This is a genomic window from Abditibacteriota bacterium, from assembly GCA_017552965.1.
Classification (GTDB): domain Bacteria; phylum Armatimonadota; class UBA5829; order UBA5829; family UBA5829; genus RGIG7931.
Map to the genome: position 1 here is coordinate 1 of JAFZNQ010000062.1, position 57,671 is coordinate 57,671.

Here is a 57,671-nt window from a genome sequence, read left to right on the forward strand (position 1 = left end):
ATCATCCGCAAGAGGCCGGACGTGAAGTTTTTTCTCCTGACCAAGAGGCCCCACCGGGTCCGGGAGCACCTGCCTCCGGACTGGGGAGACGGCTGGGAAAACGTGATGCTGAACGTGAGCTGCGAAAATCAGCGGCGGGCCGATGAGCGGATACCCCTGCTGCTGGAGCTGCCGGCCAGGCACAAGGGCATCATGTGCGCTCCCCTCATAGGCAGCGTATCCATAGACAGATATCTCGCCTGCGGACAGCTGGAACAGGTGCTGTGCGACGGGGAAAACTACGGGGGAGCCCGCCCCTGCCGCTATGAATGGGTCAAGGCCCTCAGCGAAGAGTGCAGGCAGCGCAACGTGACCTTCGTGTTCTGCGGCACGGGCCGGCGCTTCATCAAGGACGGCAGGCTGTATGAGATAGAAGAAAACGCCCGCCAGAGCCGGCAGGCTTTCCTGTCCGGCCTGAGCTTTGAGGGCAAGCCCATAGAGTGGCGCCTGACCTTTCCCATGGGAGGTCTGCTGGACGACCGGGAGCTATACGCGCCATATTTCGGCAGGCGGTGCGGGACCTGCGGCATGCGGCCTGCCTGCAACGGCTGCAGCCGCTGCGGCAGATGCGGCGGGGAAGAGGAGCAGCTCTGAGTATGGTATTGCGTTCCCTTTACGACAGTCCGGCCCCTCGCCGAAGGCGCGGACCGGGCAGAGCCCCGCGTGACACACAAGGCTGATATTATGGCTGACAGACCCTTTCAGAACACCTGCGACTGCTATGACAAAAAACAGTGCCCTCATTGCGGCGGCCCCATCACCCGGGACATGTCCTATTGCCCGGAGTGCGGCTGGGACCTCTCGACCTATGCGCTGCTGGAAAGGCTCGGCTCCGTTGCCGCCGGCCAACGTCGGCAAAAGGCGGAGGAAGAAGAGGCGGCCCGCAGGCAGCAGCAAAAAGCAGAGACGCGGCAGGGCCTTTTGGGGCTCCTCTATATCCTGCTCTTCATCAGCGTCCCCGTCCTGCTGTATTTTCTCATGACCCGCTATGACTCCCGGCTGCTGCGCAGCTGCGGGTGGACCGTCATATTCGGCTGGGTGGCTTTTGTCGGCTGCTTTATACGCGAGAGCCTCATCGGCTTTTGGATGGTGGTTTTCGGTCTGGCGGTCCTGGCCCTCTGGCTGATCAATTATACCACGGCCACCCTCATAGTCCTGGGCCTTATGGTCGTCGGCTTCATCATATATGAGCTCCTGCCCCACCGCAGAAAAGACTGACAAAATGCCTGCGCCGCAAAAGCGGCGCAGGCTCGCTGTATCGTCAAACAGCCTTCAGCGCAAGTCTTTTCCCCGTCATCCCGGGGGATACTTCAGCATGCCAAACGCATCGGCATTTGCCGGTTTTCTCAAAGAGGCCGAGGGCATCTTCCGGAGTGAGAAGAGGCCCTATACCGGGACTTAACGGGAAGCTTGATCATTGTCCCCGGCAGGCCGGACGCTTTGGTCCTCAAGGCCGAAAAAACGGGCGGCATTGCGGAAGCAGATGCCTTCCGTAATAGCGCGCAGGGCTGCCTCGTCACAGGGGTATTCGCCGTCCTCCACCCATTTTCCCAGCATATCGCAGAGTATGCGGCGAAAATATTCGTGCCTTGTGTAGCTGAGGAAGCTGCGGGAATCGGTAAGCATCCCCACAAAGCCCGCCAGATAGCCTTCGTTGGCAAGACTGGTCATCTGGTCGATCATACCGCGCTTGTGGTCATTGAACCACCAGGCAGTGCCATGCTGCAATTTGCTCACCGCTTCGCCGGTCTGGAACGCGCCCATGACCGTTTCGATGGCAGCGTTGTCATTGGGATTCAGGGAATAGAGTATGGTCCTGGGCAGCTCTCCGGTCTCGTCCAATGAGCCGAGGAAGCCGGCCAGAGCCTTGACGGAAACCTGATCGCCGATGGAATCAACGCCTGCGTCGGGGCCCAGGGCCCTGAAGAGGCGCCGGGAGTTGTCGCGCATCACGCCAAAGTGGATCTGCATCACGACCCCCTGACGGGCATATTCACGCCCCAATTCCGTCAGCAGCGCAGTCTTGAACCGGGCTTCTTCCCGAGGAGTGGGAAGCGCGCCCTCAAGACGCCGCCGGAAGATGGCGCTGACTTCCTCCTCCGAAGCCGGCGCAAACGGCACCGCCTCCATGCCGTGATCGGAGACACGGCAGCCCAGCTCCGCGAAGGCCCTCAGCCTGCTTTTGAGAGCCTCCACCAGCTCCCCGTAGCTGCCGATACGGCCCAGTTTTTTCAGATACTCCGTATAATCCGCCTTTTCTATGCCTAAGGCCTTGTCGGGACGGAAGCCGGGCAATACACGCGTCTTAAAGCTCTTGTCCCCGGCGATCTTCCTGTGCCATTCCAGCGTATCCGCAGGATCGTCAGTGGTACAGAGCGCAAAGACGTTGGAGCGTTCGATGAGTCTTCTGGCGCTCATGTCCGGGCTATGCAGCGCCCGGCCGGTCAGCTGCCAGACTTCCTCTGCGGTGCTGCCGTTCAGGATACCCTCATAGCCAAAATAGTTCCGCAGCTCAAGATGGCTCCAGTGATACAGCGGATTGCCGATGGCAAGCGCCAGGGTCTCCGCCCATTTTTGGAACTTGGCCCTGTCCGGCGCGTCCCCGGTAATATAGCGTTCCTCCACACCGGCAGAGCGCATCAGCCTCCACTTGTAGTGGTCGCGGGCCAGCCAGAGCTGGGTGATGTTGTCGAACTGCCGATCCTCGCAGATCTCGCAGGGATCCAAATGGCAGTGGAAATCGATGATGGGCAAGGATGCCGCAAGATCATGATAAAGGCGCCTCGCCGTTTCGGTGGACAGCAAAAAATCCCTGTCCATAAAAGACTTCATATACCCTACCTCAGTATTCATCCGGAGCACAGGCCCGGACTGTTCGCCCTTGCGCTTATACGCCGCTGTAGGCGGAAAAACCGCCGTCAATGGGTATGGTCACGCCGGTGATGAAGCCGGCGGCTTCGTTGTTCAGCAAAAACAGGACTGCGCCCGATAGCTCCTTTTCCGGATCGCCAAAGCGGCCCATAGGCGTGGCTGCAAGGATCTTGTGAGTACGCTCGGTGGGGGTGCCGTCGGGGTTGAACAGCAGCGCGTGGTTCTGACTGCTGGCAAAAAAGCCGGGAGCGATGGCATTCACCCGGATGCCGGCTTTGGAGAAATAGACCGCCAGCCACCGGGTAAAGTTGGTGACGGCCGCTTTTGCTCCGGAATACGCAGGGATCTTGGTCAGGGGCGTATAGGCATTCATGGAGCTGATATTCAGGATAGAGCAGCCTTCTCTGCCCACCATTTGCCGGGCAAAGGCTTGAGTGGGAATGAGAGTGCCTATGAAGTTCAGGTCAAACACGAATTTCACGCCATCCTTGTCCAGGTCGAAAAAGCTCTTGATATCGGCCTCGATATCGCCCTCTTCATAGTATTCCTTGTCCGTAGTGGCCCGGGGATTGTTGCCCCCTGCCCCGTTGAGCAATATATCGCAGGGACCGAGATCGGCCAGCACGGCGTCCGCAACTGCATAACAGGAATCACGATCCAGCACGTTACAGGCGAAGGCTTTCGCGCAGCCGCCTTCCGCTGCTATCTCTGCCGTGACTTGCTGCGCCTTATCATAGTTCAGGTCCAGCAAAGCGACCTTTGCGCCGGCCCGCGCCAGCACCTTTGCGAATGCAGAACAGAGTACTCCGGCAGCTCCGGTGACCACGGCGACCTTGCCGGTGAGATCGGTGTTCAGGATATTCTTTTGCATATCACCTGCCCTCCCCGGCCAATTTGTCCATCAGATCCCAGGCGCCCAGCATGTACATAATGCCCAGAGCGCGGTCATAGAGCCCGTAGCCGGGACGCACGCTGCCCGGCTTCTCGTCCCACAGATGCCGCCCGTGATCGGGCCGGATGTAGCCTTCAAAGCCGCAGTCGTGGTAGGCCCGGAGGATATCCAGGATACCCGTCTCGCCGTCGCAGTCCCGATGGGACGCCTCGGCAAAATCTCCGTTGGGGAAATGCCTGATGTTGCGGATGTGGGCAAAGGCGATGCGGTCGCAATGTCTGCGCACGATATCTGCCACATTGTTCCGGGGATCGGCGTTCAGACTCCCGGAGCAGAGAGTCAGACAGTTGCAGGGATCGTCCACCATACTCAAAAACCGGGCGATGCCGGCCTCGTCCACCAACAGCCGGGGCAGCCCGAAAATATCCCAGGGGGGATCGTCCATGTGGATGGCCATCTTGATATCACACTCATGGCAGACGGGCATGAGCTTCTCCAGAAAATACTGCAGGTTGCCCCACAGCATTTCCTTTGTCACAGGCTTGTATGCGGCAAAGAGCTCGTCCAGCCTGGCCATGCGTTCCGGTTCCCAGCCGGGGAAGGTCATATGATACTTTTCGGTAAAGGACATCACGTATTCCGCCATCTGCTTCGGATCATCCTGGATCATGTCCTTCTGATAATACAATGAGGTGGAGCCGTCGTCCGCGGGATGGAACAGTTCGCTGCGGGTCCAGTCAAAGACAGGCATGAAATTATAGCAGATGACCTTCACGCCAAAAGGCCGGAGATTGCGGATGGTCAGTATGTAGTTGTCGATATACTTGTCTCTCGTCGGCAGACCGATCTTGATATCGTCGTGCACGTTCACAGATTCCACTACGTCGGCGTTGAAGCCCGCGGCGCGTATCGGTCCGACAGCCTCCGCGATCTCGTCCTGCTGCCAGATCTCCCCGGGGAGTTTGTCGTGCAGCGCCCACACGATAGTACTCACCCCCGGGATCTGCCGGATATCCGACAGACTGATCTTATCATTCCCCACACCATACCAGCGAAAGCCCATTTGCATCGGCATGTTTCTGTCTCCTTTGTTTCTGTGTATAATTCAATTATATATAGATCCGCGGCTTTTTTTCAAGCTTCCCCGCCCGGGCAGCCGAAACAGGGAATACCGCCATCTTCCGCAGCAAACCCGGAATCCGAAGCTTAGCATATCGGTCCCGGGACAAAAAGCCTGCGCAGCAGGCCTGTGTGTCGTGGTCCTATTTTATCAGGTTTTCCTTCAGGGATCCCTTTATATTAGTTCTTGGTTTTCTATGGCGCTCTCTCCTTCATCGGAACAGCCGTAATGGGCTCTGTCCGACACTTTCGATCTCTTTCGGGTCAGTCGATGCCAAACAAAAAAAGCGCCGCAAAAGCGGCGCCCGGGTCTTGTCCCGTCACTTCTTGTCTTTTTTGGCCTTCAGGCCCCACACGTTGTTCTGCTCCCTGATCTCGGTCGTGATGTCGCTCTTGATACGTTTGGAGCCCTTGACTATGTTGCCCGTGAACACCAGGGCCTCGCAGGTCCCTCCCACGTGGACGGGAGTGCCGTCGGACTGGAAGCGGCAGGCGTCCACGATCACGTTGCCTCCCAGGGCCTCCACGGAAGCGGCGCCCGTGTCGGTCTCGTCCCACTTTTCCCGGTCCCAGTTCACGAAGTTGCAGTTTTGGAGGGTCACGTCTCCCGACCGGGTCAGCACGTTGTGCTTGCAGGGCCCCCAGAAGGAGCAGTTGCTGAGCATCACTGTCCCCTCGCCGTTGGACTTGTTTATCTCCAGCATCACCGGGTCCTCTCCTATCATGGCCACGAATTCGCCGTTGGTGATGAGGATGCCCAGGTTGCTCACGGCGTCCACCAGCACCGACTTGTTGCAGCAGTCGGCGCCTATGCCCAAAAACTGACCGTTGCAGGCTCCGTGCCCGTTGTCTATGAAGTGATAGCCGGCCTTGTAGCCCAGGGCAAAGGTGTCCACCACGTATTGCCAGTCGCTTTTGGCCAGGATAAAGCCCTCTCCGTGCTCCTGCTGCCAGGTGTAGAGAGGCTCGTTCATGCTGAACCAGGGATTCCAGTGGATGTTTTCCCAGCGGCCTATGTCGTATATCTCGTCGGTGAAAATGCCCCGCCTGAGGGGCTGCCCCGAGATATTGCGGACCAGATGCCTTTCGTTCTGGCTGCAGTCTATGCCGTTGAAGGGATTGAGGAGCTCACAGTCCAGGAGAGCCGGGTTTTTGCCCCTCATGGCCACGCACCAGGGGTAGGCAAAGGGCGCGTTCTTGTTGGTCTGGTCGGGGTAAAAGAACACGAAGCCCCGGACCGTGGAATTGGTGTTGATGGTCAGGAAGGGCTCGCCCTTCTCGTTGTTTTTGTCCGCCGTGGGCATCAGGCAGGAGCCTCCGCCGTCGGGCCGGGGCCAGCCGGGATTTCTGACGCCTATGTTGGCGGGCACCGACTTGTAGGTGCCCTCCAGGGTGACTCCGTTGGGCACTCTTATCTGTCCCTTGAAGAGATAGTTGCCGTTGTCCACCTTCACGGTGGCAAACCTGGCCTCGGCAGCGGCATCCAGAGCCTTCTGAAAGGCCTCGGTGTTGTCGGTCTTGCCGTCCCCCACCGCGCCGAAATCCGCCACGTTGATCTCACCGGCAGCGGCGGCGCAGGCAAGGGAAATGAGGGCTATGAGCAATAGAATAATACGTTTCATCTGTGTCTCCGGTGCTAATGATATCGTTATTCTTATTATACCAACAAGGTCCTTTTTTTGTCAACACAGACAGACCTCCGGCAGTTGTAATATATGAACGCTTTTTGCAATATGGTACCTTTTGCAATATTTAACGAGAAAGCAGACAAACAACTTGCATTGTTGCCTACATACAGGGTATAATAGAGCTGTAAAACAAAATCATCAAGGAGATCAAAGCATGAAAAGAGGTTTTACACTCATCGAACTCTTGGTAGTGATCGCTATCATCGCCATCCTGGCAGCCATCCTCTTCCCTGTGTTCGCCCAGGCCAGAGAAAAGGCCCGCCAGACCCAGTGCCTTTCCAACTTCAAGCAGATAGGCACTGCCACCCATATGTATTGCGAGGACTGGGACGAGACCATGCCTTCCTTCTACGCGGGTCTGTATCCCTACTTCTCCTCCACTATGCCTGCTCCCTGCGGCAACGGGACTGCCAACGAGCCCTACGTGGCCAGCATGCACGGCTATTCTCTGCACTATCTCATCGTGCAGAACGCCATGATGCCCTACGTCAAGAACATCAATCTGTGGTTCTGCCCCTCCGCCGACTGGAAAGCCTCCAATCTGGGCAAGGGCATCAATGACGCCACCACCACCGCCTATCGCTTCTGCCTGTGCCAGGACACCTACAGGACCAACGTGCCCGTAGGCACCTTTGTCAAGCCCAGCCAGTTCGTTATCTGGCATGAGTGGAAGGCCTATCACCGCAACAAGGAAGGCAACACCGTGACCAACAACGGCAGAGACCCGCTGGCTGTCAACGCCGCCTTTGCGGACGGCCACGCCTCCCTGTGGAAGTGCGAGACCTCCAACGGCACCACCTGGGACTTCAACTGGCCCGCTCACTATATTGACGGCGCTCAGGTCTGGGTCGACACCTTTGCTTCCTGCAGCTGGGACGTGGGCAACAACTAAGATCACACTTGCAAAAAGCCGGCCTTTGCCGGCTTTTTGATATGGCGCGCCGTGCCCGGGGCCTCATTGCGCGTCTTTTTCGCCCCGTATGTGATATAATGACATCGTAATCCGATACAAGGAGGATCAGGAATATGCAGCCGAATTACTGCGCTTTCTGCGGCAGCCGCCTGCCCGGCAACGCCGCTTTCTGCCCCGTCTGCGGCAAAGCCGTTTCCCTCCCGGCAGAAGCTGCCGGCGAAGAGCCCTGCGACGGCCCGGACATATACGCCTTTCTGAGCCCCGGCGACGAAGCATACAGAAACAAGTTCGGCATCTGCGGCTGCACAGGCCTCCGGGCCTCCTGGAACTGGGCCGCCTTCTTTTTCGGCTGGCTGTGGTTCGGCTACAGGAAGATGTATATCCAGGCTGTATGCGCTTTACTCGCAACCCTCTTTGTCGGTCCTCTGCCCATCATCTTTACGCTTCTGCTGGCGGGCGGTTTCAATTGGGACCATTTCCAGGTCAACAGCTTCGCGGCGACAGTGATGCTGGTCAGCCTTTTTGCCAGCCCGGCGCCCATACTTTGCGGCGTGCTGGCCAACGGGCTTTATCTCCGGGACCTCAGTGAGCGTATGTCCGTAGCCCGCAGCTTCCGGAGAGACGATCCGGACAGGAAAAAGTATATAGACGCCAATTCCGGAGTCAACACACTCTTTGTACTCATAGCCATTTTGCTGGTGCTGGTCCCGATCATGGCGATCACGTTTTACTATGCATACGGCAGTGATCCCGTGTGGCAAACGAGGTTCTTTCTTGAAAGGCACTGTCCGGAGCTGTTCCCTTACTCCGGTCCCGTAAGCGCGTATATGGGCTTCTGACGCAGGGGAGGTTCCGAAATGCAAACCTGTTCTGACTGCGGCGCTCTGCTGCCGGACAAGGCCGCCTTCTGCCCCGCCTGCGGCAAAGACCTTGGCGGCGGAGAAGGGTCCGGCGACGGTCTCGGCGTATTCTCCTTTCTGAGGCCGGAAGACAAGGTCTACCGCAACAAATTCAGGGCTTACGGCAACACAGGCCTTTGGATCTCCTGGAACTGGGCCGCTTACTTTTTCGGCTGGCTGTGGTTCGGCTTCAGGAAGATGTATCTCCACGCCGCCATGGCGCTCATCGCATATTTCTTTGCGGGGCCTCTGCCCGTTTATATGATCATACTGACGACCTCGCGCTATCCCAGGATAAACTTTTGTGCGGCGGCCCTGTTGCTGAGCCTTTTTGCCGGTCCGGCGCCGCTCCTTTTCGGCATATTGGCCAACGGGCTTTATCTCCGGGATCTCAGGGAGCGCCTGTCCGCGGCCCGCAGCTTCCCGGACGGCGACCACAAAAAGCAGGAATATATCTGCCGCCTTGCCGGAGTTGACAGGCGGTATGTTCTCATAGGCCTTGCGTTGTGTATCGCCGGATTCCTTGCCCTGATGTATTACCTGGCCACCACCTGTGATCCCGTGGGAGTGTTCAGGCTGCGCCTGCACCGGTATCTGCCGGATATATTTTCCAGACCCCAGAACGTGTATCACTCCTGACCACAAGGGCAAAGCGCCGGCTTTGCCCGTTTTTTTGCCAAAACTCATTGACACGCCCCCTGCGATATCTTATAATAATATAGAACTATCATCCCATGAACTACGAGGTATCAGTTGAAAAACATCACACAGGGCCTTGACCTGCTTTCCAAAAGGGTGACGGCCCCCATAGAGCGCTTCAGGGCGGAGGCGGCTTTTGCGGAAAAATTTGCCCGTGTCTCCGGGCGGGAGGACTGGCTGCCCCTCATAAGGCAGGCGGTGTCCCATGCGGAGAAGGCGGACGCCGGGAACGCGGCCCGCAGGATAGAGCAGGCGGAGGACATGCTCTCCCCCATAGGCGCTGCCGCCAAGCAGCACACCATACACCTGCTGGGCCACGCCCACATAGACATGAATTGGACCTGGAGCACCCTGGAGACGGTCACCGACTGTCACGACACCTTTGCCACGGCGCTCAGGCTCATGGAGGAATATCCGGACTGGGTCTTTGCCCAGAGCCAGGTGTCCGTGTATAAATATATAGCGGAATACTACCCCGAGCTGACAGAGCCCATCAAAGAGAGGATACGGGAAGGGCGCTGGGAGGTGACGGCGGCCTGCTGGACGGAGATCGACGACAATCTCATATCCGGCGAGAGCTACTGCCGCAACCTGCTCTATTCCAAGCGCTGGATGCGGGAGCACTACGGCGTCCCTTTTGAGGATATATCCATAGACTGGAAGGCGGACACCTTTGGCCACGCCTGGACCCTGCCCGGGCTCATGCTGGAGGGAGGCGTCACGGAGTTTTATCACATGAGGCCCGGCGGGCAGCGCTGGCTGGCCCGGTGGCAGTCTCCCGACGGCAGCGAGGTGCTGGAGTTTGACGACGGCAAGGGCTGCTACGTGTCCCCGGTCACTCCCGCCATGGCGGACGTGATGCTGGACTACCTGCAGGAGACGGGCCTCCGGGACTTTCTCTTCGTCTTTGGCGTAGGCGACCACGGCGGCGGCCCCACCCGCCGGCATCTGGACGCCGCTCTGGACATGATGACCTGGCCCGTGTTTCCCACGATACGCTTTTCGTCCTCCCGGGAATACTTTGACAGGATCAGGGCCTCCCGGGACCGGATCCCGGTCCACCGGGACGAGATCAACTTCATATTCCGGGGCTGCTACACCTCCCAGAGCAAGGTTAAGCGCGTCAACCGGGCTGCCGAAAACCTCATTCCCGAAGCGGAAGCGGTCTGCGCCCTGCTGGGCGGGACCGCGGGCATAGCCTATCCCCACTCCGGCTTTCACAGAGCCTGGGAGCACACCATGTACAATCAGTTCCACGACATACTGGCGGGCTCCAGCGAGCACGCGGCCATGGAGGACGCGGACTGCCGCTTCAGAGAAACGGAGGCCCTGGCGGGCACTGCCCGGCACCGGGTGCTGCGAAACGTCGCAGCCCTGCTGGACACCAGGTCCGCCTTCGGCGATCTTCCCTGGGACCAAAAGGGCGTGGAGGCGGGCTTTGGCGAAGTGAGGCTGCCGGGCAGGCTGTCCTCCCACGGTGGCTCCAGCAGCGTCAGCGACATATTCATGGTCTTCAATCCCACTCCCCGGCCCGTCACGGGCACGGTCTTTACCAAGCTGTGGAACAAGGCTCTCGACCCCTCGCGGCTGACGGCCCGGGACTCCGGCGGCAGCGAGACGCCGGTGCAGGTCACCGGCTCCAGTCAGTACGTGGAGCACACCGGCATCAACGCAGCCTTCACGGCCCGGGAGGTGCCTCCCTTCGGCTGGAAGACCTACTGCATCTACGAGGCAGAGGAGCCCGTGACCTCCTCGCCGGAATACCACCCCAACCTGTTTTCGTTCCTGCCTGCCGCCGGCAGCTCCACCGGAGTGCGGCAGACCGGCCCCTTTGCCATGGAAAACGACTTTGTCTCCATAGAGATAGACCCCTCCACCGGAGGTCTGACGCACTACACGGACAAAAAGACCGGCAGGGATCTGGTGCCGCCGGGCAAGGTGCTGGGCTATCTGGAAATGGCCTGTGAGGTCCCCCACTTCATGACCGGCTGGTTCACGGCCCAGGAGGTGACCGCCGAACCTGTCACGGGAGGGCGTCTGGTGGACGACAACGACCCGGCCCAGAGCTTTGACGCGGACGTGCTGTCCATGGTATCCTCCCGCAGAGCGCCTATGAGAGGCCCGGTCATCGGCTCCATCAGGACCATCCGCGCCGTGGGCGGCTCCCGGGTGATCACAGAGGTCATCCTCCACGCCGATTCCGGAGCGGTGGACTTTAGGATAGAGGCCCGCTGGCGGGAGACCGGAGACGGCGAAAAGGGGGTGCCTGTCCTGAAGCTGGTGTTCCCCATGGGCGCAGAGGACTCCCGGGCCGTCTATGAGATACCCAACGGCTGCATGGAGAGGCCCCGGAGCCGGGAGGACGTGCCGGCTCTCAGATGGGTGGACGTGGGCGACGACCGGGAAGGCTTCACCCTCCTCAATGACTCAAAGAGCGGCTTTTCGGTGTATGACGGCGTGCTGCGGGCCGCTCTCATACGCTCCAGCTATGACCCGGACCCCCTGCCGGAAACGGGGAGCCACGCCATGAGCTTCAGGCTGATACCCCGGGGGGCCTTTGACCCTCAGGCAGCCTGCTCTGCGGCCGAAGAGTTTTGCAAGCCCCTGAGCCCCGTGCCCGCGGGCATGCGCTCCGGTCCCCTGGCCTGCGAGCACTCCGAAGCCAAGCTCCTGGAGGGCACAGTTCAGATAGGGGCTGTCAAGCGGGCGGAGGAGGGAGACTCCATAGTGATACGCCTGTGGGAGACCTCGGGCAAAGACTCCCGTATACGCCTGTGGGTAAACGGGGCGGAGCGCTGGCGCTTCTGCAACACTCTGGAAGAAGATACAGGCGCAGCCGCCGATGCCCCGGAGGGCGTGATATCCGCCGTGATACCCGCCTTTGCCACCAGGACCATCAAGGTATATCGCAAGGGCCAAGGATAAAGCAATATGTATATCACATCACGAGGAAATACGATCATGATCATCACTCTGCTGGCAGCCGCTATGCTGCTTGTGTGCGCCGCCCGGGCTTTTGCAAAGCCCCTGTATATAGGCGGCGGCGAAAAGGGCTGGGAGGGCTGGCAAAAGGACCCCTGCTGGTCCCTGACCGACATGAAAAGAGGCGGCAACAAATACGCCTCCTTCCCCCACTTTGAAAGCACCGAGGAGGGCATGGGCTCTCTCAGGTCTCCGGAATTCGTTGTAGAGGGCACCCATCTCACCGCCAACTGCGGCGGCTGGGAGGGCTCGGCGGTGCACCCCAGCGCCTTTACCCTCCGCAGAGCCTCCGACGGAAAGGTCCTGAGGCAGTATCTCCCCGGCAACGTGGGCAACGATATGAGCATCATCAGGTGGAGCGTGGCGGAGCTGAAGGGCGAAAGAGTGTATTTTGAGGCCCGGGACTCCTACGGCGCCGAGGGCTACGCCTGGCTGCAGCTGGCTGCGGTGTATCTCACCTCGGAGGGGGAGACGGACAACGGCATCTTTTATACCCCCCTGGCCGCAGACGAAGGGACAGGCCGCTGGACCGTAAAGGAGGGCTGCCTCACCTATGAGGGGCGCGCAGCCGGAGAAGACTGCCGCATCACCTCTCCCGCCTTTCCCGCAGCGGACACCCTCAGGCTCACGGTAAAGGGCTTTGACGGAAAGGGCTCCGCAGAGGAGGACGAGTTCAAGTTCTCCAGCGGCTTCAACGCCTGGTATGACAAAAAGGGTCTGGCGGGCACCGTGCAGATAGAGGTTTTCGAAGCGGAGACCGGACGGCTGGCGGGCAGGATTGGCGCCCCCGATTCCGACGATCCCGTTTCCGTAGATATAGACACCTCCTCCCTCAGAGGCAGGGACCTCCGCGTATCCGTCACGGACTCCGGCGAAGAATACTGGATCGGCCTCTGCAAAATAGAGGCGGGAGAGTATACCATAGATTTCACATCGGACTCCCTCGAGGGCTGGGAGATCCCCGAAGCGCCGGAGCAGCTCTCGGATCAGGCCGGCATCCCCTTCAGAACAGCCTCTCAGCCCGCAGTGCTGGGAACAAAGACCTTCACCTGCGGCTTCAAAACGGACGCCCTGTATATACTGGGCCTGGACCACTGCGAGGACGCCTGGAGCTGGCTGGGGGACAAAATGGGCGATATCACCCTGCGCTACGCCGACGGCAGCAGAGTCTCCTACCCTGTGGTGCTGGGGGAAAGCTGCTGGTGGGGCAAGAAGTTCAGGATATATATCCAGCCCTTTGACCACGGCCAATACGCTCCCCTGTTCAGGGACACAGTCAATCTGTATCCCCAGGGCCCCTCGGAAAGCGGGACCTACGTGAGCGTCATCAAGCCCGATCCGGACAAGGTCCTGGAAGCCGTCACCGTGGAAAACGACCCCGGGACTGCGGCCCACTTCAACGTCTACGGCATAACCGCCGCCAATGGGGAGAAGGGCTTAAGGGGGCTGGTCCACAGCGGGGAATTCGCCGCCTTTGCCAAGAACCGCCCTCTCAGGAGCGAACAGGACGGCCCTGCGCCTGCCAACGTGGAAAAGCTGGCGGACGTGATGTATGCCACCACGAATTCCTTCCCCAAGGACTTTGTCATAGAAAGACCCAAGGACTACCGGGGCCCCATAGTGGAATTTGAGGGAGACAGCTGGGCCCGGCTCATGAGCAACGTGTTCAGCCACAACGCTCTGGATATGTCCAAAAAGGTCACCGACGACGGCGTGTATCACACCTCTACCTACGGAGCCCCCTGGTACGGCTACGACGGCGTGGGGCTCTTTACCGACAACCCGGACCCCGCCGTAAGCAGGAACCACGCGGGCCACTACTTCGACGAGGGCTGGAGCCGGGACGAAGGCAGGTGCCTCATGGAGCTGGTTTATCTGGGCTATTACGACAAGGCCCGGGACTGCGCCGGCTTCACCTTTGACTGCGCCCGCAGCTGGCAGAGACACCCGGAGATCACCGTGGCGGGGAGCCCCCTGCCCCCTCACGTAGCCCGCATCCTGCAGGTCAACATGGTTTACGAGGGAGGCGGCTGCTTTGAGAACGACGGCCACGGACAGGTGGCCTCCTGGATATACAATATGTGGAAGCGTATGACCCACGAGGAAAGAAAGGAGTGGGAAAAGGCCAACTGGCAGGACGTCAAATACCTGGGCGACTGGCCCCAGTGGCAGCTGGACCACCCGGAGGTAAGCCGGGCAAAGGACGGCAACCTGTGGTCGGACTCCGAGGGCTCCGGCTGGGATATCACCACCGGCTGGTCCATATTCTGCGACCTGGCCCAGGTGGAGGGGCTCATAGGCCTCAGCGAGATCGCCGCCTCGGCGGGGCACCCGGAGGAAGCCCGGGCCTGGCTCACCACGGCGGAGGGGCTGAAGGAGGCCATAGAGCGAAACTACGTCACAGACGACCCCGCCTACGGCAGGGTGTGGACCATGAAATACGCCGGCTTCGGCGGCAGCTCCACCCTGGCCCCCATACTGTTCTCCACGGACCGCACGGGCTTTGACATACGGAAGAGCTATCCCGAGTGGGCTCAGATGAACAGGGCTGCCTGGCAGCGCACCCTGGACCATTTCCGCCCCAACGCCTTCGGCTACGGACAGGGCTATATGCTCATCAGCACCCTGATGTATGACGAGATGGAAAAGGCGGAGGAGCTCCTGAGGGTCTCGGGCAGGTGCCTCTACAATCCCACCTACGAGCCCTATATAGTGCCGGAAAACGTGATCTACACCGAAGACTTTTCCAGGACCGCCCGCATGGGCGACCTGGGCAACTGCGTGCAGCAGGCCGAGATGGTGAAGGCCCTGCGCATCATGGGCGGCGTGGACGACAACGACCAGGAGCATATCAGGCTCATGCCCCGGCTCCCCAAGGGGTGGACCGGCATCAGAGTGGAGGATATGCCAGTGGTGTGGAGCGACCGGGGCAGGATCACCCGGTCAAAGATCAGCTATACCTTCCGCCGCAGCGGCGGCAAGGGCGAGCTGGAGATAAAGTTTGAAGGCAAGGCCCCCGCTCTGGACATCAGACTGGGCGCCTTTGACGAGCCCGTAGAGAGCATCACCGTCAACGGCCAGCCTGCGGAGTTCACCGAGACACAGTCCGGAGACAGCCGCTGGGCCCGAGTGGAATACAAATAAGCATATACTAAAGAGCCGGAAAGCCCCGGGGGCTTTCCGGCTCTTTTCTGCCCGGATATGTGCTATAATAAAGATAGCACTACACATCCGACAAAGGAAACCACATGTCTTCATACGCACTGACCATAGCCGCGGCAGACTCTGCCGACGAAGCCAAGCGCAGCGCAGACATAGTCTGCTCCGGCTCCCATGATGAGACACAGATCAACGAGGCTCTGGCCTCTCTGGAACACCGCTCCGGCAAGGTATATTTCCGAAGCGGCACCTACAACATAGATGCGCTGACACCGCACCCCACGGCGGGCCTGGGCGGCGTCTGCATCACCGGCGCCGACGCCCACAGGGCCATCTCTTTGGAGGGAGAAAATCAGACCTGGTTTGCGAATTTTCCCTCCTATGACATCAGCGGAGGCGTCATATTCAACGTGACGGACAAGGCCCTCGCGGGCGCAGACGAAGCTGTCCCCGTGTCGGGCCTCATTGCATTTCCGGACAATGAAGGCAGAGAGCCCTTTCCCGGCAGGGTCGTCTCCGTCACCAATATAGCTCTGCGGCTGCCCACCAATCAGCGCCCCAACACCTGCGGCGTCAACCTGCACCACGTCAGCGGCCTGACCCTTGCCAACGTGTTTGTCACCACGGCGGATCCCTTTGACAGCATGCAGCTGCCGGCTCCGGGCACCCGGGGCATCTACGGCCTCTCGGGGAGCAAGATATGCGAATACCGCCTCACCTTGTGCATCGTCCGGGGCTTTGAGCGGGGCTTTGACCTGCCCGGAGAGCACATAGTGGCCGACGGCTGCTACGCCACCTACTGCAAATATCCCTACTATCTGGCCGGCGACGGCACCTACACCTATCACACCTCTGTGTTTTTGAAGTGCGGCCATGAGGACTGTTTGTACGGCCCCTATTTCGGGGAGTTCGCCAGAGAGGGCTCTCTCTACGAATTCATAGCCTACGACTCCGAGTTCAGCGTCGGGGCTCTGTTCAGTCAGAGGGGAGGAGCCATAGAGGCCCGGCCCGGCTTCAGCCGGGGACACGTGAGCCACACGGCCACCCTGGAAGGCGTGGGTATCAGGCCCTGCCCCTTCTGGGAAAAGGGCAGCGGCTCGGGCTTCGTCACCCGGCAGAGCCTCGAAGGGATGGGCGGCGCTCAGCCCGACCTGAACTCCACTCCCTGGCTCAACGAGATACACCGGGGCATCGTCACGGACACAGTCCGCGAAAACACCCTGTCCGCCTTCCGTCTGACGGGCGAGCTGGGCTACAAATATCTGGAGTGCGACCTGCGGACCACCCGGGACGGCGTGCCCGTCATGAGCCACGACGACACCATACCGGACGCGGAGGGCCGGCCCTTCACCATATCTCAGCTGACCTATGAAGAGCTGAAGGACTATCCCCTCACCGCCTCCGGAGAAACGGTGCCTTCCTTCGAAGACGCCCTGCGCGCCGTGTATCCCTTCGGCATCACCCTCAACGCGGAGATGAAGACCCGGACGGCAGAGTTTTACCGCAGTGCGGCGGAGCTGGTCATCGAGCAGGGCATGTCCGGCAGGACCGTGTACAATCTCAACACCGCGGACAGGGCCATGGTGGATATGGTGGCGGAGATCGACAAGCGGGCCCGCTTCCTCTTCCCCTACGACCCGGCGACCCTCATGAGCTTTCAGGACCTCTATGAGGACAGGACCCGGGTGTGGATAGTGATCCCCGATCACAGGATCACTCCGGAGATAGCCCGGGAGATACGACGCAGCGGCCATATGTTCATGATATACCACGTCAACGATCCGGCCTATTTTGACTACAGGCCCGACATCATCGAATACCGCACTGACCTGGGAGCCCGGGTGGGCGACCTGATCCGGGACTACCTGGGGAGGGCAGGACGTTGAAGCTGAAGACCCTGCGTCCTGCCATGGGCGTCTTTGCCGCCCTGCTCGCGGTATACCTGTGGGCCGCCGCGCTGGCAGGCTGCTCTCTCAAAGGAAAAGCCTCCGAAGAAGCCTCCCCCGCTGCCCGGTCCGGCAACGGCGCCCTGGTGGTATGCTTTTCCCTGCCCGGGGAACAGCAGGGAGCGGGTATGATCGACAACGGCAACACGGAGGTCGTGGCGGAGATCATAGCCCGGCAGACCGGCGCCGATATATTCCGCATCAATCCGGTCCGCAACAACTACTACGACAAGTCCTATGACGAGCTCAACGAGACAGCCCGCAGGGAAAAAGAGGCGGCAGCCCGTCCCGGATACACCGGCAATCCGGACCTGTCCAAATACGACACGGTCTTCATAGGCTCCCCCGTATGGTGGAACGACTGGCCCATGATCGTGTATTCCTTCTTCGACAAGAATGCCGAAGGCCTGAAGGGCAAGACCCTCGTTCCTTTTTGCACTCACGAGGGGCCGGGGCTTGGGGGCCTGGACTCCGCGCTGCGGGGGGCCTGCCCCGACAGCAAGGTGAAGACAGGCCTGGGGGTAAGGAGCTCCGACGTCCTCAGGGACCCCGGGAAGACAGAACGGACCGTCAGGACCTGGCTGGAGGGGCTGGGCTACTGAGATGACATACAAGAGGAGCATCCTCGACCTGGCCATGATAGCCCTGATGCCCTTGCTGATGGCCTTTGCCCTCACGGGCTTCGGCCTTCACGAGCTGCTGGGCACCATTCTCTTCGTCCTGGTCATCCTGCACAACATCCTCAACAGGAGCTGGTACGCCGCCCTGTTCAGGGGCCGCCTGACTGCCGGGCGAGCCTTCGGCACGGCGGTCAACCTGTGCCTCGTCCTCGCCATGGTCCTGCTGGCCCTCAGCGGCTACACCCTGACGGGACGCCTGAGCCTGCCCCTGCACGCGGCCCGGCGCATTCACCTCATAGTGTCCTACTGGAGCTTCGTCCTCATGTGCCTCCACGCAGGCATCCATCTGCGGGTCCCCTTTGACCGGCTGCGCTCGCAGCGGCCGGCGGCAGCCCGGGGCCTGACGGCGGCCCTGTGCGCCGCTGCCCTCTGGGGCCTGTGGGCCTTTGTGCGGCAGGGCTATCCCGGCTATATGTTCGGCGCCGTGGCCTTTGCCGACTTTGACTTGGGCAGCCCCCTGCGCTTCTTTGGCGAGCTGGCGGGCATCATGGTCCTGTTTATGCTGCTGGGAGCCCTGGGCGCCTGCCTGCCCGGACGAAAGACCACATAAAACAAGGCGCCAATGCGGTCGCATTGGCGCCTGTCTTTTTGAGTATCTACACAGCCAGGTCGCAGGCGTAGGTGCTGCCCTGACGCCACACTATCACGGTGATATGGCTGCCCTTTTTCAGGGACGCGGCTATCCTGTTGAAGGCGTTCACGTCCTTGATCTCGTCGCCGTCTATCTCCAGTATCACGTCGCCGGCCTTGATGCCCGCCTGAGCGGCGGCTCCGCCGTTCAGCAGCTGCTGCACCAGCACGCCTCCCTCAAAGTCTGACGGCAGCTTCAGCTTGTTTCTCACCTCGGGGGTCAGCTCCGCCACCTTCATGCCCAGATCGATCTTGCCTGTGATGGTCTTGTTGTCATCGCCGGAATGCAGCAGGCCCACGGTCACCTTCACAGTCTGCTTTTCGCCCTTGCGGACCAGGTCCACGTTCACCGTGGTGTCCGGCTTGGCAGCCTGTATGGCCCTGCGGAGCTCTATGGCGGAGGTCACCTTTTTGCCGTCAAAGGCGGTGATGACGTCCTCCACCTTGATGCCGGCTCTGCCCGCGGGACTGTCGTCGGTCACGCTGGCCACATAGACTCCCTCGGACACCTTGAGCCTTTCCTTGTGATAAGGGGTCATGTTGGCGGGCGCCAGGCCCAGGAAGCCTCTGACCACCTTGCCCTCCGAGAGCAGCCTTTCCATCACAAATTTGGCCGTGTTGGCAGGGATGGCAAAGCCTATGCCTATGCTGGCGCCGGTGGTGGAAGCGATGGCCGCATTCACCCCGATCACCTGACCGGAGGTGTTGATGAGAGGGCCGCCGGAGTTGCCGGGGTTGATGGTGGCGTCCGTCTGGATGGCGTCCGGATAAAAGGTGCCGGAGTCCCCTTCTCCCACGCTGAATTCCCGGGTCAGACCGCTGACCACGCCTACGGTGACAGTGTTTTCAAAGCCCATGGGGTTGCCTATGGCCATGACCCACTGGCCCACCTTCAGCTTGTCCGAGTCGGCAAAGGCCAGAGGAGTCAGCCCTGTGGCGTCTATCTTCACCAGCGCCAGGTCGGAAAAGCTGTCCAGCAGCACGGTGCCGTCGTATTCCTTGCCGTTGTAGAGCGTCACGGTCACCTTGGACGAGTCCGCCACTACGTGGGCGTTGGTCATGATGTAGCCGTCCTGACGCACCACAAAGCCGGTGCCGGAGCTGACGGTCTTGCGGACCTCCTTCCGGGGGTTGGTAAAGGGAGCGAACAGGTCTCCCAGGCCAAAATCAAAGCCTCCGAAGGGCGAGCCTCCGGCGGACACCGTGGCCTCTCCCTCGGACTGTATCAGCACCGTGGAAGGCGCCGTTTTTTCTGCCAGATCCTCAAACACGGTTTCCATATCCGCCGCGCACAGCACGGCAGAGCAGCACAAAAGTATGAGGACCGCTGTTATCTTTTTCATTTTCTTCTCCTGATCACAATAAAAGAAGCCGTCTCTCAACGGCTTCTGTATGCCACGCAATATAGCTTGTATGTATCCGAGGATACCCCCGACTGCATCAGCAGCCTCTCGCGCATTCTGTATCTCGTCTCGCCGTTTTCCGCCTTTACCGCTGTCAGTCCCGCGCGTCTCAGCGCTATCTCCGGCAGCTCCGCCTCCGGAGAACAGCTCATGGTATATACCGCCCTTCCGGGAGCGCTGCGTCCCGCAGTGATCCCTGCGGACATGGCTCCTGCGCAGGCGGCCGCCAGGGCCACCGCCGCCACCGCGATAAAAGCGGTGGAGTGACGCCGGAAAACCGAGAGGTCAAAGGCATGCCTGTGACGGCATATGCATTTGACGCGTTTCAGCTCCTCCTGCAGTGCTTCGTCATCCTCAAACAGGCCCTTCAGCCTGTTGCAAAACGCTTCGCTGGGCTGCGCCTCTTTGACGTTGGCCACAGCAGCCTTGACGCTCACAAAGGACAGATATTCGTGATAGCACTTATCGCAGTCCACCAGGTGAGTCCTGACTGCGGTCTCGGTCCTGGGGTCCAGCTCTCTGTCTATGTAGGCGTTCAGCAGGTTCTTGACTCTGTGACAATCCATCATGTTACTGCCTCACAATCACACGTTGTCGGGAACATCTTTGTCCAGACCGGCCTTGACCAGCTTTTCCCTGAGCAGCTTTCTGCCTCTGTGGATGCGGCTGCGGACCGTGCCCACGTTGGTCCGGGTGACCTCGGCTATCTCCTCATAGCTCAGGCCCTCGGCGTCTGCCAGCAGCACCATGGTCCTGAAATGCTCGGGCATGGTGTTGACCACTGCCATGACCTTTTCGGAATAATCGTTGCTGATGGCGTTGTCCTCTACGGTCGGCTGATCTTCGTCGGCAAAGTTGTATCTCTCCCCTCCGCTGTCATAAGTGTCGTCATCCACAGACTTCACGGTAAAGCCGGGATTTCTCCGGACCTTGTCTATCTGGATGTTCCTCATTATGGTCAGCAGCCAGTTGTCAAAAGGCTTTTGGGGGTCGTATTTATCGAAGAAACGATAGGCTCTCAGAAAGGCTTCCTGCACCAGATCCTCGGCCTCGTCTCTGTTCTGAAGCGTCATGTTGTAAGCTACTGCAAAGGCCTTGTCACGATAAATCTCTACCAGCTCGGCAAACTGCTGCTGCTTTTCTTTTTCGGTGGCAACAGAGTCAACTCTTCTCATAGAGAGGATGTTTTGATTTGTCATATCAGGACCTCCGTAAGTATTTGCCGCTGCGCGGCGTGTTCTCACTATATTATACGCAGATACGGGGGAAAAAGTTTCTTGTCCCCCGGGAAGGGGCGCAAAAAGGCGTTTTCCGGCTCCGGACAGGAGCCGGGGGCAAAGGGGCGGAGCGGCGGGGCCGCTCCGCCGAGCGGTCATTTGAAGAGGACGCTGATCACTTTGAAGGGCGAGGCCGTCAGGGCCACGGCGCCGCCGGTGACCTCCAGCTCTTCCACAGGTCTTTCCAGCAGGTCGCACAGCCAGGCCTTTTTGAAGCCGAATCCGGGCTTCAGGGTAAAGGCTCCGGAGGTCTCGCAGGATTCGTACATACGTATCACGATGCCGTCTCCGTCCTCCGCCTTCTTGACCGTATCTATGAGCACCGCCGGCGAGGAGGTGACGGCAAAGGACTGCTCCGCCGGCAGCGCGCCCTCATGGACGTCCATATCGTACACCTGCAGAGGGACGTTGAAGCCGTAGGCCTCCCGGACCACGTCGCCCTCCGCATAGTCTCCCCTGTGGGGATACAGGGCGTAGGACCAGGTGTGGACGGCTCTGTCTGCCGCCGTGTCCGGATAGGTGGTGGCCCTCAGCAGGTTCAGGCTGACGGTGTTGCCCAGAGCCCTGTGCCCGTATTTGCAGTCGTTGATGATGCTGACGCCGTAGCTGCGGTCGCTCATATCTATCCACTTGTGGGCGCAGGTCTCAAACCGGGCCGTATCCCAGCTGGTATTGAGATGATTGGGCCGCTTGATGTTGCCGAACTGTATCTCGGACCTGGCGTGGTCCGTGTGCACACTGATCTCCGTCAGGCTCCTGAGCATCTTCATATTTTCCTTCCAGTCCGCCCGGGCGGATATGTCCACCCGCTTGCTGCCCGCAGTGACCGTGATGGTCCTGGTGATGACGGACTCGTTGAAACGGTAGGTCTGCCGGCACACGGCGGTGGGACCGTCGGTATATACGGCGCTCTCCGTCAGCTCGGGATAGTAGGACTTGCGTCTGTCATAGTCGTGATACATATCCCAGGCGTCGTTGGAGTCCTCGTGGACTATGAGCCGGGCCGCTTCGCCGGTGGCGTATCTGCCTGCTTCCTTGTCGTATATGGTCAGGGAGCCCCCGGGGTTCAGCTCCACTCTGACGAGCTCGTTCTCCAGACAGCTGTCGGAGGCGGAGGGAGCGGCGTAGTCGGCGGGCCGGGCCTCCTGGATGCGCCACCCCAGAGCGGGGGCGGACACCCTCAGCCACTCTCCGCCGCGCTTCACCAGAGCGCTCCTGTCAAAGGACAGGGTGTTCACCGCCGCCACCGGCTTTTTGCAGCCGGAGGTGTCTATGCGGGAGCCTATGGAGCGCAGCCTCTCCCGTTTGATGTCGGCCAGACGGCCGTCCATTATCTCGTATCGGGCCCGGGATTCGTCATACACTCTGCCTATGGAGCTGCCGGGCAGTATGTCGTGGAACTGATAGAGCAGGGTCTCCTTCCATATCTCCTCCAGCTCCCCGGCGGGATAGGCCGTCCCGGCCAGGGTCTCGGCCATGACGCCCAGGAGCTCGGCGTCTCTCAGGGAGAGCTCCATCCTGCGGTTCCACTTCTTGTTTCTGGCCTGGGTGGTCAGAGTCCCCTGATGGTATTCCAGATACATTTCCCCGGTCCAGCAGGGCAGCCGGTCCTCCTCGCGGGCCAGCTTGGCAAAGAAGTCCGAGGTGGTCTCCTGCACGATGGGTATCTGCTCCGGCATATTGAGCTGGCGCTTGATCCTCTCCAGGTGCTCCTCGCCGGGACCGCCGCCGCCGTCGCCTATGCCAAACAGCATGAGGGCGTGGGACGACTTGCCCTTTTCATAATAGTTTTCCTCGTTCATCTTGATGGCTCTGGGCATAGCCGAGGACAGATAGTTCTGCTCCGGCAGCATATGGGCCAGCACCCGGCTGCCGTCAAGCCCCTGCCAGACAAAGGACTGATAGGGAAATCTGTTCACAGAGTTCCAGCTCATCTTCTGGGTGGTAAAGTATCTGACCCCCACGCCCCTGAGTATCTGGGGCAGAGCGGCGGAATAGCCGAAGGTGTCCGGCAGGAAGCACACGTCGCAGTATTTGCCGAATTCGTCTCTGAAAAATCTCTGGCCGTACAGGAACTGCCGCACGAAGGATTCGCCGGAGGGCATGTTGCAGTCGGGCTCCACCCACATGGAGCCGTTGGGCTCCCATCTCTTTTCCGCGGCTCTCGCCTTCACTTTGGCATACAGGGCGGGATGCTCCTTCCTGATCCAGTCATAGAGCTGGGCCTGGCTCTGCACGAACTGAAAGTCGGGATAGAGGTCCATGTAGTGGAGCACCGTGGCAAAGGTGCGGGCCCCCTTGCGCTTGGTCTCGCGCACGGGCCACAGCCAGGCCAGGTCCAGATGCGAGTGGCCTATGGCCGACAGGGTCAGGGCAGTGTCGCCGCCTTTGGCTTCCAGACAGGGCTTCAGGGTCTCCCTGGCCCACAGGGCCTCCTCCTCGGTGAACTCGGTCATCCGGGTGGCCACCTCATACAGGGTCTCCCTGATATAGCAGGCCCGGGCTCTGTTCTGAGGCAGCACCCGGCTCAGCTCCTCCAGCACCTCCACGTCATAATACAGGGCCAGCAGCGTGTTGTTGCGGATGGCTATATCCGCCTCCAGTATGGCGCCGTTGTCGTGGACCCGGCCAAACAGGTCGTTGAGACCCGCGTCCATCCACAGGTCCACCGTTTCGCCGCCGGAGGCGGGCAAAAACATGGGATACACCCTCTTGCCGGGCTCCCCGTGGCTCCTGTCAAAATCCGAGGCCTTGTTGGTGATGCCCATCTGAGGGACTCCGTCCCGGTCCACCACGCAGCCCTCGCCGCTCACGTCTATGAGCAGGACCACGTCGCAGCCGGCGGCCTCAGCGGGGACCTGCCCGGTGAAATGAAACCAGCCGCAGTCAAACAGCTTGCCCCAGCTGTCGCCCTTGCGGAGGACCAGTCTTTCTCCCCGGGTCCTCTCCTCAAAGCTCAGGGGCTCCGCGGAACGATAGACCTCTATGCCCAGAGGCTCGCCTACGACCCGGTAGGCCTTTTGGTGCAGTGTATTCAGCAGCTGCCGGTTGGCTCGCTGCATCAGATTTACAGTGGCGGGCATAATGCTCTCCTTGATATACAAACTTGCGGCAGCAAAGGGACTGCCACCTTATTATAGCACACCCGGGCAGAGTTTGCGCAGGCTTTTTGGGCGGAGTGAAGAAGAGAGCTCAATTTGATTTTGACCCTCTGTTTTTGGTATAATTATATATATACCGACGATCGAGAGGTAAGCTTCATTGAATATAGCAGTCTGTATCAAACAAGTCCCCGGGACCACCGAGGTCAGGATCAACCCCGAGACCAACACCCTGGTCAGAGAAGGGGTGGAGACTCAGATCAACCCCTTTGATCTCTACGCTCTGGAAGAGGCGGTGCGGATCAAGGAACAGAGAGCCAAAGAAGGCGCCGAGACCGCGGTGACAGTGGTCACCATGGGGCCTCCCCAGGCGGACTCGGCCCTCCGGGAGGCCATCAGCCTGGGCGCCGACAAGGGCGTCCTGCTCTGCGACCGGGCCTTTGCCGGCGCGGACACCTGGTGCACCTCCTTTGCCCTTTCCCTGGCCTGCAAGAGGCTGGAGGCGGACCTGGTCATCTGCGGCCAGCAGGCCATAGACGGCGACACGGGCCAGGTGGGCCCCGGCATCGCCACCCATCTCTCCTGGGCCCAGGCCAGCTATCTGGCAGAGATCAGGGAGATAGACGACCGCCACATGACGGTCCGGCGCCTGGTGGAGGACGGCTACGAGGTGTGCCGTCTGCAGCTGCCCTGCGTGGTCACGGTGGTCAAGGAGATCAACGAGCCCCGCACTCCTTCCCTGAGGGGCAGGATGGCCAGCAAAAAAGCAGTGTTCGACGTGTGGACCGCTGCGGATCTGCAGGCGGACCCGGACAAGCTGGGTCTGGCAGGCTCCCCCACCCGGGTGGTAAAGATCATGACTCCCCCCTCCAGGACCGGAGGCGACAAATACGAAGGCGACACGGAAGAGCTGGCAGACAAGCTGTTTGACACTCTGTCATCCATGGAGGTGATATAAATGTTAAGGATAGATCCCGAGCTGTGCAAGGGCTGCGGCCTGTGTATCAAGGCCTGTCCCTCGGCTGCCTTGTCCCTGCAGGACAAAAAGGCCGTCGTGGATCAGGACAAGTGCACCCTGTGTTCCTCCTGCGTGTCCGCCTGCCGCTTTGAGGCCATGTCCATAGAGATCTCGAAGCAGGCGGCCGAAGACCTTTCCGCCTACAAGGGCGTATGGGTGTTCGGCGAACAGAGAGGCGGCAGGGTCGCCGAGGTGGTGTTTGAGCTCATAGGAGCCGGCCGCAGGCTGGCAGACAAGAGGGGCTGCAGCCTCAGCGTGGTCCTGCTGGGCGACCGTATGGAGGCCGCTGCCAAAGAGCTGGCGGCATATCCCGTGGACCGGGTGCTGGTATATGACCATCCCCTGCTGAAAGACTATGACGCCGAGCGCTATTCCCGCATCCTCACCGACGCGGTGCGCGCCGAAAAGCCTGAGATCCTGCTGGCGGGAGCCACCACCACCGGCCGTTCCTTCATGAGCGGCGTGGCCATCAGCCTGTACACGGGTCTCACGGCAGACTGCACCGGACTGGAGATCAGCGACGAAGGCCTGCTGCTCCAGACCCGCCCCGCCTACGGCGGCAACATCATGGCCACCATCACCTGCGAATACTCCAGGCCCCAGATGGCCACCGTGCGGCACAAGGTATTTCCCGTCTCTCCCAAGCGGGAGTCCGGCGAGGCGGAGATAGTCTCCATGCCTGTGAGCGAGCCCCTGCTCTCCAGCAGGAGCGAGATACTCGAATTCATAGAAAACGTGGGCGAAACGGTCAATCTGACGGACGCCAACATCATCATATCCGGCGGACGCGGTCTGGGCTCTCCCGAAAACTTTGACATCCTGAAGGAGCTGGCCGGCGAGATAGGAGCCGCCGTGGGGGCCAGCAGAGCCGCCGTTGACGCGGGCTGGATACCCTATCCCCATCAGGTGGGCCAGACCGGCAAGACCGTATGCCCCAAGCTGTATATAGCCTGCGGCATTTCCGGCGCGGTGCAGCACCTGGCGGGCATGTCCTCCTCGGACACCATCATAGCCATCAACAAGGACAAGGACGCTCCCATATTCCAGTATGCCGACTACGGCTTCGTGGGCGACTGCCTGGAGATACTGCCCTTGCTCATCAAGAAGATCAAATCCATGAGAGGCGCCTGATCATGAACACATACCACATCGCTGTATATGCCGGAGACGGCATCGGAATAGAGGTCACCCGGGAAGCCGTCAAGGCCCTGCAGGCCTGTCAGGAAGTATTCGGAGACTTTGCATTTGAATTCACCGAGTTCGACTGGGGCAGCCGTTATTGGAAAAAGACAGGCCGGATCACCCCCGAGGGCTATCTCAGGACTCTGGAGGGCTTTGACTGCATACTGCTGGGCGCCGTGGGCGACCCCGCCAATATCCCCGACAGGATAGCGGTGACCCCCCTCATAGAGATGCGCCAGACCTTTGACCAGTATATAGGCCTCAGGCCCGCCACCCTCATGCCCGGCATCAAAAGCTGCCTGGAGGGCAAGGACTACGGGGATATAGACATCTACTGCGTCCGGGAAAACTCCGAGGGCGAATACATCAATTGCGGCGGCCGCTTCAAGCCCGGCACCGCCGACGAAGTGGCCATACAGACCAACATACACACCCGCAAGGGAGTGGAGCGCATCCTGCGCTACGGCTTCGGCGTGGCGGCCCGGCGGGGCGGCCATCTGACTCTGGCCACCAAGTCCAACGCCCTGAAGTTCGGCATGACCTTCTGGGACGACGTGCTGGAGGAGATAAGGGGAGAATATCCCGGCATCACCGTGGACAAGTGCTACATAGACGCCCTCTGCATGGGACTGGTGCAGAAGCCGGAGTTTTACGACACGGTGGTGGCCTCCAATATGTTCGGCGACATCATCTCCGACCTGGCGGGAGCCGTCACCGGCTCCATAGGCCTGGCCCCCTCGGGCAACGTCAATCCCGAAAAACGGTATCCCTCCATGTTTGAGCCGGTCCACGGATCCGCCCCCGACATAGCCGGCAAAAACATTGCCAATCCCATAGCGGCCATCCGTTCGGGAGCCATGATGCTGGATCACTTCGGTCACAGGGAAGCCTTCAGGCTCATGGAAAACACCGTGGTGGACGTGCTGAAGGAGCGCAGGGTGCTCACCCGGGATATAGGCGGCAGTGCCGGCACCCGGGAAATGGGCGACTACGTGGCGGAAAAGATACTGGCAGCCAGATAACACGGACGCAAAAAGCCGGCAGACCGAATATGTCTGCCGGCATTTTTTACTTCCCGTCCCGGTCTATGACAAACAGCTCCGGCCGCATGAGCCTGATGATGCGGAGCAGATATCTCCTGACCGGCAGCAGACCGATCCAGAGTGACACCCAGAGCCTGTAGCCCGGAGAAGAGACCGGTATTTTTTTGCCGTTTCTGACGATGCCCACGGCCACGGCCAGTATGTTGCCGTCCGTAATGCCGCGCTCGCAGGCCGCCTGTCCGTCGCCGCACATCATGTATTCGCCGCCGCTGACGCCTACCACCCTGTGCAGTATGAACTTGCCGTTATCCCGTCTGTAAAGAGGCAGATCCCCCTTTTTCAGGGGCCCGGAGGGCTTTGTGACGGTCACCTGGTCCCGGCCGTGCCGCAGGGTAGGCGCCATGCTCCTGCCGGTGATGGTAAAGGTCACTTCCTTGCCCTGCCGGAGATACTCTTCCATCACGGGATACAGGGTGTCCAGATCGACTGTCATGGCTCGGCAAGGCCGTTTTTGACCAGCTCCGCTGCGAAGCCGCCCACGTCCTGCCGCGCTTTTTCGATGTCTATGGAATACTTCTCCGCCGCCAGCTGCGCCGTTTCCTCCGGCGAATTGCCGTCGGCTATCTGCTGCCACATCCAGGCGGCCGTATCGTTGAGCTTGATCACCTTGCTGAAATCGGCAGACGCGGGCCCGGTATTGATGAGCAGGTTCTCACCGGCCACCTTTTTCAGCATATATCCGTCCTTGATCCTCATATTATCCCGTCCTTTGCAAGCGCTTCTCTCAGGAGAAGCGGCGTTTGTATATCCATTGTGCAGTCCAGCATATATACCGGCGTTCTTTCCAGCAGAAGGCCCAGCAGGTCATACACCTTTTCGGCAGCCTGCCTGTTGACGTGGGAAACGCACAGCTCCCGGTATATGGGCCTGAAGACCCCGGCCGGTTTCAGCCTTTCGATCCCCGGCGCAGTCCCTCTGCGTATCAGGACCAGAGCTCCGAAGGGCACGCTCGTATTCAGATTTATGGGCACCGAGCCGCTCCAGGGAATGCCCCGCAGCGTAGCGCCGCCGTCCTCAAAGCTCAAGACGGGCCTGTCTTCGTTGATGCGCACCGTTTCTTCGGGCCACAGATCCTTCCACAGGGCAGCCTGAGTGGACTTGCCCACTCCGGGGCGGGCGCAGAAAATGATGCCCCTGCCCTTATAGCTGATGGCGGCTCCGTGAAGGGCCAGCATGCCGGCCAGCACGAGCCTGTCCGCAAAGCCCAGGAAGCTGTGACCGTATTCCATACCGGTGCGGGTCAGCAGCCTGTAGGTGTGATCCTCCAGAAAATACAGATGCATCTCCGAGGCGTCGTCGGTCAGCGACCAGGCAAACACCCTGCCGCCGCTCTTGTCACAGCCCAGCACAGTGACGAGCCCCGGCGAATAAAACACTGTCCTGGTGGGGCTTGTCTTCACCGCAGAGCCTTCGGGAACGGGGATCTCCTTCACCAGATGGGACACACAGCAAAAGTCGGGCCTGCCGTCAAAATCCCGGCAAAACTCCTCAAAACGCTCCCGGAAGAAATCCCGGTGCAGCAAGTCCAGCGCGATATTCAGACCTGCGCTCCTCAACTTCAGCACTATACAAAGCCTCCTTTGCGGGCTATTTTTATTATAGCACACCCGGCCCCCCTTGGCAATCTGCCTTGAAAACAAGCTCCGTGTTATAGTATAATATTATTTAGAAACAGGTGACAGTTATGATCAAATTTGAAGACGTCAGCGTGGAATACGAAAACGGCATCCCCGCTCTGAACAATATATCCTTTGAGATCGCAAAGGGAGAGTTTGTATTTCTGATAGGCTCTACCGGCAGCGGCAAATCCACTTTGCTCAAAACCATTTACAAGCAGGTAAATCCCTCTTTCGGCGCCATATATCTGGACAACATCAACATAGGCAGGCTCAGGGAAAAGCAGATCCCCATGCTGCGGCAGCAGCTGGGCATAGTCTTTCAGGACTACAAGCTGCTCCCCACCAAGAACCTGTGGGAAAACCTGGCCTTTGTCCTGAGGTCCGTGGGCAGAGACCGCCGGGAGATCGGCGGACTCATATCGGAGATACTGGACTTTGTGGGCCTTGCCTCAAAGCCGGACGCTTTTCCCAGGGAGCTGTCCGGAGGCGAGCAGCAGCGGGCGGCCATAGCCCGGGCCCTGGTCAACAAGCCCAGGATCCTCATCGCCGACGAACCCACCGGCAATCTGGACCCCACCACCAGCATGGAGATCATGGAGATACTGGACATCATCAACAGGGAGACGGGCATGACCATGATCATAGCCACCCATGACAAAAACATAGTCAACACCATGCGCAAGAGAGTGATCCAGCTGGAAAAGGGCAAGATCATCAGGGACGAAAAGGAGGGCGCTTACGATGAATAAGACCCTGCGGCTCATCGAGTATTCCCTGACGGAGGCTCTGGAAAGCATCCGGCGCAACGGTTATTCGGGTCTGGCGGTGGTCAGCACCGCTGCCTTTACCCTGTGCATCCTGTGGTCCTTTGTGATGGTGAGCGTAGCGGCCGCCAACTACACCAAGGGGCAGGTGGACAGATTTGAGATCAGCGTGTTCATGAAGGCGGACGCCACTCTGGAGGACGCCAAGGCCCTGGCAGCCAAAATAGAAGACCTGCCGGGAGTGGCAAAGGTGACCCTCAAGCAAAAGGACCGGGAGTGGGAGAACTTCAAGATCAAGCACTCCTATCTGGACGCGGGCGGCCTCCCCAACGACACCCTGCCCTACGCCATGTCCGTGCAGCCCGGGTCCTCCGAGGACACTGTCAAGGTGGCCGAAGCCATCCGGAAGATGGGCAACATAGACGCCGTGTTTGAGCGGCAGGAGTTCTACGCCAGGATACTGGCCATCTCCAAGGTCATCAAGTGGACCGGCATCATAGGCGCCATAGTGCTGTTCTTCGTGTGCGCCGCCATCATAGGCAACGCCATCAAGCTCTCCATCTACGCCCGGCGGCTGGAGATACAGACCATGCAGCTGGTGGGGGCCACCTCGGCCTTCATCCGGTCTCCCTTTGTGTATGAGGGCATGTTCTTCGGCGCCTGCGGCGCCATAGTGGGAGCCCTGGTGATCATAGTGGGCAACAATCTCATATCCTCGAACCTGCGGACCTTTTTGAAGATGACCGAGATGCTGCAGTCTCCCATGCCCGCGGGCACCGTGTTCTGGGGCATGCTCCTGTGCGGCATAGTCATAGGAGCCTGCGGCAGCATCAGCGCCCTGAACCGCTTCATCACCAAATACGCCACCCAAAAGGATCCGGCAGATGGATAGACGCCTGTGGGTTTTATTGGCGCTGATAGTCTGTCTTGCCGCCTCTCCCTTGTCGGCCGACACCCTGAACAGTCAGCTGAAGAGGGTGGAGGGCAAGATCCACAAGCTGTCGGGGCAGATAAAGCAGAAAAAGATCGAAAAGAGCGCCGCCGTCTCCCGGCTGCGGGAGCAGGACAAGGAGCTGGAAAAGGCTCAGTCCAGAGTGGCCAAGAGCCAGCTGAAGGTGGCTCAGGAAAAGGCCGAGCTGGACGCCATCAACTCCCGGCTGGCCATAGCCCAGCGCAATCTGGACCGGCGGGAAAAGCTGCTCCGCAGGCGCATCATAGACATCTACGAGGGCGGCGACATAGACTATCTGAACGTGTTTCTGGGCACCACGGATATGTGGGACTTCGTCACCCACACCTACTACATCAAAAAGATGATCGAATACGACGCTCACCTTATCCGGGAGATAAAGACAGAGCGCAACAACATCATCGCCGAGAAGGCCAAAAAGGAAGCGGTCATCCTGCAGCTGCGCTCCACTGAGCAGCAGCTCATAGGCGAGCGCAACAAGGTGGCCCGGGTCTCCAAGCAAAAGAGGGACGCCGTCCAGAAGATAGAGAACGACAAGCATCAGCTGGAGCTGGCCCTCCGGGCCATGGAGCAGGAGTCCAACCGCATCGAAAAAAAGATACAGGCCTATCTCCGCAGCCAGAAGGGCAAGAGCTACTACTATTCCGGCCCCCAGATCAAGGGCAAGCTCCCCCTGCCGGTCTCCGGCCGCATCTCCAGCAAGTTCGGCATGAGGTTCCACCCCATCAGAAAGCGCACCAAGCTCCACACCGGAGTGGATATAGCGGCTCCCACGGGCACCCCCATCCGGGCCTCCGCCGCGGGAGTGGTCATATCCGCCGGCTGGGCGGGAGCCTACGGCAACGCCGTCATACTGCAGCACGGTGGAGGCATATCCACTCTGTACGGGCACTGCTCCAGAGTGCTGGTCAAAAAGGGACAAAAGGTCAGCAAGGGGCAGGTCATAGCCAAGGTAGGCAGCACGGGCTACTCCACCGGGCCTCACTGTCATTTTGAAAAAAGGGTCAACGGCAAGCCCGTGAACCCCCTGTAAGACATGAAAAAGACGGACTATCACATACACACGGCTCTCTCCGGAGACAACACCCAGAGCCGGGAGGCTCTGGCAGACGCGGTCCTGCGCCTGGGCCTGGATGAGATCTGCATCACCGAGCACGTGGATTTCAATCCGGAGGACACCTGCTACGGCGCCTTTGACCCGGCAGTCCACAGGCAAAACGGCGCATATATGGCCTCCCGGGGCATCTGCTGCCGGCTGGGCTGCGAGATAGACTACCAGCCCCAATACAGACGGCAGATCGAGGAGGTCATCGCCCGGTGCGGCTTTGACTTCGTCATGGGCTCCGCTCACTACGTGGACAACCTGGTGGTCTTTCACCACGACGAATATTTTGCAGGCAAGTCCGAACGGGAGGCCTACTCCCGCTATTTCGAGACCGAGCTGGAGGCCATCAGGACCGGGCTCTTTGACTGCGTCGCCCACTTTGACCTTATCAAGCGCTGGGGCAGCCGCTTTTACGGCAGCTTTGACCCGGCCCCCTATATGGACCTCATCGAAGAGTGCCTGCGGGAGCTCATAGCCCGGGGCATGGCCCTGGAGATCAATTCCGCCGGCACCCGGCAGGACCCCGGGGATTTTTATCCCCACCGGGACATCCTGGCCCTCTACAGGGAGCTGGGAGGCGAGCTCATCACCTTTGGCTCCGACTGCCACAGGCCCGACCATCTGGCCCTCCGATACGACGAGGCTTGCAGCCTGCTCCGGAGTCTGGGCTTCCGCCGGCTCTGCACCTACGCTGACAGACAGCCCCATTTCTACGACCTCGGGTGACACTATGAAAACCACACTGCTTTCGCTCTTGCTGCTCATATTCTCCGCCGCCTGCTTCGGCAGCCTGCTGGCCCCCGCGGGCAGCGCCGACGCCGAGCCCGGCTTTGACGGCGCCATGACAGCCGGACGGGCCTACAGGATATCCCGTCCCGGCCTTTACAGCGGCCTGCTGACTTACGAATACCCCGACGGGAAAAAGGGCAGCCGGCAGCTCTTTTTCAGGGACGAGTGCTATTTCATCCCCTACGCCAACCTCTCAGGCGTCACGGCGGAGGCAGGGGTCACCATAGAGCGCCTCCAGCAGGAAAACCTCATGGTCTACAACGGGAGCATCTACTCCAAGCCCTCCGTCAAAAAGGAGCAGGCCAAGCCGGACAAGGTGTGGAAGACCTCCGACGGACGGCTGGGCCTGGGAGTACTTAAAAACGGCAGCCTCACCCTGAACGCAGATTTCAGGAGACGGTATTTTCACGGCGAATCCGGCCTGCTCTGTCAGGCGCCGGGAGGCCTTTACAAGCTGGACTCCGCCGAGACGGGAGACGACCTGCGCTTTTCGGCGCCGGAGATCAACGCTCTGGTCACTCTCGAGGTGACCTCCATGGGGCAGCATCTCCGCATCCGGGGGACTCTGGGCCCTCTGGACCCCGCCAGGCCCTGCGCGGCGGAGACCGTGGCCCTGCACGTACCCGTGGGAGCGTCGGCGTCCTCTCCCTGGGGCTGGATGGACAGCCTGAACACGGTCACAGCGGCCGACGGCCTCCTGCAGGAGCTGCAGGAGCGCCCCCGGGACGCCGGATATTTTCTCCCTCTGGCCTTCATGTTCAGCAGCAAGGAAGACATGGGTCTGGCCCTGGCTCTGGAGCCGGGACCGGAGGCCGCCGGCGCCAATCTGAGCTACAACGGCGCTCTGGGCTCCATGTATGCGGTGTTCCCGGCTGAGGCAGGCCGCGCCGGCTTTGCCCTGGACCTGTCGGAACACCCCTGCGAATGGGGCATGCGGGAAGCCCTGGACTACTACGTGAGCTCTCACAAGTCCTCTTTTGAGGCGGCCTCAGGCTCCCCTGACTCCATAGAGCCCTCGCGTATATCCCTCGTTGACAACTCCTCCTACCGGACGGTCAGAGGCAGTCTTGACCGGCTCTCGGACCGGGAGCTGCTCTTTGTGAGAGTCATGGCAGGCAGGCGCCCGGTGTATTACGTGCCGGACCGGCCCGACGATGAAGAAGCGGCGGCCCGGGCTCTGGCTCTGGGCTTCATCACCGCTCCCGCCGGAGAAGCCTCCGCCGCAGTGAGGCGCTATGGGGCTCTGGCCGAACAGATCGGCGCCCTGCCCTGGCAGCGGGTCCCCGGCGCATCCACCAACAACCCGGCGGTCACAGTGGAACGCTTTGGCGGCGACGAAGACGACAAATACTACATAGTCTGCAGGAACACCCGCCCCACCTCCCAGCCCGCGGTGGTCACCATATTCACCCTGCCCATGGCAAAGGTCACGGTAAAGGAGATAGTCAACGATCTGGACAAGACCGCCGACAGCGGCGTCATCAAGGCAGTGTTCCTGCCCGGCGAGGTGCTCATATACGAGGTGGAAAACAAGTGGCGGAAATGATCAGGATCACCTATTACGGCCAAAAGCCCTCGGGCCCCACTGTCTGCGCCATGGGCTTTTTTGACGGAGTCCACAAGGGGCACAAAAAGATCATCGGGGAGTGCCTCAGCCAGAAGAAGGACGGTCTGCAGACCGTGGCTCTGACCTTTGACAAGCACCCCCTGAAGACCGTGGCCCCCTCCAGAGCCCCCCTTCTGATCAACACCTTCCCTCAAAAGGTGGACAATCTGCTGGCCCTGGGAGTGGATACCGTGGCGGCGGTGCACTTCAACGGAGAGGTGGCCAACCTGCTGCCCGAGGACTTCATGTGGTTCGTGCTGAAGGAACGGCTTTCGGCGGCCTCGGTGGTGGCCGGCAACAATTTCCGCTTTGGCAGAGACCGGCAGGGCAACGGCGACACCCTGAAAAAATACGGTCAGGAATACGGCATCGCCGTGAGCATCATAGCCCCCCTGCGCATCAAGGGAGGCCCCGTGTCCAGCACCCGCATCAGGGCTGCGGTCCAGTCCGGCCGCATGGAGGACGCCGCCGCCTTTCTGGGCAGCCCCTTTACCATCAGGGGCACCATTGCCACCGGCTACAGGATAGGCACCAAGCTGGGCTACCCCACCGCCAATCTGGCGGCCGCTCAGGGGCAGCTGCTGCCGGGCAACGGAGTCTATCTGGTCAAAAGCGAGATAGACGGCCGCCCCTATTTCGGCGGCTGCAACGTGGGCGTCAGGCCCACCTTCGGCATCCATGACGTCAGCATCGAAGCCCATTTTGTGGACTGGGAGGGCAATCTCTACGGCAGGGACATGTCCTTTGCCTTCCTCGGGAAGATACGGGACGAGATGGAATTCGAATCCCCCGAAGCCCTTATAGAGAGACTGAGAAAAGACCTGGAGGCGGTGAGAGCCGCCGGAGAACGGTACGCAGAAAAATGAAGCTCTTACTCATCATATTGCTCTTCGCCCTTACGGCATTGCCCTCTGCGGCAGAGCTCGCCAACCTGTGGTCCCGGGACAACGTGGTCATAGGAGACTACAGCCCCATCCTGGACCTGGAGGGCCACAGGATAGACAACGTGTTTACGGACAAGACGGGCATGTTCTACAACAGGGACAACCTGGTCATATTTGACCGGAACTCCGAGGACCGATACTTCATCAGCTGGCAGACCAGGGGCCCGGCGGATATAGGCTGGGTGGAGATATGCGCCAATTGCGACATACCCTCCACCAACCGCAAGGCGGGCCGTTTTGAGATATGCGGCAAAAAGGCTCCGGAGGACCCCTGGACCACTCTCTATGAGTGGACCCCTCCCGGAGGAGTGTACAAATTCCTGGACCCGGCGGAGCATATGGTGGCGGCGGGCAGGGTGAGCGCCCGGGGCTTCAGGTATTTTATGGCCCGTATAGACGGCAACCCGGAGGAATCCCCGAACGCCGGCCCTATCCTTTACGGCCTCAGGGCCTATGAGTCGGACCCCCGCCGGCCTGCGGCGGCGGCCCGGGGCGACAAATACGTCACCTATCTCCTCCACGATCAGGGGCCCTACGGCTATAAGGGCATGCAGGCCTTTATACGGGGCGCCAAAGAGCGGGGCAGCTATTACAGGGCCCGCTTCACCATCCTGCTGAACGGCTCCGAGCCGGAGACCATCCCGGAAAGCAAAGAGTTCTGGAAGGGGCTTTACGCCGACGGCCACGAGATCTGCTGCGAGTATGCGTGGCAGGCAGACAAGATAGCCGCCTGGCTGGACATGGACCCCTCGGAGATCACCACCGTGGGGGGCCAGCTCTTCGCCGACTGCGACCCGGAATATGAGGTGCTCCAGAACGAAAAGGGCATCACCGCCGAGGTCAACAGCTGCGTGGAGGGCAACTCCCTGGCGGAGTTCTGGGACATACCCCACAATTGGGAAGGAGCTCCCATCATGCCCTACTACGTGCAGTGGGACTCCGCCAACCCTCTGGCCACCGCCCGGGTGAACCGGGAGCTGGACAAGCATTCGGCGGTGCTGGAGCTCAGCTGGGGCACCCGCACTCCCTGGCACAACTACGACCGTTTTCCCATACCCCAGTGCTGGCACACGGGAGAGCCATCCAAGCCGGGACAGTGGCGGGTAGGACAGCTGGTCCGCAAGGACACTCAGGGCGGCTGGTGGAACACGGAATGCAGCCAGCTGGAGAAAAATCTTGAGGCCGGGAGGACCCCCTTCCTGTATCTCTCCGTCACCATAGAGACCTGCTGGTTCACCCCGGAGGTGCAGACCGGCGCCGTGTGGGACGAATGCCTCTCCAACAGCCTGGACCTGGTGGATATGTTCCTGAGACGGGGCTGGAAGATCACCACCTGCCGGGATTTTGTCCGGTGGTATGGGGAAAAATGGCCCTGCCCCGAGGCTCCGGCCATGATATACCTGCTGGAGGACACTCTGGCCAACCGGGAGGACCGGGACGGACTGGTCATAGAGGGCAACGGCCATCTGGTCCACGCCGAGACCAAATATTTTCAGATCACCGATTCGGACAACAGGCTGGCTCCCGAGCTGGTCATAGCCTACGGCTGCAGGACCCCCAACCTGCTGAGAGGCGGCTACACCTTTGCGGACCCGGCCAAATACCCCGGGCCGGAGGTCAAGACCGGCCACTACGCCTCCACCACGGGCAACGCCATTTTCTGGAGCCCCTCCAAGCCTCTGACGGACGTCAACGGCAGCGAGTATTTCCCCTCCTACAAAGCGAAGGAATGCAGCGAAAGGGCCTTTACCTTCTATCTGGGTGACGACTACAGGGACTACATGTTCGTCCCCGGCGAATTCAGCCGGGTGCGCCGCATTTCCGACGACGAGGTCACCTGGACCAAGGAGCAGGTGAGCCCCGTCCCCGGCGCGGACGTCAGAGTAAAATACGTCCACACCATCAAGGGGCCCAGGCACATCATCACCGTTTCGGCAGAGGGTGACGACGCCGAAGGCCTGCCCGCCCGTTTCCGTCTGTGCCCTTACTTCCATCAGGGCTGGGATATGGCGCCTTTGGACACTCCCGAAGGAGTGCCCGACCCCCGGACCGCGGGACAGGAGCGGAACGTGTTTGCCACTCTGGGCAGAGAGACCTTTGCCTGGTCCGAAGAGAACAAGGAGACCGTGACTTTCACCTTTGCTTCGGACAAGGTGAAGCTGGACGTCTTCAACCGCAACCCGGGCAAGGGCGCCGGCATCGACGACAACCCCCTGATGAACAGGGGCTTTACCCTCACCTGCCGGGAGAAGGGACAGGTCACCTGCACGGACCCGGCAGGAGCCAACGAATACGTGGTCTGCGAGATAGATCTCGGCGCATACAAAAAGGGCAAGACCTACACTCTGGAATTTGAATACTGGAACGAGCAGGACCGCGTCCGCAAAACGGAGCGGCCTTAAGGAGCGCATCTACATGAGCAAAACATATACCATGAAAAAACTGCTGGCCAATCTGACGGCGGCAGCCTTTATCCTCATTCTGGCCGCGGCGGCCATGAATTCCCGTGGGCCCCTGCCGGAGGGGTATTCCCCCGCCTGCTACGGCACCTTTCTCTCTCTGGTGCCACCCCTGGTGGCCATTACCCTGGCCCTCATCACCAAGGAGGTGTACAGCGCCCTTTTCGCCGGCATCACGGTAGGCGCCCTGATGTATTCCGGCGGAGACCCGGAGGCGGCCTTCTCCGTCATGCTGTATCACGAAGAGGCGGGACTGGTGCCCAATCTCACGGACATATCCCACGCAGGGGTGCTGGTGTTCGTCATACTGCTGGGCACCTTTGTGGTGCTCATCAACAGGGCGGGAGGCGCCCGGGCCTTCGGTGAATGGGCCCAAAAGCATATCAAGTCCCCCGTGGGAGCCCAGCTGGCCACCATGCTCATGGGCATCCTCATATTCGTGGACGACGGCTTCAACTGTATGTCAGTGGGGTCCATCATGCGCCCCGTCACCGACGCCCACAGGGTCAGCCGGGCCAAGCTGGCCTACATACTGGACAGCACCGCCGCCCCCATATGCATCATCGCTCCCATCTCCTGCTGGGCAGCGGCTGTCAGCTATTCCGTGCCCGAGCAGTATCACATCAACGGCTTCAGGATGTTCATCCAGACCATCCCCTACAACATGTACGCTCTGGCCACCATGCTTTTGCTGCTGCTGGTGATCCTCACCCGGACGGACTACGGCCCCATGAAGAAGCACGAGGACAACGCCCGCAAGGGCGACCTGTGGACCACCGGAGAGGAATACTACGAAGAAAATGAGAAGAAGATAGTCTCCGACAAGGGCCGCCTGTCCGATCTGACGGCGCCGGTCATAGTGCTGGTGGCCTTCTGCATACTGGGCATAGCCTACACGGGAGGGCTCTTTCAGGGGGCCGGCATAGTGAACTCCTTTGCGGACGCCGATTCGGCCCGGGGTCTGGTCATGGGCAGCGTGGGAGCCATACTCTTTACCTTCTGGATGTATATGAACCGGCAGTGCGTCAGCTTCAAGGACTTCATGTCCTCCTTTCCCGCCGGCTTCCGCAGCATGTGCGCCCCCATGATCATACTGGTCCTTGCCTGGAACCTGTCCGGCGTCACCGGACTTCTGGGAGCGGGCGACTTTGTCCACGAGGCCGTGGAGGCCTCCGCCTCCGCCCTGCAGATGTTCGTGCCGGCGGTGATATTTGCTGTGTCCGTGTTCCTGGCCTTTTCCACAGGCACCAGCTGGGGCACCTTTACCATTCTGATACCCATAGTCTGCGCCGTGTTCCCCGCCGACTCTCAGATGTTCGTCATATCCATATCAGCCTGTCTGGCAGGCGCCGTGTGCGGCGACCACTGCTCTCCTGTGTCCGACACCACCATCATGTCTTCGGCGGGAGCGAGGTGCAACCACATCAACCACGTGACCACCCAGCTGCCCTACGCCCTCACGGGAGCCGCAGTGAGTCTGGCAGGCTATCTGGCAGCCGGCATCATCGCCTATCACAGCGGCGGCGCCCTGCCCCTTGCGGGCACCCTGCTGGCCCTGCTGCTGGCGGCGGCAGCGGTATTGGTGATACGGCGGAGAGAGAGAGCCGCCCGCAGCTGACGGAAAAGAGGCGGCATGCAAGTAGTTTCACGAATCATGCCGTTTGCCGCTCCGACGAGGGAACCAATTTCTGCCGATAGAGTCATATCCCTGGAAAAATGTATAGCCGGCGCGCGGGAGACACCTTGGAAAAAGCACCATACTCATTGACGGCGGAGATCGCAGGCATACCGGTGTTAGTCAGATGCCGGTTCGCCTCCAACGCGGAGCGACTGGAGGACTACCGGACGGACCGGGAGCCCCTTATCACGGCAGAGGCCCTGCCGGAGGATACGGCTCTCGCTCTCGGGAGCCAGCCTGCGGCGGCCCCCCGGCGTGAGGAAGAAGCCGAAAGTCTGGCCCTGCTCCTGTGCCTTTGCAGGAGACTGATGGACTACGGCGTCCTGCTGCTCCACGGCTCCGCCCTGACTCTGGACGGGCAGGGCTACGTGTTCACCGCCCCTTCCGGGACGGGCAAAAGCACCCACGCCCGGCTGTGGCGGGAGACCTTTGGAGACAGGGTCCGCATGCTGAACGACGACAAGCCCCTGCTCCGCATATCCCGGGAGGGAGTCGAGATATTCGGCACCCCCTGGATGGGCAAGCACGGCCTGGGCTGTCCCGGCCGGGCGCCCCTGAAGGCCATAGTCTGCCTGAAAAGAGGCGAGGACAACACCCTGGAGCCCATGGACCCCAAAAGGGCCTTTTCGGTGCTGCATTCCCAGGCCTTCGGCATGAAGGACCCCCGGGTCATGGCCGGGTCCCTGCCCCTGAAAAAGGCCCTGGCGGAAAGGGTCCCCTTTTTCCGCCTGAATATGAACAACCTGCGGGAGGACGCGGCCCTCAGATGCCTGGAGGGGCTCAATAAATACGTATAATACGGAGCGGCGCCGCTCCGTGTATCGTAAAATTCGCGAATTTTAAGAGGAGGAGTTTTTCATGGAAAAGTATGAAGAGCCGATCATGGAAGTAGAAGAAGTTGCGGAAGACGTTCAGACGGTCTTTCCGGGAGGCCACGGCGGCAACGACGACCAGTCTGCCTGCTATGACGCTTCTGCCGTCATGGACAGCAACGGCTAAGCTGCTGCCGAAAATTTGCGTTCTCGCTGCGTATGACGCCGTCATACGCAGCGAACCGTTTAGTGATGCGCCAAATATGGAAGCAGGACCCACAGGTCCTCTCGGTACTGCGGGCCGCGCCTCTGCGCCCCGGCAGGACCTACAGATGGTCCCAATACGCCCTTTCCTTTGAGGAAGGGGGCGCCGGGTACCTCTGCAGCTTTCTCACCCGGGAGTGCCTGGCCTGCGGCCTTGAGCCGGGAGACCGGCGGTTTGCAGCCGAAGAGATAGCCGGGAACAAGGACCTCAGTTATCTGGCGGAGAACCGGTTTCTGGTGCCGGAGGACGCGGACGAGTACAAGACCTACGAGGGTCTCCTGCGGATACTGAGGGCCCTGGACAGGCCCGAGGGGCTCACCGGCTGCACCATCCTCCCCACCCTGAAGTGCAACGCCCGCTGCGTCTACTGCTACGAAGCGGGGCGGGAGGAGACGTCCATGTCCCCGGACACCGCGGACCATACTGCAGCCTACATCCTGCAACACGCCCGGCGAAGCGCCCCGGTCAGGCTCCACTGGTTCGGGGGAGAGCCCCTGCTGCGGCCGGATATCATAGACCGCATCTGCCAAAGGCTCCGGGAGGAAGGCCTGGAATATCACTCCGCCATGACCTCCAACGGCTCTCTCATCACGGAGGAGCTGGCGGACAGGCTGGTCCGGGACTGGCGCCTGGAGAGCATCCAGATAGCCCTGGACGGCCCGGAGGAGGAATATATCCGCCGCAAGGCTTACCCCCGCTACCGGGACTACTATCGCGCCGTGCCCCGCAGCGCGGCAGCGCTGGCGGCCCGGGGAGTCAGAGTGACCCTGAGGATCAATACGGACAGGGGGAACGCGGCCTCCATACCGGAGTTTCTCCGGGAGCTGTCGGACCTGATACCGGACAAGACAGGGGTGAAGATCTATTTTTGCGTGCTCAACGAGGAGCGGGCCCGGCCGGAAGCCCGGGAGGTCTGGGACAGGATCTTCGAGGCAGACAGCCTCATAGAACGCTATGGCTTCCTGCCGGACTACAACCGCAGGCTCCATCGGTTCAAGACGTTCAACTGTATGGCGGACAACACGGGCCGCAGTGTGCTCATCGCTCCGGACGGCCTGCTCTATTCCTGCGAGATGTGCCTCCCCGGCACCTCCTTCGGCAACGTGTGGGAGGGGGTCACCGACCGGGCCCTGTTTGACCGCCTGTCCCGGCCGGAGCCGGCGCCGGACAAATGCCGCAGCTGTCCCCTGCTGCCGGAGTGCACCCCCTTTACCGGGTGCCCCGTCAGGGACTACGACTGTTTCGGACTGACAAAGAGGCATCTTATCCGGAGCCTGAAGCTCAGCGTGAGGAGCATATCGGACGCCCGGGACACGGCAGAGGACAGGCCCTGCGGCTCCCCCTCCGATGAATGAGGACAATAAAAGGTGACGCTCATGACTGACCACAGAGAACCAAGGCCCGTCAGGATAGCCTATTGCGGCTGCGACCTCTTCGCCGGCTGCCTCAGGCTCCTGCTGGACAGCGGCAGGGCGGAGGTCCTGCATATCTTTTGCGAAATAAAAGGCTGCGAGGAAGTGCAGGCCCTGGCCCTGGAGCGGCGCATACCCATTTCATTTCGGCCCATAAGCGAAAGGGATATGGAGGAGCTGTTTGACCGCCGGGGCTGCGACTACGTGGTCTCCGCCTGCTATCGGTGGAAGATACCCATAGGGGACCGCAGGGGAGTCAACCTGCACCCCACCCTGCTGCCCATGGGCAGAGGCCCCTGGCCCTTCCCCCATATCATTCTGGAGGGCCACCGGGACAGCGGGGTCACTCTCCACCGGCTCACGGACCGGTTTGACGCCGGGGACATACTGCTGCAGCAGTCTTTTCCCCTGGACCCCGGGGAGACCCATCAGACTCTGGTCCTGAAAAGCGTTATCACGGCCCCGGAGCTGCTCCGGGAATGGCTGGAGGACCCGGAGACCCTGTGGCAGAATGCCCGGCCTCAGGGGGAAGGCGTTTACCTGAAACGGCTGCCTCAGGAAAGCGCCCGGATAAACGTCCATGACACTCCCGAGGAGGCCCGGCTGAAAATACGGGCCTTCGGCTACGGAGATATCATAGTCCCCGGCACAGGGGAAAGATACGCCTCCGCTCAGGCCTTTTGCCAGCGTGACGACCGGGCCCCGGCGGAAGGGACAGTGCTCTGCAAGAGCCGCCGGGATCTGGCTATAGCCATCAGGGGCGGAGTGCTGTATATCGCCAATGCGCAGGTCCGCCGCCGCAGAAGCCTGGGGGCAAGGATAACAGGCAGGCTCAAAAGGCTTTTCGGCGCCAGGTGACCGATCATGCTCCCGCAGCAAGCGGCGGGACCACAGCGACAAGGAACACCCATGAAACTCAAACAGCAATTTCTGACTCAGGAAATAGAAGACACCACCTTTCTGGTGCCCGTAGGCCGAGGCAGCTTCGGCGGCCTCATCCGCAGCAACAGGACTGCCGCCTTTATAGCAAAGTGCCTCACCGAGGACACCACCCGGGACGGGATCGTGGACGCCATGTGCCGCAAATATGACGCCCCCCGGGAGGTCATAGCAGACGGAGTGGACAGGATCCTGGATATACTGCGCTCCATAGACGCTCTGGAAGAATGAGCTCCCTTGAAGAGCTGCTCCGGCGGGACGGGGTGCTGGTTTATAAGACCAGGGGGGCCAGCATGGCTCCCATGCTCCGCGAGGACAGGGACCTGGTGATCATAGCCCCTCCTAAGGAGCCCCCACGGAAAGGGGACGTGATCCTGTTCAGGCAGGGCTCCCTTTACGTGCTGCACCGGATAGTCGGCAGACAGGACGGCTGTTTTATCACCCGGGGAGACAACAATTACACCCCGGAGACAGCCCCGGAGGAAGCGGTGGTGGGCGTTCTCACCGGCTTCAAGCGCAAGGGGCGTGAATACGGCGTCCGGCACCCGGGCTACAGGCTCTACGCCTTTTTGTGGACCTTCTTCTTTCCTCTGAGGCGCAGCGCGTTCCGGGCCGGCAGAAGGCTCCGGCGCATCCTGCAACGCTCCGGGCTCCTGCCCCTGGCAAAAAAGCTTCTGCGCAAAAAATAACAGCGGATATCGTCGGATATCCGCTGCGTTTTTTTGCCAATTATTCGGCGTCGGGGAGATAGAGCCTCTTTTCGGCTCTGCCCAGAGTCTTGATCTGGTTGTTCACCAGCACGTTGGGGTTGCTCATGCCGGCGGCATGGCCGTCGGCGTAAACGATGTTGGCCACCTTGTCGTTGTGTCTGAAATGCAGATAACCGTAGGGTCCCATGTTATCATCGGAATACATGGTGTTGTTGCCATAGACCACTCCGCCGGAATTGCAGGCGGTGTCGCCGAAGAGGATGGTCTCCGCAGGCTTCACTATAGCCCCCACCCTGGCAAGAGGAGGGTTGTAATAAGCGCCGTCGGCGCCCCAGCCGCCGTAGTCGCCGCCTATGTGCACGTTGTAGCCGTAGCCGGTGACCTTGCGGTCAAAGGACTGTCCGTGGAAGGAGGGGCAGCCTGTGATCTGTCCGTTCTTGGTGTAGGGGCTCAGATAGCCCTGGTCGCTGTAGAAGTTGCCGTCCACCCAGGTGTTGTCCTTGCCGTCCCACCAGATGCAGAAGGTGTCCAGGTCGTAGGTGGGGCAGGCGGTCTCGTCCCAGTCCTGAGTGTACATCATCCAGGCGGTGCCCACCTGCTTGATGTTGGAGAGGCACTGGGTCTGGCGGGCCTTTTCCCGGGCCTGAGCGAACACGGGGAACAGAATGGCCGCCAGAATGGCGATGATGGCTATGACCACCAGCAGTTCGATAAGGGTAAAGGCCTTGTTTTGAGAGACGGCCGGTCTCTGTGTGGTTGTCATTGCAAATACCTCGTTTGCATGCCGCAGACGGGTAAAAACAAAGGCCCCCGCACGTATGCGGGGACCCGTATTTGTCCTCAGAAAAAACCCAGTCCGCGAGGTTTTATTTAACGGCAGGTATTCCGGCTCGCAGCTCGGACCTACTTGCCGGCCTTCCCGGGCATACTGCCCAGTGACCACTGTGGCTTTCGTCGCTGCTTACGGCGGCGGGACCGCTCCGGATTCGCACCGGATTCCCTGATTCGTCCACCATTATTATAGCAAAATAAGCCCCGTCCGTCAACAGGCGGCACGGGGCTTTCGGTCAGAATCTGAAATCTCTTTTTTCGCTGTTTTTGATGGCCCTGATGTTGTCCTCGGCTATCTGCCGCACCTTTTCCTTGGGTATATTCTGCAGCTCCCGCTCCAGCATGTCGTAGCCCAGCTTTTGGGTCTCCGGCGAAGCGTAGTCCGTGAGATATTCCGTCAGGGTCATGAGAGCGTTGGGGTGGCAGCAGTTCTGTATCTGCCCCTTCTTGCACAGGCTCATGAACCGGTCGCCGGTCCTGCCCTCTCTGTAGCAGGCGGTGCAGAAGGAGGGTATATGGCCGCTCTCCATGAGCCACCGCACCACCTCGTCCAGAGTGCGCTGGTCGGACACGTCAAACTGCTCCGTGTCATGGGGCCTCTCTTCCTGAGTGTAGCCTCCCACGGAGGTCCTGGAGCCTCCGCTGACCTGGCTGACTCCGCACTGGAGCAGCCGGGACCGCACCTCCTCCGTCTCTCTGGTGGAGATGATCATGCCCGTGTAGGGCACGGCTATGCGGATACAGGCGGCTATCTTGGCAAAGGTGTCGTCGGAGATGGAGTTGTCAAAGGCGTCCGGGTCTATGTCGTCGGCCTTCTTCACCCGAGGCACCGATATGGTGTGAGGGCCCACTCCATAGACGGCTTCCAGATGCTCCGCATGCATGATCAGGCCGGCAAACTCGTATTTGTAGAGCTCCAGGCCAAACAGGACTCCCAGTCCCACGTCGTCGATACCGCCCTCCATGGCTCTGTCCATGGCCTCGGTGTGATAGTTGTAGTCATGCTTGGGGCCCGTGGGGTGCAGCTTGAGATAGCTCTCCTTGTGATAGGTCTCCTGAAACAGTATATAGGTGCCTATGCCCGCCTCCTTCAGGCGCCGGTAGTTGTCCACGGTGGTGGCGGCTATGTTCACGTTGACCCTTCTGATGGCTCCGTTCTTGTGCTTGACGGAATATATGGTGTGGATGCAGTCCAGTATGTATTCCAGAGGGTTGTTCTTCGGGTCCTCCCCCGCCTCTATGGCCAGACGCTTGTGCCCCATATCCTGCAGGGCTATGACCTCCGCCTTCACCTCTTCCTGAGTGAGCTTTTTCCGGGGGATGGTCTTGTTTTTCATGTGATAAGGGCAGTATATGCAGCCGTTGACGCAGTAGTTGGACAGATACAGCGGCGCAAATATCACTATGCGGTTGCCATAAAAGGCCAGCTTTATCTCCCGGGCCGTCTCGAATATCCGTTCGTTCAGGTCCGGCAGCTCGCAGGCGAGCAGCACCGAAGCCTCTCTGTGGTCAAGGCCTTCGCAGTGCCAGCCGTCCTCCGTCTTCCGGGGCCGGGCCTTGTCGAGGATCGCTTCTATCAGCGCCCTGTCCCTGCTGTGCTCCCGGGCGTAGTCCAGAGTCTCCCTGATCTCGCCGTCATGTATGAATTCGTCCGCCACGTGGGACCCGGGGTCATATTTGTATTCTGCCATGCTGTTATCCTTCCTTTGTAATGAGAGACGAGTAGGCGGTCTTCACCGACACTCCCTCCAGCTTGCCTATCTGTCCTGCCAGGGCGGCTATGACGTCCTGGGGAGCGTCCAGAGCAATGCTCACGATGCTCACGTTCTTTTGCTTGTAGGGGATGCCCATCCTCCCTATGATCCACTGTCTGCTGCGGTGAAACAGCTCGTTGAGGCGGGGGGCGGCCTCCTCCTTTTCCACTATGACGCTGATGACAGCCACTCTCGTTTCCATATATACTCCCAAAAAACTGCCGCCCCAAAAGGGACGGCAGCGTCATTGACACGATCTCTTGCTGTCGCCTTTCAGTCAGGAACACCTTTGTGTCAGGCTCAGTATTATTATAGCACTTTCCGGCCGTGGTTTCAATCGGCCCGGGTATATTTTCGTATGACTCCCATAAAGAGCACCGCCAGCAGCAGCGCGCCCCACAGGGCGCTCGGGGAGCTCTCGTGACAGGCCTCGCCGGCGCCGCCGGACAGGCTGAGAAAGCCGTTGAGCAGTATGCCGCACAGGCAGGCCGTGATTATCACGGTGGCCAGATAGATGCAGAGCCCCTTGCCTCCCAGCAGTCTGGAGAGCACCGGGAAGGCGGCCAGATTGGTTTCCGGGCCCGTCACCATGAACACCAGAGCGGCTCCGGGCTCAAAGCCGGCAGCCACCAGCGAAAAGGCCAGAGGTATGGAGGCCGTGGAGCAGACGTACATAGGCAGCCCCAGCAACACGCATATCCCTATCTGACCGAAGAGGCCGCCGAAGGCGTGGCGAAATGACCCCGGGTCACACAGGGCGGAAAACACGCCGGCCAGCACAAGGCCCAGCAGCAGATGACCGCCTATCTCCCCGGGCAGGTCGCGAAAAGCGTACAGCAGCGCGGCCGCCGCAGGGTGCTGTTTTTTCACCTCGCCGCAGCAGCATGAGGGCTCGGAAGTCTTTTCCTTCTCGCAGCAGCATGAGGGCTCCGGCTCCTTTTCCTTCTCACAGCAGCAAGAGGGCTCCGGCTCCTTTTCCTTCTCACAGCAGCACGAAGGCTCCGGAGCCTTTTCCTTCTCGCAGCAGCACGAGGTCTCCGGGGCCTTTTCTTTCTCGCAGCATGAGGGCTCCGGGGCTTTTTCCTTCTCGCAGCAGCACGAGGGCTCCTCTGTCCCGCCGGCTGGAGCCTCTTTGTCAAACAGGTCAATGAGGGTCCCGCCCAGGAGCCCCATCAAAAAGGCCTGCACGGGGCGCCACAGAGCGAAGGCCCAGCCCATCATTCCGTAGGTGGCGATGATGTTGTCCACGCCGGTCTGAGGAGTGGACAGCAAAAAGGAAGCCACCGCTCCCCTGGAGGCGCCTCCGCTTCTCAGGGACGCCGCCACGGGCAGGATGCCGCAGGAACACAGCGGAAGGGGCACCCCCAGCAGGGCCGCCCACAGGACTGCCAGGGGATTGTCCTCCCCCAGATAGCGCCTTACCTTGTCCACCGACAAAAACAGCCTGAGTATGCCGGCCATGAGATAGCCGAACAGTATATAGGGGGCCATCCGGACCGTGACCTCCCAGGTCTTCAGGACCACCAGCCTCACCAGATCTTCCATCTATTCCTTCTCCTTTCGAAGCTCGATGGTCTTCACGTTGAAGAGATAGCCTGAGCCTCCTGCAAATTCCAGCAGCAGGGGCCCGGAGCTTCCCTCCGTATCAAAGGCGGCAGTCTGCTCCCGGAAGGAGGTCCAGCCGCCGGTGTTTTTCACATCTATAGCGCAGAGGGTCCTGTCACCGGACTTCACGGTCAGGGTCCCGCCCTCCGTGGCGCTGGACACCTCCGCCGCCAGCGTGTAGCGGCCGGCGGGTATGTCTATAGGCGGCAGCAGGGCGTGGCAGCCGTTTTCTATAAATCCCAGATGTCCGTCCTCCACCCGCACCGGTCCCGTCAGCTCCGTGGCGTCCGCGCAATACACGGGCATACCCACCTCCACCGGGGGATAGAGGCGGCTCGCGGGCACCTTTTCCCTGGTCAGAGAAAAGCTCTCCCACTCCAGACGGACCCGGGAAGCCTTTTCTGCGGTCAGCCTGAAGGCGTATTTTTTCCTCTGGTCAAAGAGATACCTGCCGCCGGCCCCCAGGTCCCTGCCGTTTATCTCCAGCCGGGCTGCGCCGTCGGTGACCACACAGAGCTCATATTCCTCCATATATTTCGGCAGCAGATAGCCGGAATACACGGTCCTGTCTCCGGTGAGGCTACCGTCTATGTCGGCAACTATCACGCTCTCTGCGGGAGCGCCCTCCGAAAAGGTCTCTTTTTTCGCTCCGCGGCCCTCGGGCTCCAGCTCGGGATAGTAGGTCCTGTATTCCGGGGCCGGCTTCAGCAGGGCCGGGTCCCCCTCGCAGGCGGTCAGAGCCCCGAACCAGGGAGTCAGATCCAGCATGGCGCCCTTTTCGGTCCTGAAGGCTGCAGGCAGGACCGCGGTCTCCCGGCGGTCGTCCCCGGTCCGGATCTGCAGGGTCTCAAAGACGTGGACCCGGCGGCTCCGGGTGATCTTCAGCTGAGCCCGCCTCTCGGGATAATTGATATACAGCTCCGCCCAGAAATCCGGGAAATACAGGGGCAGCATGGTGTTGTCCGCCGTCCTTGCGGGCCCCAGGGTCAGGGTCCGGCCGGGGACGTCCACGGAGGCCCCCGCCAGGGTCTGGGTCACGTACCAGCTCACGGGAGCGGTCATGTAGGTGAGGAACGCCGGGGTCCACAGGCTCTGAGTCCACAGAAAGCCCTTGTCCGCATGGACCTTCTGGGTGGCCTCCAGCAGAGTGAGGCCGTCCCTGACCATGCCCATCTGAATGGCCGCCATGGCTACGTAGCTGTCCTGATAAAAGGGCCAGCAGGCAGAAGACTGCATATCCAGATACCGGTCGTCCTCCACGTCGTAGGCCTTGGGGCTGTAATACCCGGGAGCCCGTCCGATGGCGGTGGACAGGGTGAAGGCCAGAGACGACTTGGCCCTGTCATAGGGCAGGTTGTCCCAGCCCAGGAGCCGGCTGATAAATTGGCCGGCCAGAGCGCCCGTGTGGATCTGGCTCTTCACCGGCTCATCCTTGCCGAAGTCGTAGCCGTAGGCGTAATAGCCTCCATCTTCCACAAAGAGGGCTTCCGCCCCTTCCAGAGCCTTTTGGCGCATGGCCGCATATTTTGCGGCTCCCTCCCCGTCTCCGCACAGGACGGCAGCCCTGCGGGCCGCCTCCAGCATGACGGGATACAGCACGGCGGTATATACGAACCCCTTGGGATGGGGATGATCGTCATAGGTGGTGTTGTAGTCGGGAAAGCCCAGAGAGTTGTGCCGCTGCTCCATGAAGGCCATGGCCGCTTTGATGCGGGGATAGTATCGCCTGATCAGGCTGCCGTCGCCGGTCTGCTCATAGGTCTTCACCAGCTGCAGGAGCCAGGTGCCCGTGTTGTCCACCATGCTCCCCTGGGTGCCCGCAGCCCTGGCCATATCGCTGTTTTGCCCTATGCCCCCGTCCTCCTTTTTGACGTGGGTGTTGATGCCGTCGTAGTAGTGCACGTCAAAATGGCTGATCTCGCCTCCGGGCTCCGGATAGTTGCCGAACTGCATGTTTTCGTTTCTGTCCAGCTGAGGCAGAAGGGCATACACGAAGGGGTTGGAGGACAGCTTCTGGTCCATGGTGCCTCCCAGGCCTCCCATGCCTCCCTCCAGAGAGGTGTAGTCGCCGTCCCGGGTCAGCACTCCGTTGGTATATACGGTGTAGCCGCTGTTGATGATCTTGAATTTCAGCCAGCCCGGCAGAGAGCTGCGCAAGATGGGCAGCTGCCAGGCAAGGGTCTCCCCGAGCAGCCTTTCCCTCCGGTCAATGGCGTAGGCCAGCAGGGAGCCTATGCTGTCAAAATAGTTGTGATAATACTTGTCATAGCTCATCCCGGAGTGGCGCTTGGCGGCAGCCAGGGTCTCCGGAGATACGGGGTCTGCGAACCAGGCCAGGGCAAAGAAGACCCTTTTGGTCTCCCCCGGCAGGAGCTCCACCTGTCTGGCGACAGCCAGAGCCTTTGCCGGCTTGTCGGCAGGCTCCGGGGCCGGCTCCACCGGACAGGGCTTCATGGCGCCGGTCTCCCGAAAGGCGTCAAAGGCGCCCTTGTCCGCCAGCATATATTCACCCCAGGAGGTCTCCCCGTCGGAGAGCAGGGCTATATGCCCGTTGTAGTTCTGCAGGGTGAGCTTGGAAGGCCTGAAGGGAGCGGCGGCGTCCAGGGAGGCGCCGGTCCAGCCCTTTACGCTCATGGGGGAAGCCTTGGTGTCGGGAGGGGTCATAAAATGCCAGAAGGAGGAGTTGCCGTCCATGCGAAAGCCCTCTTCGGCCCATCTCTCCGTGTCTTTGATGCCCCTGCCTATCACGTCGGCAAAGGAAAAGAGCAGGCTCAGCTCCGCCTTATTTGCGGAGTCATTGGTCAGACTGAAGTCAAAAAACACCACCGGCAGAGCGCTGTCCCCGGGGCTGTAGGGGACCAAAAAGGAATAGGAGGTCATGCGCGCCCGGGTGGCCAGGGGGCCGCAGGTATATACGCTGTCTGCCACGGGGAACATGCCGGAGTAGTCTATGTCCTCTGCTCCCTTCATGCCCCAGAGGACGTCGTCGTCCTTTTGCAGCCGGACCGTCCGGGTCCGTCCGCCGGTCTTTTCCCTGATGGCAAAAAAGGAGCCCCGGGGGTCCCCTATGTAGGACTCGTGGATGTTGTTCATGCAGTTGCGGACGAGAAACCCTTCCGGGCCAAGCTCCACGTAGCCGCAGCCTATGCCTCCCATGGGCACTCCCGAGGGGCCCTTTTCCACCGGCAGCCCCTCCGGGCGGCACAGGCTCCTCCACAGCTCCAGATCCCCGGCCCTGACCAGAGAGGCGGCAAGGACCGACAGAAACAGGCACAGCAAGAGATAACGCATAACTACTCTCCTATCGATATACTTCCAGGTCAAGTATAGCACCATACGGATAAAATAGCAAAAGCAGGGGGGAAGGAAAAAGGCGGGGAGACAATAAAAAAAGCAGGAGACGAGGCTCGAACTCGCGACATCCAGCTTGGGAAGCTGACGCTCTGCCAACTGAGCTACTCCTGCATAGTGCAGAAAAATGGAGCAGGAGACGAGGTTCGAACTCGCGACATCCAGCTTGGAAGGCTAGCGCTCTACCAATTGAGCTACTCCTGCCCGTTTGACATATTTATTATATTACATCACGGCGGGTTTTGTCAAGCAAGGGCCGGCATTTTTCCGGAGCCCCCCGGCCCGGGGGCTAATAGGTGAGGTTCGTAAAGACGTTGATGCTCTCCTTTTTCAGCACCGCCTCGGCCCCGGAGGGTGCGGAGTATATCCTGTCCCTGCACTCATCGGTCACGTAGAGATGCCTGCAGCCGGCATACTCCCGGGGGAGGGTCAGCCGGGCTTCATCGCCGTCGTTCACCACCAGCAATGTCCGGGCCTTGCCCTTCTTCACTCCGCAGCACCACACCCTCTGGACTCCCTTGTCGTCCAGACAGCCCTTGACCCGGGTCTCAAACACGTCGGAGCCCCCGGGAATATATCTCATCACCAGAGCCATGGGATAATAGCTCACCGGGTCGGGACAAAAATGGCCGTCCTTGTCAAAGGTGAGCAGCCTCCAGGCCTTGTGATAGTTGGTGTTGTACACCCAGTAGGCCACGGCCTTGACCCCCTGATTGAAGGCCCGGGCCGTATATTCGGCGCTGTGGAGCCTCTGGATAAAGAGGGCGTCGCCGGTCTCCGTGGGGCTGTAGGCAAAGGCGCCCAGCTCCCCTATCACAAAGTTTATATCCCTGCCGTGGGTCCTGTTGTATTCGGCTATCTGCTCCATGGCGGGCCCGTTTTCCTTGTCCTCGCTGAAGGTCCTGATGGTGCCGTGGGCCTTGTTTGAGGACGGGTCGTCATATTCGAAGCAGGACCAATAATCGTGGCAGGACACTAAGTCTATGTTTTTGCCCGCCCGGTCCAGGAGCTGCTTCACTCCGTCCTCGGGCCAGCCCTTTTCCCGGCTGTAAAACACGGCTCCGTCAAATCCCTGTATCCCGATGAGGTCCCGGACCCCCAGGCGCTCCAGCTGGGCTCCCAGAGTGCCGTAAACCTCCGTGAGGGTGTCGTAATACCGGTCAAAGCCTTCGGGCTCGTTGTAAAAGGAGACTCCCTTTACGCAGGTAAAGCCCTTGTCCCGCCTCAGGTGGCGGCAAATGGCCGCCAGAGACTCGGTGAGCTCGGGGATACTGCAGTAGAGGCCCCTTCTGTCCTTGGGGGAGTCGGGGCTCTTGAGCCAGTTGCCCAGAGGGCCGGCGAAATTGCCGTTGTCCTCGTCCCAGTTGCCCAGCACCACGTATTTGTTCTGCCGGCTCCAGCGGCCCAGCAGGGTGTAGAGGGCGTCCATGTAGGCCTTGTCGTTCAGATAGTTGGCCTCCGGCAGCTCAGGATGGGCCTTCCGGTAGCCCGGGGAGAAGACAAAGCCGCCCTCCAGGTCCGTGTCCCAGGGGTCGGAGTTGTCGTTCACCGGCTCCCACTGGTTGACTCCCACGCACAGGCGTATATAGGAAAAGCCGGCGTAGTCCATGAGGGCGTTGAAGCGGTCCCACTCCTTTGTGTCCCCGGGAAAAGGCACGTGGCGGCTCTCGATACCGTCCCACTGGTCCCCGGTGATCATGTTGAAATATTCATAATCGGAAAAGCTGAAGTTGACCCCGGGCCCTATGATGCCCGGATTGATGATGTTCTCTTCGTCGGCCTCGATACTGCCCTCCAGGGCCCACAGGGGCAGACAGCACAGCAACGCCATCAGCGCCGCCCATACAGCTTTAGTCTTCATTGTTCGTCTTCTCCGTGATGTTTCGAAACTCTTCCAGGGAGGCCTCAAAGCACCGCAGCAGCCGGTCCGAAAAGACCCCGCATTGGCCTCCCAGTATCATGTCCGCAGCCTTTCGATGGCTGACGGCGCTCTTGTACACTCTTTCCGAAGTCAGGGCGTCGTAGGCGTCCACCACCGACACTATCTGGGCCCCTATGGGTATATCGTCCTCCTTCAGCCCGTCGGGGTAGCCCCGGCCGTCCCACCGCTCGTGGTGCGAGCGGCATATATCCATGCTCAGCCGGAGATAATCGGGATCCCAGTAGCCCTTCATGCCCGTCAGCAGGGCGCTGCCCTTTTCCGAGTGGGTCTTCATGAGCTCAAATTCTTCCGGCGTGAGGGAGCCGGGCTTCAGCAGCACCGTGTCGGGAATGGCTATCTTGCCCAGGTCGTGCAGGGCCGAGGCCGAGGTGATGCTGTCCACGAGCTCCTCCGTCAGGCCGTATTCGGGGCAGGACTTCATGACCTGGGTGGCCAGTATGCGGGTCAGTCTCCGCACCCGGCGCACGTGCTGGCCGCTGGAGAGGTCGCGGCTTTCCACCACGTTGCCCAGCAGGTCCACGATGCCGGTGCTCATGCGCTTCAGGGCCTCGCTCTGACTGCGCAGGGCGGAGGTGCGCTCCTCCACCAGCCGCTCCAGCCGCTCCTTTTCCCGGGCCTCCCGCTCAAATTCGTCGTTGACGTCCATAAAGGCAGCGGCGGCGTGGAGCCTGTCGGAGCCCCGCTTGACCCGGAGCCGGTGATAGGTGACCTGCCCCGACAGGGTCTCCCGGAACACCGCGGAGAAGCCGTCGGCTTTTTCCAGCTGCTTTTTGATGTTTTCCCTCTTGCACACCTCCAGCATATAGGGCCTGTCCTGCTCATAGACCACGTTGCCTATGTAGGCGCCCATGGCGGCCTCAAAGTCGGAGATGGAGAGGACCCCCTCCAGCTGGGGCTGTATCTTGTATGCCGTGAAGGTGCCGTCGTCCAGATTGATGTAGAAGGCCGAGACGTAATCGGCTGCGAACAGGTTGAAAAAGTCGTTCTGCCGCACGGTCTCTTTTTCCAGACGGCGGTTCTGCTCTATGATGTTCACCTCACGGTCAGTGTTTCTGAAGCCGCACACCAGACCCGCGGGCTCCGTCTCCGAGCGTATATATTTCACCTGCCAGTTCTGGGCCATGCCCCTGATGATCATGTGGAAGTTGTAATAATAGGTCTTGTAGCGGTCCAGCTGGATCTTCACGTTTTCCAGACGGGTGGCGTTGCTGAAGCCCAGCCGGTCCTCGGGAGCCACGAATTCGTCCTTTATCAGCTCCATCCTGTCGGCATAGGGCATGGAGGCAGGCCAGAAGTCTCCGGGGAGCCCCAGGTCCACGGTAATGGTGTAGAGGGTGTCGGCGCCGTTGTCGGTGTCTATCTGCAGCACGCAGGCAAAGTCCTCCGCCAGACCGTAGAACACCTTCATCATCTCCAGAGTATTCCGCTGCTTTTCGCTCTCTATCTCCTTGGTGATCTCGGGGTCAATGTTTTTGATGCCCACCACAAAATAGTCCGGGTCGTCCCCCCGGGCCAGCTTCATGCGGTTGTAGTAGCTCTTGCCGTCCTTTACGGTGCGATATACCAGGGAAAAGCTCTGCTGGAGCCTGAGCCTGGTCTCCACGTTTGCCGGGGCCAGCTGCCGGGCGACGAAGTCTCTGTCCTCCGGGTGTATGTTGCGCCGGATGCCGTCCTCAACGCGCTTGTAAAAATCCTGCTCCTCCGGCAGCCTCTCCACCAGACTGTCGTATTCGGCGGTGAGCCTCAGAGTGGTGAGGGTGTGAGCATGAGAGTTCACCACGAACACTGAGTCATAATCCGCGGCCAGTATCCTGGCGGTCTGTTCTCTGAGGATGGCCTGCTTTTCCTGCTGGGACAGGGACTCGCTCATCCGGGTCAGGCTGCGCTGCTGCTCACTGTGGGCGGCGGAGAACCTCATCATCTCCCCCCAGAACATGACGAAGAGCATGAGCATAAAGCCTATGGAAGCGTAGTTGACGTGGAGCACCACGTGCAGCAGGGCTATGCCCAGCACGGGGATGGTGGCCAGAAAGATGACCGCTCCCCTCTTTCTGTGAAAGGCGGCCGCCAGACCTGCCAGGGCGCTGACCACCAGGTAGCCGTAGTTGATGACCGCAAACAACGGGAACAAGGAGCCCCTTTCGTATTTGCCGGCGTCGGAGAGGTAAAACAGCAGCCCGTTGGATTGGGCCGTCACTGCCAGATACACCACTGCCAGAGAGGGCAGCGCCAGAAGTATCAGCAGGGGACGCCTTTGGATCCACTTGCGGCCCAGAGCGCCCATGGAATACACGAACCAGCAGGCAGAGCCTGCGATGAGGGTGATGAAGTATATGGAGTTTGCCGCATAAAAGGCCGGAGCGGACATGGCTCCGGAGCTCTCGCCCAGGGCCCAGGCGGCGTCGCAGATCAAATTGACGGAGTAGCAGACGCTCAAGGTATATATGACCCATTCCGCCCCGGTGGAGATACCCTTGAGGTAGTATCTTCGCAGTATCCCCACAGACAGTATTATGAATACACATATCAGATCCAGCCCCGCATAGCTGACGGCGCCCAATGAGTTCAGATCATACATATCTGCGTCCTTCCCGTAGTATTTATACTCACATTATAGCATACCGGGATGAAAAAAGAGCCTTCCTGCGGGGATTTTTCAAAAAATATTTCGTTGACGGCCTCCCTGAGATTATGCTATATTCATAGTGACTATATTTTGTTCTGCCCGGGTTTGCCGGGCAGGAGGAGTGACAGCGCGCTATGAAACCTATGGATTTTTCGGAGCACAACGCAGAGGTCCGGGCCGTGTGGGAAGCTTACCGCGCCGGAAGGCCCGTCAGGGTCCCCATGATACTCGGGGTCAATCCGCGCATCATTATGGACGACCCTTCCGTCAACACTAAGGGATACACCTTCCGGGATTATTTTGAGGACCCGCAGACGCTCCTTGAATGTCAGCTGCTCATGCAGTATTATTCACGGCACAAGCTGTTCTGCGATCAGGAGATGGGAGTCCCTGCCGCGTGGCCCGTGTTCATAGATCTTATGAACATCCACGAATGCTCATGGCTGGGAGGACAGCCCGTGTTTCCGCCGGGACAGGTGCCCTACTGCGGGCCCTTCCTGTCGGAGGACAACAAAAGGAGCATCTTTGACAGAGGCATCCCCGAAGTCTTTACGGGCATATACGCCAGGGTGGCGGAATTTCGGGAATATATAGAAAAGAAAGCCGGGACCTTCGAATATATGGGCAGCCCCGTGTATATATCCGGCTGCACGGGCATGGGCACCGACGGGCCTCTCACCGTGTGCTGCGACATACGGGGCGCAGGAGAATTCATGACAGATCTCATGGCCGACACCGATTATGCTCTGGAGCTCCTGGATCTTGTCACGGAAGCCATCATCAGGCACCTGAAGGCCTTCCGCAGCTACATGTTCGGCGACAACGCCCACCTGCCGGTGATGGGCTTTGCCGACGATTCCATCCAGCTCATCGGCGAGAAGACCTACAAGGAGCTGATACTGCCCTTCCACAAAAGGATAGTGGACGCCCTCCGATACGATTCGCCGGTGGTGTCCATGCACGTGTGCGGCAACGCCCAGAGGCACCATCGGACACTGGTAGAGGAGCTGGGGGTAAATTCCATAGACACAGGCTTCCCCATGGATTTTGCAGCGGAGCGCAGTCTTGTGGGAGACCGGTGCGAGATACTGGGCGGACCCTCCGTCCCCTTTCTCGAGACCCACAGCCCGGAGGAGGTGTACAGCCACACCCGGGATATACTTACCAGCGGCATAGCCGATTCGGGCCGGTTTGTACTGAGGGAGGGCAACAACCTGCCTCCCACGGTGCCCGTGGAAAACACCTTCGCCATGTACAAAGCCTGCCGCGCCACCCGGATCTACTGACGGAGAGCGATACTTCGGCTTTTGCCCGTTGCAATAGGCGGGCTATTGTTCTATAATAGTATTGAAATACACCTGTTTTGAGGAACGCCATGAAATTACTTTTTGCAGCCGCGCTCTTTCTCTTTGTCTGCGGGAGCGCCTTTGCCTCAGCCCTGTTTCACGGAGCCTACGCTCCGGACCTGGGTGTTTTTGAGCCCTCTGCGGGCATAGGAGAGCTGTGTCTCAACGGAGCTTGGCAGTTCATGGGCGCGGAGGACTCCTCCGCCGACCCCGGGGAGCTGGAGCCCGACCCAACGCCTATCTCCATCCCTTCCCCCTGGAACGTGAATTCCTTTTCCTCGGGCAACGGGGGCGACTTCCGCTGCTATCCCTCCTATCCCAAGGAGTGGGAAAGCTATAAGCTGGGGGTCATGACCAAAGAGTTCACCCTGCCCTCCTCCTTTGAGGGCAAGGAGATATTTATCTGCTTCAAGGGCATCGCCGGAGGCTTTGAGGCCTTTATGAACGAAGAGCAGTTCGGCGAGGGCTTTGACTCCTTTATGCCCTTTTATTTCGACGTGACCAAATACGTGAAGCCCGGCGTGAACACCCTCACGGTGAGGG

At 60.3% G+C, this 57,671-nt stretch carries 47 protein-coding genes, 2 tRNA genes and 1 riboswitch (1 of these 50 running past the window's edge); of the genes, 29 read left to right on the forward strand and 20 right to left on the reverse strand.

Annotation, left to right across the window (positions count from 1 at the left end; genetic code table 11):
• A partial coding sequence (locus IK083_05850) for a DUF5131 family protein (protein MBR4749076.1) occupies positions 1 to 633 on the forward strand: 633 nt, incomplete at its 5' end.
• A gap of 90 nt (positions 634 to 723) precedes the next feature.
• The gene (locus IK083_05855) at positions 724 to 1,257 is read left to right on the forward strand and encodes a hypothetical protein (GenBank protein MBR4749077.1); all 534 of its coding nucleotides are present in this window, start codon (positions 724 to 726) and stop codon (positions 1,255 to 1,257) included.
• A gap of 180 nt (positions 1,258 to 1,437) precedes the next feature.
• On the opposite strand, the gene uxaC is transcribed toward IK083_05855, so the two are convergent.
• The 4 genes from uxaC to IK083_05875 form a co-directional block, all read right to left on the reverse strand.
• Complete coding sequence (gene uxaC, locus IK083_05860; protein MBR4749078.1) at positions 1,438 to 2,871, reverse strand: glucuronate isomerase; 1,434 nt, start codon at positions 2,869 to 2,871, stop codon at positions 1,438 to 1,440.
• 55 nt (positions 2,872 to 2,926) lie between these two features.
• Positions 2,927 to 3,781 carry an SDR family oxidoreductase gene (locus IK083_05865; protein MBR4749079.1) on the reverse strand — a complete coding sequence of 285 codons (855 nt, stop codon included), beginning with the start codon at positions 3,779 to 3,781 and terminating at the stop codon, positions 2,927 to 2,929.
• A 1-nt stretch (position 3,782) separates the two neighbouring features.
• Positions 3,783 to 4,877: a mannonate dehydratase gene (gene uxuA, locus IK083_05870; GenBank protein MBR4749080.1), complete on the reverse strand. Its 1,095-nt coding sequence runs from the start codon at positions 4,875 to 4,877 to the stop codon at positions 3,783 to 3,785.
• A gap of 364 nt (positions 4,878 to 5,241) precedes the next feature.
• Entirely contained in the window at positions 5,242 to 6,543 is a 1,302-nt protein-coding gene (locus IK083_05875; protein MBR4749081.1) for a hypothetical protein, read from the reverse strand.
• A 220-nt stretch (positions 6,544 to 6,763) separates the two neighbouring features.
• Here IK083_05875 and IK083_05880 point away from each other — a divergent pair, with 220 nt between their 5' ends.
• The 8 genes from IK083_05880 (at position 6,764) to IK083_05915 (ending at position 18,437) form a co-directional block, all read left to right on the forward strand.
• On the forward strand, positions 6,764 to 7,501 hold the full coding sequence (locus tag IK083_05880) for a prepilin-type N-terminal cleavage/methylation domain-containing protein (GenBank protein MBR4749082.1): 738 nt from the start codon (positions 6,764 to 6,766) through the stop codon (positions 7,499 to 7,501).
• Positions 7,502 to 7,635: 134 nt separating this feature from the next.
• The gene (locus IK083_05885) at positions 7,636 to 8,361 is read left to right on the forward strand and encodes a DUF2628 domain-containing protein (protein MBR4749083.1); all 726 of its coding nucleotides are present in this window, start codon (positions 7,636 to 7,638) and stop codon (positions 8,359 to 8,361) included.
• Between the two features lie 18 nt (positions 8,362 to 8,379).
• Positions 8,380 to 9,060 (forward strand): zinc ribbon domain-containing protein, encoded by a 681-nt coding sequence (locus IK083_05890; protein MBR4749084.1) that lies wholly within the window; start codon positions 8,380 to 8,382, stop codon positions 9,058 to 9,060.
• Between the two features lie 114 nt (positions 9,061 to 9,174).
• Positions 9,175 to 12,045, forward strand: coding sequence for an alpha-mannosidase (locus IK083_05895; GenBank protein MBR4749085.1), 2,871 nt, complete (start codon positions 9,175 to 9,177; stop codon positions 12,043 to 12,045).
• 36 nt (positions 12,046 to 12,081) lie between these two features.
• The gene (locus IK083_05900; protein MBR4749086.1) at positions 12,082 to 15,246 is read left to right on the forward strand and encodes a hypothetical protein; all 3,165 of its coding nucleotides are present in this window, start codon (positions 12,082 to 12,084) and stop codon (positions 15,244 to 15,246) included.
• 104 nt (positions 15,247 to 15,350) lie between these two features.
• Positions 15,351 to 17,147, forward strand: coding sequence for a hypothetical protein (locus tag IK083_05905; protein ID MBR4749087.1), 1,797 nt, complete (start codon positions 15,351 to 15,353; stop codon positions 17,145 to 17,147).
• On the forward strand, positions 17,144 to 17,809 hold the full coding sequence (locus tag IK083_05910) for a flavodoxin (GenBank protein ID MBR4749088.1): 666 nt from the start codon (positions 17,144 to 17,146) through the stop codon (positions 17,807 to 17,809). The genes IK083_05905 and IK083_05910 overlap by 4 nt, the downstream gene beginning before the upstream one ends.
• A gap of 1 nt (position 17,810) precedes the next feature.
• The gene (locus tag IK083_05915) at positions 17,811 to 18,437 is read left to right on the forward strand and encodes a DUF4405 domain-containing protein (GenBank protein ID MBR4749089.1); all 627 of its coding nucleotides are present in this window, start codon (positions 17,811 to 17,813) and stop codon (positions 18,435 to 18,437) included.
• 46 nt (positions 18,438 to 18,483) lie between these two features.
• On the opposite strand, the gene IK083_05920 is transcribed toward IK083_05915, so the two are convergent.
• The 4 genes from IK083_05920 to IK083_05935 form a co-directional block, all read right to left on the reverse strand.
• Complete coding sequence (locus IK083_05920) at positions 18,484 to 19,860, reverse strand: trypsin-like peptidase domain-containing protein (GenBank protein ID MBR4749090.1); 1,377 nt, start codon at positions 19,858 to 19,860, stop codon at positions 18,484 to 18,486.
• A gap of 35 nt (positions 19,861 to 19,895) precedes the next feature.
• The gene (locus IK083_05925; GenBank protein ID MBR4749091.1) at positions 19,896 to 20,489 is read right to left on the reverse strand and encodes a zf-HC2 domain-containing protein; all 594 of its coding nucleotides are present in this window, start codon (positions 20,487 to 20,489) and stop codon (positions 19,896 to 19,898) included.
• A 15-nt stretch (positions 20,490 to 20,504) separates the two neighbouring features.
• Complete coding sequence (locus tag IK083_05930; protein MBR4749092.1) at positions 20,505 to 21,119, reverse strand: sigma-70 family RNA polymerase sigma factor; 615 nt, start codon at positions 21,117 to 21,119, stop codon at positions 20,505 to 20,507.
• Between the two features lie 173 nt (positions 21,120 to 21,292).
• On the reverse strand, positions 21,293 to 24,280 hold the full coding sequence (locus IK083_05935) for an alpha-mannosidase (protein ID MBR4749093.1): 2,988 nt from the start codon (positions 24,278 to 24,280) through the stop codon (positions 21,293 to 21,295).
• Positions 24,281 to 24,458: 178 nt separating this feature from the next.
• Here IK083_05935 and IK083_05940 point away from each other — a divergent pair, with 178 nt between their 5' ends.
• Genes IK083_05940 through IK083_05950 form a run of 3 tightly spaced genes read left to right on the forward strand, consistent with a single transcriptional unit; the run spans position 24,459 to position 27,520 of the window.
• Complete coding sequence (locus IK083_05940; GenBank protein ID MBR4749094.1) at positions 24,459 to 25,256, forward strand: electron transfer flavoprotein subunit beta/FixA family protein; 798 nt, start codon at positions 24,459 to 24,461, stop codon at positions 25,254 to 25,256.
• A complete protein-coding gene (locus tag IK083_05945; GenBank protein ID MBR4749095.1) occupies positions 25,257 to 26,447 on the forward strand; it encodes an electron transfer flavoprotein subunit alpha in 1,191 nt (396 codons plus the stop codon). It abuts the gene before it with no gap.
• A gap of 2 nt (positions 26,448 to 26,449) precedes the next feature.
• On the forward strand, positions 26,450 to 27,520 hold the full coding sequence (locus IK083_05950; protein MBR4749096.1) for a tartrate dehydrogenase: 1,071 nt from the start codon (positions 26,450 to 26,452) through the stop codon (positions 27,518 to 27,520).
• A gap of 46 nt (positions 27,521 to 27,566) precedes the next feature.
• On the opposite strand, the gene IK083_05955 is transcribed toward IK083_05950, so the two are convergent.
• Genes IK083_05955 through IK083_05965 form a run of 3 tightly spaced genes read right to left on the reverse strand, consistent with a single transcriptional unit; the run spans position 27,567 to position 29,166 of the window.
• Positions 27,567 to 28,034, reverse strand: coding sequence for a S24/S26 family peptidase (locus tag IK083_05955; protein ID MBR4749097.1), 468 nt, complete (start codon positions 28,032 to 28,034; stop codon positions 27,567 to 27,569).
• Positions 28,031 to 28,297, reverse strand: coding sequence for a PqqD family protein (locus IK083_05960; GenBank protein ID MBR4749098.1), 267 nt, complete (start codon positions 28,295 to 28,297; stop codon positions 28,031 to 28,033). Before IK083_05960 ends, IK083_05955 begins: the two co-directional genes overlap by 4 nt.
• Positions 28,294 to 29,166, reverse strand: coding sequence for a hypothetical protein (locus IK083_05965; GenBank protein MBR4749099.1), 873 nt, complete (start codon positions 29,164 to 29,166; stop codon positions 28,294 to 28,296). The genes IK083_05960 and IK083_05965 overlap by 4 nt, the downstream gene beginning before the upstream one ends.
• Positions 29,167 to 29,285: 119 nt before the next feature.
• On the opposite strand from IK083_05965, the gene ftsE reads away from it, so the two are divergent.
• From ftsE to IK083_06035, 14 genes are all read left to right on the forward strand, one after another.
• The gene (gene ftsE, locus IK083_05970) at positions 29,286 to 29,969 is read left to right on the forward strand and encodes a cell division ATP-binding protein FtsE (protein MBR4749100.1); all 684 of its coding nucleotides are present in this window, start codon (positions 29,286 to 29,288) and stop codon (positions 29,967 to 29,969) included.
• Complete coding sequence (locus IK083_05975; GenBank protein ID MBR4749101.1) at positions 29,962 to 30,876, forward strand: ABC transporter permease; 915 nt, start codon at positions 29,962 to 29,964, stop codon at positions 30,874 to 30,876. The genes ftsE and IK083_05975 overlap by 8 nt, the downstream gene beginning before the upstream one ends.
• The gene (locus tag IK083_05980; protein ID MBR4749102.1) at positions 30,869 to 31,987 is read left to right on the forward strand and encodes a peptidoglycan DD-metalloendopeptidase family protein; all 1,119 of its coding nucleotides are present in this window, start codon (positions 30,869 to 30,871) and stop codon (positions 31,985 to 31,987) included. Before IK083_05975 ends, IK083_05980 begins: the two co-directional genes overlap by 8 nt.
• 3 nt (positions 31,988 to 31,990) lie before the next feature.
• Positions 31,991 to 32,785 (forward strand): histidinol-phosphatase HisJ family protein, encoded by a 795-nt coding sequence (locus tag IK083_05985; protein ID MBR4749103.1) that lies wholly within the window; start codon positions 31,991 to 31,993, stop codon positions 32,783 to 32,785.
• Positions 32,786 to 32,789: 4 nt separating this feature from the next.
• Positions 32,790 to 34,394, forward strand: a complete 1,605-nt coding sequence (locus IK083_05990) for a hypothetical protein (protein MBR4749104.1) — start codon at positions 32,790 to 32,792, stop codon at positions 34,392 to 34,394.
• Positions 34,382 to 35,320, forward strand: coding sequence for a bifunctional riboflavin kinase/FAD synthetase (locus IK083_05995; protein MBR4749105.1), 939 nt, complete (start codon positions 34,382 to 34,384; stop codon positions 35,318 to 35,320). Before IK083_05990 ends, IK083_05995 begins: the two co-directional genes overlap by 13 nt.
• A complete protein-coding gene (locus IK083_06000; protein ID MBR4749106.1) occupies positions 35,317 to 37,800 on the forward strand; it encodes a hypothetical protein in 2,484 nt (827 codons plus the stop codon). Before IK083_05995 ends, IK083_06000 begins: the two co-directional genes overlap by 4 nt.
• 31 nt (positions 37,801 to 37,831) lie before the next feature.
• Entirely contained in the window at positions 37,832 to 39,475 is a 1,644-nt protein-coding gene (locus IK083_06005; protein MBR4749107.1) for a Na+/H+ antiporter NhaC family protein, read from the forward strand.
• Between the two features lie 125 nt (positions 39,476 to 39,600).
• Positions 39,601 to 40,332, forward strand: coding sequence for a hypothetical protein (locus IK083_06010; GenBank protein ID MBR4749108.1), 732 nt, complete (start codon positions 39,601 to 39,603; stop codon positions 40,330 to 40,332).
• Between the two features lie 61 nt (positions 40,333 to 40,393).
• Positions 40,394 to 40,534 carry a hypothetical protein gene (locus tag IK083_06015; GenBank protein ID MBR4749109.1) on the forward strand — a complete coding sequence of 47 codons (141 nt, stop codon included), beginning with the start codon at positions 40,394 to 40,396 and terminating at the stop codon, positions 40,532 to 40,534.
• 62 nt (positions 40,535 to 40,596) lie between these two features.
• Positions 40,597 to 41,967, forward strand: a complete 1,371-nt coding sequence (locus tag IK083_06020; protein ID MBR4749110.1) for a radical SAM protein — start codon at positions 40,597 to 40,599, stop codon at positions 41,965 to 41,967.
• A gap of 21 nt (positions 41,968 to 41,988) precedes the next feature.
• Entirely contained in the window at positions 41,989 to 42,882 is an 894-nt protein-coding gene (locus IK083_06025) for a hypothetical protein (protein MBR4749111.1), read from the forward strand.
• A gap of 51 nt (positions 42,883 to 42,933) precedes the next feature.
• Positions 42,934 to 43,194: a PqqD family protein gene (locus IK083_06030; GenBank protein MBR4749112.1), complete on the forward strand. Its 261-nt coding sequence runs from the start codon at positions 42,934 to 42,936 to the stop codon at positions 43,192 to 43,194.
• The gene (locus IK083_06035; protein MBR4749113.1) at positions 43,191 to 43,652 is read left to right on the forward strand and encodes a S24/S26 family peptidase; all 462 of its coding nucleotides are present in this window, start codon (positions 43,191 to 43,193) and stop codon (positions 43,650 to 43,652) included. The genes IK083_06030 and IK083_06035 overlap by 4 nt, the downstream gene beginning before the upstream one ends.
• A 40-nt stretch (positions 43,653 to 43,692) precedes the next feature.
• Here the strand turns inward: IK083_06035 and IK083_06040 are convergent, their stop codons facing one another.
• The 9 genes from IK083_06040 to IK083_06080 all read right to left on the reverse strand — a co-directional run bounded on the left by IK083_06040 (position 43,693) and on the right by IK083_06080 (position 55,734).
• The gene (locus IK083_06040; GenBank protein MBR4749114.1) at positions 43,693 to 44,436 is read right to left on the reverse strand and encodes a prepilin-type N-terminal cleavage/methylation domain-containing protein; all 744 of its coding nucleotides are present in this window, start codon (positions 44,434 to 44,436) and stop codon (positions 43,693 to 43,695) included.
• 94 nt (positions 44,437 to 44,530) lie between these two features.
• Positions 44,531 to 44,705: riboswitch (cobalamin riboswitch) on the reverse strand.
• A gap of 35 nt (positions 44,706 to 44,740) precedes the next feature.
• Positions 44,741 to 46,195, reverse strand: coding sequence for a [FeFe] hydrogenase H-cluster radical SAM maturase HydG (hydG, locus tag IK083_06045; protein MBR4749115.1), 1,455 nt, complete (start codon positions 46,193 to 46,195; stop codon positions 44,741 to 44,743).
• Positions 46,196 to 46,199: 4 nt separating this feature from the next.
• Positions 46,200 to 46,460, reverse strand: coding sequence for an iron-only hydrogenase system regulator (locus IK083_06050; protein ID MBR4749116.1), 261 nt, complete (start codon positions 46,458 to 46,460; stop codon positions 46,200 to 46,202).
• Positions 46,461 to 46,591: 131 nt separating this feature from the next.
• On the reverse strand, positions 46,592 to 47,803 hold the full coding sequence (locus IK083_06055; GenBank protein ID MBR4749117.1) for an SO_0444 family Cu/Zn efflux transporter: 1,212 nt from the start codon (positions 47,801 to 47,803) through the stop codon (positions 46,592 to 46,594).
• On the reverse strand, positions 47,804 to 51,154 hold the full coding sequence (locus IK083_06060) for a carbohydrate-binding protein (protein MBR4749118.1): 3,351 nt from the start codon (positions 51,152 to 51,154) through the stop codon (positions 47,804 to 47,806).
• A 101-nt stretch (positions 51,155 to 51,255) separates the two neighbouring features.
• A tRNA-Gly gene (locus IK083_06065) sits at positions 51,256 to 51,328 on the reverse strand.
• Between the two features lie 14 nt (positions 51,329 to 51,342).
• Positions 51,343 to 51,418: transfer RNA gene (locus IK083_06070), tRNA-Gly, on the reverse strand.
• A gap of 85 nt (positions 51,419 to 51,503) precedes the next feature.
• Positions 51,504 to 53,075 carry a hypothetical protein gene (locus tag IK083_06075; GenBank protein MBR4749119.1) on the reverse strand — a complete coding sequence of 524 codons (1,572 nt, stop codon included), beginning with the start codon at positions 53,073 to 53,075 and terminating at the stop codon, positions 51,504 to 51,506.
• Entirely contained in the window at positions 53,065 to 55,734 is a 2,670-nt protein-coding gene (locus IK083_06080) for an HD domain-containing protein (GenBank protein ID MBR4749120.1), read from the reverse strand. Before IK083_06080 ends, IK083_06075 begins: the two co-directional genes overlap by 11 nt.
• Positions 55,735 to 55,916: 182 nt before the next feature.
• On the opposite strand from IK083_06080, the gene IK083_06085 reads away from it, so the two are divergent.
• Together IK083_06085 and IK083_06090 are read left to right on the forward strand one after the other, a co-directional pair.
• Positions 55,917 to 57,068 carry a hypothetical protein gene (locus IK083_06085; GenBank protein MBR4749121.1) on the forward strand — a complete coding sequence of 384 codons (1,152 nt, stop codon included), beginning with the start codon at positions 55,917 to 55,919 and terminating at the stop codon, positions 57,066 to 57,068.
• 89 nt (positions 57,069 to 57,157) lie between these two features.
• Positions 57,158 to 57,671: the 5' end (the start) of a hypothetical protein gene (locus IK083_06090; protein MBR4749122.1), read on the forward strand. The gene runs 2,723 nt beyond the window's last position; the window shows 514 of its 3,237 coding nt (coding positions 1-514); it begins with the start codon at positions 57,158 to 57,160; its stop codon lies beyond the right edge, outside the window.

Excerpts from the sequence above, each read along its gene's own strand:
- IK083_05855 (MBR4749077.1), top strand. The coding sequence starts at position 724 with ATGGCTGACAGACCCTTTCAGAACACCTGCGACTGCTATGACAAAAAA.
- uxaC (MBR4749078.1), bottom strand. The coding sequence starts at position 2,871 with ATGAAGTCTTTTATGGACAGGGATTTTTTGCTGTCCACCGAAACGGCG.
- IK083_05865 (MBR4749079.1), bottom strand. The coding sequence starts at position 3,781 with ATGCAAAAGAATATCCTGAACACCGATCTCACCGGCAAGGTCGCCGTG.
- uxuA (MBR4749080.1), bottom strand. The coding sequence starts at position 4,877 with ATGCCGATGCAAATGGGCTTTCGCTGGTATGGTGTGGGGAATGATAAG.
- IK083_05875 (MBR4749081.1), bottom strand. The coding sequence starts at position 6,543 with ATGAAACGTATTATTCTATTGCTCATAGCCCTCATTTCCCTTGCCTGC.
- IK083_05880 (MBR4749082.1), top strand. The coding sequence starts at position 6,764 with ATGAAAAGAGGTTTTACACTCATCGAACTCTTGGTAGTGATCGCTATC.
- IK083_05885 (MBR4749083.1), top strand. The coding sequence starts at position 7,636 with ATGCAGCCGAATTACTGCGCTTTCTGCGGCAGCCGCCTGCCCGGCAAC.
- IK083_05890 (MBR4749084.1), top strand. The coding sequence starts at position 8,380 with ATGCAAACCTGTTCTGACTGCGGCGCTCTGCTGCCGGACAAGGCCGCC.
- IK083_05900 (MBR4749086.1), top strand. The coding sequence starts at position 12,082 with ATGATCATCACTCTGCTGGCAGCCGCTATGCTGCTTGTGTGCGCCGCC.
- IK083_05905 (MBR4749087.1), top strand. The coding sequence starts at position 15,351 with ATGTCTTCATACGCACTGACCATAGCCGCGGCAGACTCTGCCGACGAA.
- IK083_05915 (MBR4749089.1), top strand. The coding sequence starts at position 17,811 with ATGACATACAAGAGGAGCATCCTCGACCTGGCCATGATAGCCCTGATG.
- IK083_05920 (MBR4749090.1), bottom strand. The coding sequence starts at position 19,860 with ATGAAAAAGATAACAGCGGTCCTCATACTTTTGTGCTGCTCTGCCGTG.
- IK083_05925 (MBR4749091.1), bottom strand. The coding sequence starts at position 20,489 with ATGATGGATTGTCACAGAGTCAAGAACCTGCTGAACGCCTACATAGAC.
- IK083_05930 (MBR4749092.1), bottom strand. The coding sequence starts at position 21,119 with ATGACAAATCAAAACATCCTCTCTATGAGAAGAGTTGACTCTGTTGCC.
- IK083_05935 (MBR4749093.1), bottom strand. The coding sequence starts at position 24,280 with ATGCCCGCCACTGTAAATCTGATGCAGCGAGCCAACCGGCAGCTGCTG.
- IK083_05945 (MBR4749095.1), top strand. The coding sequence starts at position 25,257 with ATGTTAAGGATAGATCCCGAGCTGTGCAAGGGCTGCGGCCTGTGTATC.
- IK083_05950 (MBR4749096.1), top strand. The coding sequence starts at position 26,450 with ATGAACACATACCACATCGCTGTATATGCCGGAGACGGCATCGGAATA.
- IK083_05955 (MBR4749097.1), bottom strand. The coding sequence starts at position 28,034 with ATGACAGTCGATCTGGACACCCTGTATCCCGTGATGGAAGAGTATCTC.
- IK083_05960 (MBR4749098.1), bottom strand. The coding sequence starts at position 28,297 with ATGAGGATCAAGGACGGATATATGCTGAAAAAGGTGGCCGGTGAGAAC.
- ftsE (MBR4749100.1), top strand. The coding sequence starts at position 29,286 with ATGATCAAATTTGAAGACGTCAGCGTGGAATACGAAAACGGCATCCCC.
- IK083_05975 (MBR4749101.1), top strand. The coding sequence starts at position 29,962 with ATGAATAAGACCCTGCGGCTCATCGAGTATTCCCTGACGGAGGCTCTG.
- IK083_05980 (MBR4749102.1), top strand. The coding sequence starts at position 30,869 with ATGGATAGACGCCTGTGGGTTTTATTGGCGCTGATAGTCTGTCTTGCC.
- IK083_05985 (MBR4749103.1), top strand. The coding sequence starts at position 31,991 with ATGAAAAAGACGGACTATCACATACACACGGCTCTCTCCGGAGACAAC.
- IK083_05990 (MBR4749104.1), top strand. The coding sequence starts at position 32,790 with ATGAAAACCACACTGCTTTCGCTCTTGCTGCTCATATTCTCCGCCGCC.
- IK083_06000 (MBR4749106.1), top strand. The coding sequence starts at position 35,317 with ATGAAGCTCTTACTCATCATATTGCTCTTCGCCCTTACGGCATTGCCC.
- IK083_06005 (MBR4749107.1), top strand. The coding sequence starts at position 37,832 with ATGAAAAAACTGCTGGCCAATCTGACGGCGGCAGCCTTTATCCTCATT.
- IK083_06015 (MBR4749109.1), top strand. The coding sequence starts at position 40,394 with ATGGAAAAGTATGAAGAGCCGATCATGGAAGTAGAAGAAGTTGCGGAA.
- IK083_06025 (MBR4749111.1), top strand. The coding sequence starts at position 41,989 with ATGACTGACCACAGAGAACCAAGGCCCGTCAGGATAGCCTATTGCGGC.
- IK083_06030 (MBR4749112.1), top strand. The coding sequence starts at position 42,934 with ATGAAACTCAAACAGCAATTTCTGACTCAGGAAATAGAAGACACCACC.
- IK083_06035 (MBR4749113.1), top strand. The coding sequence starts at position 43,191 with ATGAGCTCCCTTGAAGAGCTGCTCCGGCGGGACGGGGTGCTGGTTTAT.
- IK083_06040 (MBR4749114.1), bottom strand. The coding sequence starts at position 44,436 with ATGACAACCACACAGAGACCGGCCGTCTCTCAAAACAAGGCCTTTACC.
- hydG (MBR4749115.1), bottom strand. The coding sequence starts at position 46,195 with ATGGCAGAATACAAATATGACCCCGGGTCCCACGTGGCGGACGAATTC.
- IK083_06050 (MBR4749116.1), bottom strand. The coding sequence starts at position 46,460 with ATGGAAACGAGAGTGGCTGTCATCAGCGTCATAGTGGAAAAGGAGGAG.
- IK083_06055 (MBR4749117.1), bottom strand. The coding sequence starts at position 47,803 with ATGGAAGATCTGGTGAGGCTGGTGGTCCTGAAGACCTGGGAGGTCACG.
- IK083_06060 (MBR4749118.1), bottom strand. The coding sequence starts at position 51,154 with ATGCGTTATCTCTTGCTGTGCCTGTTTCTGTCGGTCCTTGCCGCCTCT.
- IK083_06075 (MBR4749119.1), bottom strand. The coding sequence starts at position 53,075 with ATGAAGACTAAAGCTGTATGGGCGGCGCTGATGGCGTTGCTGTGCTGT.
- IK083_06080 (MBR4749120.1), bottom strand. The coding sequence starts at position 55,734 with ATGTATGATCTGAACTCATTGGGCGCCGTCAGCTATGCGGGGCTGGAT.
- IK083_06085 (MBR4749121.1), top strand. The coding sequence starts at position 55,917 with ATGAAACCTATGGATTTTTCGGAGCACAACGCAGAGGTCCGGGCCGTG.